Source organism: Coleofasciculus sp. F4-SAH-05 (assembly GCF_040222985.1).
In the GTDB taxonomy this organism is placed as follows: Bacteria; Cyanobacteriota; Cyanobacteriia; order Cyanobacteriales; family Coleofasciculaceae; genus Coleofasciculus; species Coleofasciculus chthonoplastes.
This window is the reverse complement of the sequence record NZ_JAVKBY010000181.1, coordinates 1-46,187: the sequence shown is the minus strand read 5'-3', so window position 1 is coordinate 46,187 and position 46,187 is coordinate 1. Positions and strand designations below refer to the sequence as shown.

Genomic DNA, 46,187 nt, shown 5'->3' with positions numbered 1-46,187 from the left:
AAGTTTCCTGTTTGGAAAAAACGTTGTGGATGAATAGATGAGGTCAATGGTGGTAGGTGTTAGGTTTTTTAGCCTCCAACAGACACCCGACATCCGACACCCGACACCCGACACCCAACACCCTTGCTCAACCGAGCTTTTCACCTTAAGTTGACGCGGATGGGCAATGCCGTGCCCCTACATTTTTATTTGAATTTACCCGTTTTAAACCTTTTTTCTAGCGTCTGGATTATAGACAATAGTCTCGTTTTTTTTTAAGGGAGTGGGGGGGAAATTAGCCCCATCAAGATAAGCGTTGCTGAGATCAACTTGACTCAGATTCGCATCACTCAGATTCGCATCACTCAAATCCGCATCACTCAAATCCGCCCCCCTCAAATCCGCCCCGCTTAAGTTAGCACCACTTAAATTAGCATCGGTAAAATCAGTATTTCTCAGATTAGCCCCACTCAAATCCGCATCACTCAAATCCGCATTATTAAAGTCAGCATGACTCAGATTCGCTCCACTCAAGTCAGCATCACTTAGGTTAGTATCCATAAAATCAGCTTGACTCAAATCTGTTCGACTCAGATTAGCATGACTCAAATCTGCTCGACTCAAATCAGCCCCCCTTAAATTCGCACCAATAAGATTCGCATGGTTCAGGTTTGCATCAATCAAATCAGCCCCTTTCAAGTTAACTTCACTTAGATCCGCTTCACTCAAATCCGTCGCAATCAAGCAAGCGCCTGTTAGTTTGGCGGCATTCAGTTTCGCTTTATTCAGTTTCGCTTTATCCAGATGACTGTTACTCAGATCAGCGGTAATTAAATTAGCTTCTTGTAAGTTAGCTTCATAGAGAAATGCTTTCGGTAAATTAATCCGTTGTAAATTAGTGCCCGGAACATTAAGTCCTCTCAAGCTCACCCCCTCTTCATTCAAATCTTGCAGGGCTTGAACCCGCGCATAGCTAGTTTGTCGTCCATGGGCAGCGTCTATTGTGCGCCAAGCTTGGTAATAGAATTGTTTTTTTCGATTCGGCGTTTCTTTTAAAAATAAAACAACCGCCGCAAAAATACTAATCGCTTCGACATTATTTATGATTTTATATAATTTAGAGGTTTCATCCGTTATCAAGATAACAGTGATAACTAGAACTGTTGCGCCGAAAACAACAGACCAAGTGGGTAACTTCCAAAAATAAGCGACGAAATGAACTGAGAACTTTCGTGACCAAAAGATTAATCGCTTAAGTTTTGTTTTCACTGAATCACTCTTTAACCTCCTAATACACCTTTGACAAAACGAGGGTTTGAGTAGAGGGCGACCCGAAAAACTTAGTAGACTACCGTTATTAATTGATGCCAGCGGGTCGCCCCTACAAGAGAACCAATGGTGTTTCTTTTACGAAACGATGCCAATAATATTATATAGCTGTCGCTATAAAGGTTAGGACTTTCTTGACAACCCAAATGCCACGTACCCGTAATAAACCTTCTACCTTCTGCCCTTGTGCCTTGTAGCCTTGTCGCCTTTTACGATAAATCCCCCGAACTTTAGTCGAGGGATCAAGCTTAAGTCTTTAATTTCAGTGACGCCAATAGGTTTAAGCGGGATTGGTTTGAGTTCGCTTCTCTAGGAGACTAACAATTGATGCCTTTTCCAATAGTCCAACCAGGACTCCATTTTCGCGCACCACAGGCAATTGAGTAAATTTGCCTTGTTCCAGCAGCGTAATCACTTCTAACAGAGACTGATCGGATTTGACGATCGCATCCAAATCCACAGGCTGGATCAGTTCGCTGACTGGAGTCGTTGTCCAGTTCGAGGTGGGGACAGTTTTGAGATCATCAACCGCGATCGCACCGATCAATTGTCCTTGTTCATCAGTCACCAAGAACTTGCGCCATTCTTTTTTGCCGATAATGTAGTTGTTGGCAAATTCCCGCAGCGACAGATCAGGCGAGATAATTGGACTCTCTGGAATTACCGCATCTTCAGCTTTGAGATCCTGAAGTTTTTCTTGTAGGGTGGCTGATTGCGCCGACATACCCGCATTTTGCAGCAGGAATACCCCAATTAATAGCGTCCAGATACTACCAAAATTACTCAGTCCCAAGACAGAAAGGATACCGATGCTGATTCCCATCCATCCCACAACCTGACCAACCCGGCTGGCAAAAACAACACCTCGATAGGGATTCCCGGTGATTTTCCAAACCACGGACTTGAGGATATTGCCACCATCTAAAGGTAAGCCAGGAATCAGGTTAAACAGGGCTAAGACTAAATTGATCGAAGCCAGTAAACTGAGAATGGCTGCCAAGGGACCAGAGACGCCGCTGCTCACGCCGATACCCGTAAATAGGGCAAAAAGGGCTAAACTAACTAAAGGACCCGCGATCGCGACCCAGAATGCGTCGGCTGGCGTTTGAGATTCTTTCTCCAAGCTAGCTAGACCCCCAAAGAGAAACAGGGTAATCGATTTCACCTCAATGCCCTGGCGAATGGCGACTAAACTATGTCCCAATTCATGGGCTAAAACCGAGGCAAATAGCAACAGCGCACCCACGAATCCCAGCACCCAGGGTAAAAGACCTGTCAATCCGGCAAACCCGCTGAGATACCCCCCAAACTCAAAGGTGACCAAAGCTAGAACTAAAAACCAGGAGGGGTTTACGTAAAAGGGAATCCCCAATAAATTACCAACACGAATACTACCGTTCATACGAATTACCTCAAATCTACTGCCCGTTGAAAACGTTTTTTTTATAGTGTCCTCCTTGGAGTCTGAATCTATCGTAACGAAATGTAAAACTTCCGTTCCACTATTATTTTTCGTAAAATCCGATCCCAGGGGTTCGGTTGTGAACATCAGCGGGTCTTTCCTGTCTGTCTAGGTGTCGTCGATAATAATAGAGGAAGGACAACCTCGATTTGCCACTATCTATTGTTTTCATACTTCAGCTCACTCATACTCTTAATATAGGTCATGTCTGTTTCTGAACACACCACTATCCAGTCTTATCACCAAGAAGAACTCCAGCAAATCCTGAATCTCGCGATCGTCCGTCAAGCCAATGGCGGTGAGTTTTCCCGGACGCAGCTTGTAGAAATTGCAGCTGAATTGGGAATCTCGCCAGCGAACCTCCAACTAGCGGAACAGGAATGGCGGCTTCAGCAACAACAGCAGTACAAGCGCCAGGAGTTTGAACAATATCGACGCAGCCAATTAAAGCAGCGGTTTGGCAAATATATTATCGTTAATAGCTTTTTAGTTGTGATTAATTTGCTCAGTGCTGGTCAGCTTTCCTGGGCGTTGTATATTCTCTTGTTTTGGGGAGCCGGACTGGGTTTGAAGACGTGGAATACTTATCAACTTCAAGGAGACGCTTATGAGAAAGCGTTTCAAAAGTGGTATCGCCAGCAACAGTTTAATCAGTTGACTCAATCCATTTTTACCCGGCTGAACAATTGGATTAAAGCAACAGGGTGATAGGGGGCACCACTGAGGTCAACATCACGGTCATTTCTGTTTCTGAACATACTAATATCCAATTGTAAGGATTCAGGTCTATGTTTCGCTCATTCATAAATATCTCTGGCAAAACTCCAACGCTACAGCGACATCACTGGTTTGTTGTGGATACGTTACCACCGGACGATCAATGACAATTAATGGAATTCCCAACTGCGCCGCCACTTGTCGCTTCGTCGCCTCTCCCCCGGCTACCCCAGACGCCTTAGTCACTACCCGTGAAATATCCCAGTGACGCCAGAGTGCCATTTCCAATTCAACGGGTACAGGGGGGCGTAGGGCTATAATGCGATCGCGACTAAATCCTGCTGCTATAACCGCCTCTAGAGACGTAACGGCGGGAAGAATCCGGGCAAATAGAGTCGATCGCGCTTGCCAGTCTTGAAATAAGGATAAAACTTTATAACCCACTGTCAGCAGTACCCGTTGCTGGTTCAAATAATCACCCGTCACCAACGTTTCAAAGCTGTCTAAGGTAATCACAGCGGGTTGATTATTCGTCTGTAGGGGCGGGTTTAGGGAATTTGGTTTCGCTGTTGATGATAACGTTTGTTCAAAACCCGCCCTGACTGTAGAGACGCGCCATGGCACGTCTCTACACCTGTCCCCATCTCCCTCAACCCTAGGACGTTCAAAACGCAGGTAGGGAATTTGGAAACGTTGTGCCGTCGCGATCGCAATTCGGGAAATTTCCACCGCATAGGGATGAGAGGCATCAAGTATGGCTGTAATAGGCTGCTGTTGACAAAGCTGCTCAATCTGCTTCCCATTCAAGCGCCCCACTTGTATCTGTAAATTTGGCGTTTGAGGATAAAGTGACTTGGCTGCGGCTGTTGTCACCGTAACCAGATAAGGTAGATCTACAGACGCGATCGCCTCTGCTAACTGTACACTCTCACTTGTTCCACCAATCAGCCAAAGACGCCGTTGACTCGCAGGCATTACCTACCGACCTTTCAGCGCTTTGGTAAAGTTTTTCCGATAAGACTTATTTGCCACAATCAAAGCGGGCCACAACAGAGACAAATAAATCCGGTTAGGCAGACTGCGGTTGAAGTTTGTCCGATTGAACCCCGTCCAGAACTTCCAAGCGCCGTAGCCATAAATTCCCAACACGAGAAGCAAAACTAATACTTTTCCCATTCAATTAACCCCCAAGAAACCGAATCAGGGACTGTTTCACACCGACCGCAAAGCCTCAGCCGAGCAAAAGCGAGCCTACTAATTCACTCATTTTAGACCAACTCTCCCAAAACGTCTCCGGTTATATCTGGAGATATACGAATCCTTGAATTAATTGTAAAATAAAGCTTTCAGCTTTTTTAATTCAACATTTCAGTCCTAGGTAGAATTGATCCCGGATACAAGTCAAAGTAGCATTAAGTTCAGTTATAGTCTACCTATTCATCCATCCATCTATGGTTCAGTTGTAGCATGACCCCACCGAAAGTACATTCAGCTATCGCTGTTTGACGCTTTTGGGAATCACCTTCCTTGTAGGCGGTGAGGATGTCAACTTGCTAGCTTAGTTAAACGAGACAATAAATAGAAAAATATACGGTTCAAACACCGTGAAGCCAAAAATTTTTAGGAGGACTTATGCGAGCAGTGCTGATGGCAGGCGGTTCGGGAACACGTCTGAGACCACTAACCTGTGATCTGCCCAAACCCATGGTGCCGGTACTCAATCGACCGATCGCCGAACACATTATCAACCTACTCAAACGCCATAACATCACCGAAGTCATTGCTACACTTTACTACCTCCCCGATGTGATGCGGGATTATTTCCAAGATGGTAGTGACTTTGGTGTACAAATGACTTATGCCGTTGAAGAAGACCAACCCCTAGGTACTGCCGGATGCGTGAAAAACATTGCCGAATTACTTGATGATACCTTCATCGTCATCAGTGGTGACAGCATCACCGACTTTGATTTGCAAGCCGCCATTGAATTCCACAAAAGCCGTAACTCGAAAGCCACCATTGTTCTCTACCGCGTCCCCAATCCCGTGGAATTCGGCGTAGTGATTACCGATGAGCAAATGCGGATTCGCCGCTTTTTAGAAAAACCCTCAACCAGTGAGATTTTCTCAGATACAGTAAACACCGGGACTTACATCTTAGAACCCTCTGTCCTAGATTACCTGCCCGAAAACACAGAATCTGACTTTTCTAAAGACCTGTTTCCCCTACTCCTAGAAAAAGGGGAACCCATGTATGGCTTTGTCGCGGATGGATATTGGTGTGATGTGGGACACCTGGATGCTTACCGCGAATCCCATTACGATGCCTTAGATAGAAAAGTAGAGATTGACTTTGCCTACGAAGAACAGAGATCAGGACTATGGGTGGGACAAAATACATCCATTGACGCCACAGCTAAAATCGAAACCCCAGCCCTGATTGGCAGTAATTGTCGCATTGGTCCAGGGGTGAATATTGAGGCAGGAACCGTCATTGGGGATAATGTCACCGTTGGGGCTTACGCTGACCTGAAGCGTCCGATTCTCTGGAATGGTTCAATTATTGGCGATGAAGTCCATCTGCGGGCTTGTGTCATTTGCCGAGGAACCCGGGTGGATCGTCGTGCCCATGTCTTAGAAGGTGCGGTTGTGGGTGCTTTGTCCACCGTGGGAGAAGAAGCGCAAATTAGCCCCAGTGTGAGGGTTTGGCCCAGCAAGAAAATTGAATCGGGTGCCATGTTAAACATGAACCTGATTTGGGGAAATACAGCGCAACGGAATCTTTTTGGTCAGCGCGGCGTTCAAGGCTTGGCGAATATTGATATTACGCCAGAGTTTGCCGTCAAATTGGGTGCAGCTTACGGATCAACCTTAAAACCGGGGTCTCAAGTCACCGTTTCTCGTGACCAGCGCAGTATCTCTCGCATGGTATCGCGATCGCTAATTGCCGGGTTGATGTCTGTGGGGGTTCACGTCCAGAATTTGGAAGATACAGCCATCCCCATTGCTCGTTTAGTTGTACCTACCCTCGCCGTTACCGGGGGGATTCATGCCCGGGTACACCCCGATCGCCCCGACTATATTCTGCTCGAAATTTTTGATTCCCACGGCATCAATATCTCTAAGGCGAAGGAGAAGAAAATTGAAGGGGCTTACTTCAAAGAAGACTTGCGTCGATCCCCGATTCCAGAAATCGGCAATGTTAACTACCCCAGCCAGTTACTCGATCTCTATAGCGTCGGCTTTGAGCGGCATTTAAATGTGCAAGCGATCCGCAATAGTGGCGCGAAATTAGTGATTGATTATGCCTATGCAGTATCTGGGGCGGTTCTCCCTGTCTTATTGACAAAATTTGGCTGTGATGCAGTTGTCCTAAATGCCAGCTTACATCAAATGTCCCTGTCCGCCGATGAACGAGAAGGATTGCTCACCCAACTCGGTCAAGTGGTTGAAGCCCTTAAAGGTAATTTTGGTGTGCAGGTGTCCGCGAATGGGGAACAACTCATTTTAGTGGATGAATCCGGAATGCCCGTGCGGGGGGAAACCCTAACCGCGCTGATGGTTAGCGTGATGCTGACGGCTCATCCTCGCAGTACCGTAGTGGTTCCGGTTCATACCTCCGGTGCTGTGGAACAAATCGCCCGTCGTCATGATGGTCGAGTGATTCGTACTAAAGCGAATCCGGCGGCGTTGATGGAAGCGTCTCAAACTAATCCTAATGTGATATTGGGTGGTTCTGAGGAAATGGGCTTTATTTTCCCGCAACTCCATCCCGGATTTGATGCCATGTTCTGCATCGCCAAGTTGATTGAGATGTTGACGATTCAAGAGCGATCCTTAGGTCAGATTCGCAGCGAATTGCCTCGGGTTTGCCACAAAATCTATACCATGCGCTGTCCTTGGACGGTGAAAGGGGCATTAATGCGCCACTTAGTCGAAACCCATGCTAATGACGACTTAGAACTCATTGATGGGGTTAAAATTGTGGATCGGTACACAGACAGTTGGGTATTGATTTTGCCGGATGCTGGAGAACCGCTAGTCCATGTCTTTGCCAACAGCGATGATCGGGATTGGGTCGATGCAAATCTGAGAAAATATCGCACCTATGTGCAAGAGTTCATTGAACAAGAGCAAGGGTTAGAACTGCCCAAAGCTGAATCGACTGTCTAAGACTGTTCCAGACGTAGCTACGTCTGGAACAGTCAGGGCTGGTTTCGTACCAACGTTACCATCACCAACCATAAAGTCCCTAAACCCGCCCCGACAAACCAGGTTCCCTTGAGCAAGCACGTTGGGCCAAAACTTTCTCTCCCCTCCTGACAATATAGTACTTTTGTTCTAACCTTAAAGAAGGAAGCCGTTGAGTTATAGCAACGGACTCTTTTTTCGTTGGTCAACATAAGTCTGCTGGGTAAAGAGTCAATAGCTCCTATCAGAGTGATGATAGAATGGGCTAATATGGTTTTTTAAATGACCAATTGTCCCAAACATAAGCGCGACTCAACTAGCAGTCACGGTCAATCAGTGACTAGATCTATTACCTAAAGCGCCAGGAGATATTAACGATGAATAGCTGCGTCTTGATGGCACAAATTATTCAAGATCCAGAACTGCGTTACACCTCGGATAATCAAACCCCTATTGCCCAAATGCTGGTGCAGTTTCCCAGTGTGCGATCCGAAGATCCGCCTTCAACACTCAAAGTAGTCGGTTGGGGCAATTTGGCTCAAGAAATCAAGGAAAACTATGGGGTTGGTGATCTTGTAGTCCTTGAAGGGCGTCTGAGTATGAATACAATTGAGCGCCCCGAAGGATTTAAAGAAAAACGGGCTGAATTAACCACTTATCGAGTTCATAAACTGGGTGCAGATACGGACATGGGGCTACAAACAGCTACCGTTTCCCCAACGATGCAGACGACAACAATCCCATCATCACCCAAGCCTCACGAGAATGTTGTTCCCATGCGATCGCGCCCAACCCCTCCAACCCCGGCACCTGTCTCAGCACCGAGAAATCAGGACTATGATTATTCATCGCCAATGGATCAGCCGACTTATGAACCGACTACTGTGCCAAACGTTACCCCGGTTCCCGATACCCAGAAAGATTTAGATGATATTCCTTTTTAAGGGTAATTGGGGATTGGGACAATTCTCTCTTATCTCCTTCTTTCCTGGAGTACCCATGCACCGTTCCGAAAAATCTATGCAGAACTATGCACACATAGTCATATCTGTACATGCGTCGGAACGTGCAGACTAAGACAGATTGACTGCCAAGCTTGCGGTACTTGTGATCGGGCATAATTTGATATAATTGCCAAAACTAATCATTCAGATTAGGTTTAATAATACTATTGGTTTGGTTGATTTGTCAGACAGGATAGATTGTGTTTCAAGTTCTCTACCCCCTAATTCAGGCGATTCAGCCTTTTCTCATACCTCTGTGCTTTTGTCTAGCGTGGGCAATAGTAATCCTGGGTCTGCTGACAGTCTTGTTGGCGATTAAAGACGGTGTGGCAAATGCCAAGCGCATGCATCAAATCCCTTGTAGCCACTGTCAATTTTTTACCAACGATCATCGTCTCAAATGTACCATCCATCCCTCTATTGCCAATTCGGAACAAGCGATTAATTGTCGAGATTATTGTGCAACCAATCAGAGTATGACGCTTAATTAGCCCAAGGTTGCGGACGTGCCTATAATAAAATAATTCAAAAATGCTGTAAGCTGTTCGGCATTCGAACCTTAATGTCAACAATGACGAAATCCTTGTAGTGCGAGCCAGAAAGCTCGCTACTAATACGCAATTTAAATGCATGACAGCTTAATCCTTGTTAATATTCGATTATGGCACTTGTCCCACAAGTGTAGATTGAATTAACAAACGCCAAATCCTTACTACTCTAAAGCTGGACGCTGGTGAATCCCCGGATTTGTCGCTTCTAACCGGGTAGCCAACGCAATCAGCGTCGCTTCAGCCGCAGGGCGTCCCACTAGCTGAACTCCCACAGGCAAACCCTTTGAGTCAAATCCCGTGGGAATTGCGATCGCGGGTAGTCCACTGGCATTAAATGGAGGACAAGGCGCAATCCAACGAATAATATTTTGCAACGTTTCCTCTGGACTTAAAGACGCCCATTCCCCCACCCGAATTGTTGGCTGCATATAAACCGGAAGCACCAACACCTGAAACTTGTCAAAAAATCCGACAATCTGTCGTGATATAATCTGCATCTGGGCAACGGCTTGCAAATACTCCCCAGCCGAACCCGATTGGGCAGCAATCCACTGATTCATCGGACTTAACGCCGCCACGGGAATTCCTGTAGCCGTTACCCCCGCTTGCCACACCTTTTGAAAAGGTTCAATTAAACCGCTAAAATCTGGACAACCCGGTTCCACCTGATGTCCCATCTCTTCCAAGCGCCGCGCCGTTTCATGCACCGCCTGCTGACAAACCTCTGCGGCATCCCCTAGGGGGGGTATCGCTGTAGAAAAGGCAATTCGCAATTGACCCAGCGGTTGACGAGTGGCTTCCAGAAATGATACCTCCGGATCAAGTAACCAATAGGGATCACCGGGAATATAACCGGACATCACATCCAGCAACGCCGCCGCATCCGCAACCGTGCGGGCTAAAGCACCATTAGCGGCAATCCCATTTTGGCGATCGCCCACTGGGGCAAAGGATACTCGACCCCGTGCGGGTTTAATCCCCACCACGCCACAGCAGGAGGCAGGTCCACGCACTGAACCGCCCCCATCAGACCCCTGGGCGATCGGGCATAATCCAGCAGCAACAGCCGCAGCAGACCCCCCACTTGATCCACCTGGGGTGTACTCTAAATTCCAAGGATTACGGGCTGGGGGAAATCCTGGGGGTTCGGTATAAGGAAGCGAACCAACTTCTGAGGTGGCAGTTTTGCCTAAAATAATGAAGCCAGCTTGTTTAATCCGGGTAACGACTCCATCATCATAAGGCGCTATTTTATCTTTGAGAATCGGTGTGCCGTAGCTACAGGGTAAACCCTGGACAGCTGTGAGGTCTTTGATGGCAATGGGTACGCCAAAAAAGGGGGGCAGTTCAGCACTGTCTTTTATCTGCGTCAACTGTTCAGTCTTGGCTTTGGCATCCGCTAACGCCATATCAGTGGCGACACTAAAATAACTGCCCAATTGAGAATTAAACTGTTGAATGCGGGCTAAATACAGTTCGACTAATTCTAAGGGAGATACTTGACCTTGGCGAATTAATTGCGCTTGTTCTAAGGCGGGTGTGAAGGCTAAATCAGTGTTAGTCATTTATCATTTGTCCTTAGTCATTTGTTATTTGTCCTTTGTTGAAGACTGCTTGCTGTCTGTCGAGGTAGGTTTAGCGGGTGTAGGGTGAGGAGAGCAAAGCGTAACGCACCATTTCAAACGATAGTAGTGAAACCCTATAACAATAGGCAATTGAGCCAATGACGCAGAGGTTTAGGTTGGTTGGGTTCTTGATAATTATTGGGTAATAGTTTAATCAGCGCATCTTGTAACGTTTCCATCGCCTTTTTGACTTCCCTTGGTTTGGGGCGTTGGGATTGGGGAAAGTGCAAGGGTTCGCCAAAGCGCAGGGTTAATCGCTTGCGAAAATAAAGGTCATGGGTGCCAATCAAGGCTACGGGTATAATCGGTACGCCAGCCCGCAACGCATACATAATCACACCTCGCGCTAAGGGCAATTGTAATTCACCTTCAACCTCACCCAATCTCCCCTCTGGAAAGATTAAAACGCCATCCCCACAGGCAAAAATTGCCTGTACCGCCCGTTCTATCTGTCGCATGGTACCCAATCCGGCGTTGCTTGGTACATCCTCTTCAATCGCGGCGGCTAAGTCGGCTAAATCTTCGCGCCCTGATTGGGCGGCTTCAATAACCGCTTTTTCTTCTTTCCAGCGCCGTTCTAGGGGAATGACACCCCCCGCCCAACCCAAAATCCGGCGTTTCCACCAATGGTTATAGAGAGTACGGGCGTCAGCCGGGGTGTAGTAGTAGGGATGTCCTGGGACTTCGGCGAGAATCAGTAATGGATCAATGTGATTGAGATGGTTGGCGGCGAGTAACGCGGGTTGAGTGGGGATATATTCCGGGTTTTCGATTCGCACGGGGAACAGCAGATGAATGAACGATCGCAGGATGAAACGCCTTACCCTTCCCCTGACTCGCTGATCTGACTCCCCTTTGGCGATCGCATCCAGATTATTTCGGGCATTTTCGACAGCATCACGCACTCTGCGATCGCGGGCTGCACTTAATCCTTCTTTCACCCGTTGAATCATTGCAGATGTCAGGGGTGGCGATTGAGTTTGTTGGGTTTGCTGATTCTCTACGGAGGAACTCATAAGCAATTAGCCAAACAGGGAACACCGAGGTAGCCGGGAGAGACTTCATCATTCATCTTTGATAACGTCTTTCCTTGATAGGAGATGCAATAGCCCAGTTTTTCGTTTGTCACCATCTCCACTTCGTTGCTTTGATTACACAATCCTGAACGGCTTGGAGTCGCAACGGTTCAACTCCCAACGGTAGCATAGACAGTTAAAAAACTGGCATACTATTATATACCAGTTTTGCAGGTCGTTATAAGAAGTTTAAATCCTAAATTTGAGTTAGCCTCTTATGATGCTAATGGTTATCCTGGGACACAATAAGGCTATAAGTAGTAATTGTGTCCGACTACTTATCTGAAAGTAACCGTAGCATCGTAGGGGTGCAAGGCTTGCATCCGTGTCAACTTAAGGTGAGAACTTTTCCCTGTAAAACTCCTCCAGCTTTACGGCGCTTGTTTTATCGCTGAATTTCTCGCACTGAATTACGAATCGAAACATCCCAAGAACGAGTTGTGCGATTCTCAACCTGCTGTTTGATTAGATGAATTAAGAGAATTATCGCATAGCTACGGATTATCTTAATTATACCTTTATTGCCCATCTCTTCGAGTTATTCAACAATCGCGATCGCGCTTTGCGTATCCCCGTTAATCAGTAATCTTTTAAGTTCAAATAATTCTTCCATAAGAGGTATTTTAAATTTAGCAACCGCTTAAACTATTGTTTCGGTAGGACTATTAATGCCAACGCTTGATTGATAATGCTTTCTTGGTTAACCTTTTGCGCTAATTCTTCGGGTTCATATCGTCCTTCTTCCACTTCAAGAGACGCCTGATCAATCGCCGTTGGGTAAGCTTCCTCTAGGGCGAGGCGTAATTCTTCAGGCGTTAGGTAATAACCACCTGCTTTACGTCGCTTATTTTTTGTCTGAATTTGTCGCACTGAATTGCGAATGGAAACATCCCAGGAACGAGTGGTGCGATTTTCGGCTTGCTGTTTAATTAAATGGAGGAGGAGAATGACACCATAGCTACTAATATTATTGATTTTGTCATCTCGGCTCATTTCTTCAAGTTCTTCAATGATGGCTAATGCTCCTTGGGTATCACCTTTTAAGAGTAGGCTTTTGATCTCCAGTAATTCTTCCATAATAAAGTTTAGCTAGCTTATGGACTATCATTTGTTTGTTTAACAGTTTATCAAGACATTTGGCTGCGGCAATGCTCTAAACTTCTACGCACTTTAACCGTTTCTGGATGTTCGTTTCCTAGCCGTTTTTCAAGAATATTCAAGGCTTGCAAATATAACTGCTCAGATTGTGCCTTGGAATAATATCCCCAAATGTGTAAATGAGCTAAACTGCTAAGAATTATACCAAAATTTGGATGATCTTCTCCCAGGGTTTTTCGTGCCAGTTCTAAAGCATCTTTATAAGTTCTCTCTGCTGCTGGCAAATTATCACACTTTAGGTAAAAATATGCAAAATTATCCAATATACACACAGTTAAAGCAAAATTCATATCGGGAGGTAGGCTTTGACTAATTTGTAAAGCTTCCTCTAACTTCAGTTGAGCCTGATCACAATTATCTTGTTCACAGTAAATTTTTCCCAGCGTATTTAAGTTTATAGCCTTACGTTCAAGAAGTTTATTGTAAAAAGTTGGATCAGCTATTGCTATTGAAGGTATAGTTGAACAGGATTGTAAAAGTATATTCAAATTTTCGATAACCTGATTTAACTGTTCTAATGCTTGCTCTAAAACAGATAAAGCTTGAGAGTATCTCTTTTCTTCACAGTAAATTCTCCCCAGAGTAGTGCGAATAGCTGTAGTCGAAAGAGCTGCACGATAATCAGTTGAAATATTATCATTTCTTAGTCTTTCTGTCCTTTCTAAAGCTTTCATGCATAAAATTTCTGCTTGAGTATAATTACCTTCAAGAGTATAGGCAAAAGCTTGATTATTCAGCATGGTTACAACTGAAACATTACGAGTTTCAGCGATAGAAAATAATTCATCAAACCAAGGGTTTGCCTGATCATAAAATCCTTGACTTTGGTAGAAGCTAACCAAACCTAGAAAAGGTTGTGGCAAATCCTGATCGATTATAAACTCTTTTATAACTGTAGCTACTTCTTCCATGTGGGGAATAACGGGAGAAAATTCTTTAATCAACTCCAAAGTAGAGTTTTGTGGTATTTCTATTGCTACTTGTACCATTACTCTACACATTCCTTGTTTTATTTCATCCGCAGACTCGATTCCTTCCAGCTTATCCTTGAAATAATCCCGAATTAACGGATGTAAACTGTAGCTTGTATGTTCTCTATTAAGCAAACTTAGCTTAATTAAATTCCTTCTCGGTTTTTCCAAGTCTTCCAAATCAATGTTGCTTATAGTTGGTAACATTATCTACTATCAGTAAAACTTCACCTTCAGCCCAATGTTGCCAACAATAGCGCACCCGTTCCACTGGAGACAAGTTATCTAAATTGATACTGGGGAAAAAATACGGACGGGCAAATTCCACTAACTTTGAGGCAAAATCATTAGCTGGTAACCAACAAACTCCTCCCTGATAAGTGGTTAAATGTTCCCGTGCATATTGAATCGCCAGTTCAGTTTTACCCACTCCTCCCATCCCAACAACCGCCGCCGTGATAGCAACTTGAGGATTTTGTTGCAACAAATGGTGTAGGTCAGTCAGTTCGTGATCGCGCCCTTTAAACTGCTGGCGCTGAATCCCTTTGCGACTCAGGTTTTCGTAGGCTGTGGGTTGGATAGGGGTATTGTTAGTAACGGATTCTGAAACGGATGCAGATGTCTGTGTGACTGAATTCCACTCATTGGGATCGACTACCTCGGTTATATCTAAATCCAACGCTTGGACAATTGCGATCGCATACTCCCTATCCTTAGGTTTACCATAGAAAAATCGTTGAACTGTTTTCTCGTCAACTTGTGCTGCTGTAGCAACGTCGAAATATGTCCAAGGTTTGCCTTTCTCATTACGTCTACTAGCCTTCGCCTGTAGAAGTTTTTGGCGTCCTGTTTCAGTTGCCCGAACACCACGAGATTTGCGCGTTTTAGTCATAACGGTTTCGTCTGGGGATAAGGGTACGGCAATGCCGTACCCCTACGGGATTCATAGCCATAGTTTAACTCGTCTTACCCCTGATCGGGGAGGACAGAAAAGGGAACTTATTATCTGTCCTGAATTGGTCTGGAAGTTAACCTGGCAACAACATTAGTCTGGTTTCATCATCAAATTAATCAGGATAAAATGATGGATAACCGACAAACCTCTCCTGTACAATCTGAACAGACTATTCAACCCGTTGAGCTTGTCATTCCCTCTCAGACTCCAATGGAAAACCCTTCTAATTGGATGCGAGACGGAGACAGCCCCGCCGAGATTATTCTAGCAATCGCCGTATTGATTGGTGCGATCGCGGGATTGTTAAAAGTTGTAGTTCCCTAAAATACAGGATGTGGGCGATTCATGAATTGCCCCTACGGGCGTGAGATTAATCCATCTTGCTTAGGTGTATCACGCCCCTACTCAACCTTACACAAATCGATGCATAAACTCGTAGGTTAAATCCACTCGTCCTTTACGTAACATCGCCGGGTCGAATCGTTCTGTGGTATTACAAGTCATTAATACCACTAATTTTTGCTGCGCTTTAATTCCGGTGTCATCAATCACACTCTGATATAACGTTCCATCCAGCAAACTGAGAATATGCTCCGTTTTATTATTCCATTGCGCCACTTCACTAGCTCGATTTTTGGCTAAGTTATCCGCTTCGTTAATAATTAGGGCAACTCGTTCCAAATAACTCGGCGGTACAAAATTTTCTACCGCATCATGATCCAGAATGAAAATAGTATACCCCAACGGTACAAGAACTTCTTTTGCCAGCGATTGTGTCCATACCGTTTTCCCGGTTCCCGGTTCACCATGCACCACAATTGCTAACTGATTTTGATCCAGAATTGCCTGCTGAACGGTATCCGTAAACCGTTGAATATCGTTGGGAAAATCTCTAATCTGAAACTGACTGTGAACCTGTCCCACCCGACTTTGATAGCCACTCAGCATCACGGCTACATTATAGGTCGCTTTATTCACTAAAGGTCGAATTTCATCCGCCATTAAACTGTAGCAGCGCCGTCCTTGACCCTGGTTATTGATTTGTAACCAAATTTCGGGATTAGACCAGTAGGCATAGACTGTGCCAAAAACGTCTAAGCGTTGCCAATTGGCAAACTTTTCCAGGGGATAATAAAAGCGGCGATCCATGTAATCTTGAGTAATTAAATCGGGACTGCCCAGAATATCTAAGACTTTAAATAAAGTGACTTCTTGCAGTCGATTCAGGACATACTCAATCGGAATACTCTCACGGGTAACCGTTTGGGTGACGGGTGTATTGACGAATATCGTCTCCCCCTGAGAATGATTGGGGGCTGGCGGGTCAGGGGTAATGTACTCCCAGAACTCATCCCACTCATAACGCATATTTTCGGAAAATAAGCTCAAAACATTGGCAAAAATATTATAGTGATTTCGCCCTAATGCATCAGCAACATCACTGGTAAAATCTAGAGTATTTTGCAATAACTCTGATGTATCATTTTGCAGCAAATGCCAAACAAAATCCCAATCAAACTGCCGGGATAAAGGACGCCAGCCTAACCCCAATAACCCTTTCGCTTGCCGATTATTCTGATGAGAATTTTCTTGAGACCAAACCTGTTCTGAATTCATCACTATTTTTCCTGCTGAGTTGGAGACTCCTGGCGGATTAGAGTTGCTGTAGATATTTAGGGGGAACAAAATTCACTAACCACACCCCATTTTCGGAACAGTAGAATGTATGACCTTTTTCAGACATGGCTTTAGCATCGACAGCCAAAACCACCGGACGGCCATGACGCTGTCCTACTTTTTTGGCGGTGGCGATATCCGGTGATAAGTGGACGTGATGCCGTGACATTTTACATAAGCCTTGATGCCGAATCGCTTCCACAGTTCGGTGACCTGTACCGTGGTAGAGTACCTCTGGTGGAAGGGTTGGTTCTAACTGTAAATCAATCGCGACACTATGTCCTTGATTGGCGCGAATCCGAGTTTCTGTCGCATCAAAGGAAAAGCGTTGTTTATCATTGTTGGCGACGACTTCTTTAAGTTCATTGAGAGTAAGAGGAAAGGAATACTGTTTACAAGCAGATAGAAGTTGATTAACGTTGACCCAACCCCCTGGTTCTAAGGTTAACCCAATCCGTTCGGGTTGATGCCGCAGATGTTTGCTGAGATATTTGCTAATTTTAACCAGGCGGGTAGAGTTCATGGTTGATTGAATCAATAGCTTTTAAGAATAGTTTCGCTAACCCTAAACAATGGTTGGCTAACGTTGCCTTGAGTCTGAGTCAGATCAATGGGTTCACCCTCATGGGTGAGGACTATGCCAACTTGTATTATACAATACTACAATTAGTAAAATTTGTCTACCTGTCAACTCTTCTGTAGCAATTGAATCCATTCTCGCGCCGCTTAAACCTTAGCGGTAACGGGTTGGGCGTTTTCTGAGGTTACAGGCTTTTGCCAACAGCATAATGCTTTTGAGAATTCCCTTAGTGAGAGAGAAGAGGAAATGAGGAATGCCTGTTTCAATAGCAGAAAACGTGGAATTAACGCTACCTGCTAAAGGATGATTTATCCACGAGGTACTATTCCTACCTCTGATATAGATACTCCGCGATCGCACGATCATCTCGTGTAACTATATATTTTTTTCGGGTGAATTGATACAATGAACCAGGCGTAGGAACAGAGGAATGGTTCTATGGAAAAGACATCAACCTCTAGCTATGGTGTAGTATTGGTAACGGCAACGTCAAAAGAAGAAGCAGACGCGATCGCTTCATCCTTAGTGGAAGGGCGGATGGCAGATTGTGTCAGTATTACACCCGTGCGATCGATTTATACCTGGGATGGAAAGGTGAATCGTGACCAAGAGTGGCAATTGGTGATCAAAACAGATTTATCTCTATTTGACCAGTTAGCTGCCAAAATTCAGGAGTTGCATAGTTACGAGGTTCCCGAAATTATTGCCCTGCCGATTATTGCTGGATCTCAGGCTTATTTACAGTGGATTTCAGAAAATGTATCTGTTCGATGAGAGATACAAGCCTTTTGATTGTTGAAGGTTGTAGGGGCGGGTTTTACAACTATCGTTTCTTTTAGACCCAGATTTGACTAAACCCGCCCCTACCACTGGGCTAGTTTAGGGACTATCGTTTCGCCACTGATGATAACATTGAATCAAAACCCGCCCTGACCTAATTTTAAATGTATGTATAAGGATGAGGGATAAATAATTTCTTTATGTCCTTTGTCCTCAGATGTGGGATAATCAGACTTTTGAGGAAGTCGCCATTTTTTTTAAGTTGTACACAGTCACATTTCGCAGGTTTAATGTCTATTTATGAACTCTCAAAGCGTATTCAATCATTTTTTAAATTTCTGAGCAAATTACTGATCCACCATTGGCGTTCTCTGGTTGTCTTATTTCTGGGTGTTTATTTCCCCCTGCAAATCTTCGGAGAACTAGCCGAAGAGGTTTGGGAAAAGGAAGGGGGTTTTCCTTGGGATGTGCCAATTTTATTAGCGATTCACTCAACAGCGTCCCCTCAACTTGATGCGTTTGCGATAACCCTGACGAAGTTCGGTGCCTATTGGGGGGTATTGCCCTTATCTGTAGCGATAGTACTGATCTTGGCATTCCGACGCCAGTGGCGATTACTCACCTATGCACTGATAACTTTATTAGGGAGTGTGATTATCAATCGCACGGCGAAATTAGTTCTCCAGCGAGTGCGCCCTAACCTTTGGGAATCCCCGGCGCCAGAATTTGATTATGCGTTTCCCAGTGGACATGCGATGGGAAGCATGACTTTTGCGATTGTATTAATTATTTTGACGTGGAATACCCGTTGGCGTTGGCTGGTTGTGATTGGGAGTATCGTGTTTGCGATCGCGATCGGTTGGACTCGGATGTATTTAGGGGTTCACTACCCCAGTGATATTATTGCCGGTTGGATGGCATCCATTGCTTGGGCGGTTGGTGTCTGTTTGCTGATTAGACCCCATCGGAGTCAGCGACGACTTGAGAAAGAGGAGACTATACCATCCGTATAGTAGGGGTTTGGTAACCAAACCCCTACTGTGTCTTAAGTTGACACGGATGACTGACGTGCGCCAGATTTAACCGTAAAATCTATTCCACCATTTTAGGTTATTTAGCTTTGGCGATCGCAAAGCTATTTCAAATTGGGTAAATCATTAACATATCACGTATTACACAATAAAGTACGATTTTTAGTATATGAATATCCTAATAAACTTGATTTTAACATAAAAAAAATATATGTTTTTTCCCTAGACGTTGTGAATATGCAATGCTACAGTTAAATGAAAGTTAAGGTTTAGTAAAAAATTAAATTGATACCAGCTTTTTGAACAAAAATTACTGATGAAACGTGAAATCTGTTTAGTGAATAATTGAATCAAGACTCACATCTATTATTTATCGGTAAAACATCAGATTTTTGCAGTGTTTCCTCTACTAGTGCATGACGGAAAAAGTTACTGATCACCTCCTTGTCCCCAGGGGAGTAGAGGATCAGAACTGATTTTCAATTTTCAGGTGTTTCTATCCTGTTTGCACTCTAATATTTATTTAATTAGATTCAAATTATATCTAAACAGCGGTCAAATAACAGTAAGACCCTTTAAATTATAATATGCAGGAAACAGATTTTCAGATTAGCTCTCGTTTTACTAAACTCACAGTTGTTAACATTATCTCCAATATTATTGTTCCGTTAGTCGGGTTAGTTGATTTAGCATTTTTAGGACATTTAACGGATATTCGCTATCTAGCGGGAGTCGCTATTGCGGTCATTCTTTTCGATTACCTTTACCGCACTTGTAAGTTTTTACGCATGGCAACGACTGGTTCAACGGCTCAGGCAGTGGGACGTTCAGACAACGAGGCTGTGTTATTAATCTTGTTGCGAAACGGTTTAGTCGCACTCGTGGTTGCGGCAATTATTATACTCTTACAGTACCCCATTAGAGAACTCGGTTTTACCCTACTCAGTGCTGCACCAGAGGTAAAAGTAGCTGCGAGAGACTACTACAATACCCGGATTTGGGCAGCACCCGCAGCTTTATCTAATCTCGTGCTAATCGGTTGGTTTTTAGGGCAATCTCAGAGTAATAAAGTGCTAGCTCTATCCATTATTAGCAATGGCACCAATATTGTTTTAGATTACTTATTTATTGTCCAGTGGGGATGGAATAGTGCGGGAGCAGGTGCGGCAACAGCGATTAGTCAGTATGTGATGTTCGTTTTAGCGCTAATACTGATAGCTGGAGATGGTTATTTGCAAAAATTACCAGCCGTAGCCAGACAAATTTTTGACCCCGTGGCGCTAAAAGCCACATTTCAGATGAATCTCGATGTATTGATCCGCTCGCTGGGAACAATTACAACGTTTGCGCTCTTTGCCAGCTTGAGTGGTTTCCTCGGAACCGTCGTTTTAGCGGGTAACAGTTTAATGGTGGAAGTGGTCAATCTCGCCGTATTTTTAATTGAGGGTTCAGCATTTGCGACGGAAACCTTAGCTGGAAATTTTCACGGTGAGGGGTGCCACGAGAAGTTGCTTCCCCTACTGCGCTTGTCTGGGGGAACGAGCTTGAGTTTAGGATTAGCTCTGGCATTGGTTTTTATTTCCTTTCCCGAAAAAATGTTTGGCTTATTAACCAATCATTTAGAGGTAATTGACCAAATTAATGACTATGTTTTATGGCTATTGCCTGTGTTAGTAATGGTGGGCTTTGTCTATATGTTAGAGGGATATTTTTTGGGCTTAACTCAAATGTTTGTCCTGCGAAATGGCATCCTCGCCGCGTTCTTTATCGGATTTGTTCCTTTAGTGATTGCGGCGTGGCAGTTTGAGAATGTTCATCTGTTGTGGTTGGGGTTATTAGTGTTTATGGTGATCAGAGCAATTACCTTAGCTCTATATGTGCCTTCAACGCTAAAACAGGATGAGGGATTGGAATTAAATCTAAGTACAAGAGTCGGCTGAATTAAAAACAATTAAGGAAATTAAACAAGATGAATCAAACTAAAACCATAGAAAAAAAATCACCGATGATGGCTTTTGTTGAATTGGTGAGTGGATTTTGGATTTCCCAAGCGATGAATGTTGCCGCTAAATTGGGTATCGCTGATTTATTGACAGAAGAAGCGAAGAGTATTGACGAGCTGGCGCAAGCTACCAACACTCATGCGCCATCGCTTTACCGGCTGCTGCGTACTTTAGCGAGTGTAGGCGTTTTTACTGAAGTAGAGCCACATTGCTTTGCCTTAACTGAGATTGGTGAATATCTACGCAGCGATAATCCTGACTCATTGCGCTACCAAGCTATCATGCACGGTGATGAGTGGCATTGGCAGGGTATTGGGGAAATGTTTCGCACAGTAAAAGATGGTAAACCAGGACTACAGCACCTTTATGGATTTGATAGCTATTGGGAATATTTAGCCCAAAATCCTGAGTTTCAATCCAGTTTTAATAAAGCAATGCTCGGTGTATCCAAAAACTATCATACGCCATTGATTGAATCCTATGACTTCTCTAAATTTACTAAAGTTGTGGATGTCGCTGGTGGTGAAGGTATTTTCCTCTCATCTATTTTGAAAGCTAACCCTCACCTGCATGGGGTCTTATTTGATATGCCTTCAACGATTACCAAAGCGGCAGATTTTATAGAAAGAGAGGGATTAATGGAGCGCTGTGAAACCGTGGGAGGAGACGTATTTAAAAGTGTACCTATAGGTGGCGATGTCTATACCATGTCATATATTATGATTGACTGGGATGACAACAGTTGTCTCAAAATTCTCAAGAGTATTCGTCGGGCAATAAGTGACAACGGAAAATTGCTGATTATCGATTCTATTATTCCTTCAGGTGATCAATCCAGTTGGATTAAGTGGGTGGATTTATTCGAGCTGTGCTTAGGATATGGAAAAGTACGGACTGAAGCAGAATTTCGAGAAATTTTTCAACAAGCAGGTTTTCAATGTTTGGAAACTTTTTCTGTGGGGACTCCCAGTAGCCTCATGGAATTAGCGCCCGTGTAATTGTCATCTAAAAAAATTACCACTATTCACGTTTAGAAGAGATTTAAATGACGAAAGAAATCAACTATCACATGTCCCCAGAAGAATTTCGCCATTGGGGATATCAAACAATTGATTGGATCGCTAACTACATGCAGAATGTAGAGGATTTACCCGTTCTGTCTCAAGTTAAACCCGGAGAAATTAGAGCTAACTTGCCCGATGCTGCCCCCCAAACCGGTGAATCATTTGATGCAATTTTAAAAGATATTGATCAGATCATTGTGCCGGGATTAACGCACTGGCAATCGCCTAACTTTTTTGCCTTTTTTCCAGCGGGTGCTTCTGCTCCCTCAATTTTAGGAGAATTAATGAGTGCGGGGATGGGGGTGTTAGGATTTTTGTGGGCAGCCTCTCCCGCTTGTACGGAGCTAGAAACCCATGTACTCGACTGGCTGGTTGATATGTTGGGATTACCCTCCCACTTTAAATCCTCAGAAACTGGGGGAGGTGTACTGCAAGATTCAGCTTGTAGCGCGGCTGTGGTTTCTCTTATCGCCGCCAGAGAACAAACTCAAGCTGATATTAATCGGTTGGTGGCGTACACGTCAAAAGAAGCGCACTGCTCCATTGAAAGAGCCGCAAAGATTGTTGGGTTGCGCCCAGAAAACGTGCGTTTAATTGAGGTGGATAAGCATTATGCGATGTGTCCAGAAGCACTCCAACAGTGTATTGAAGCCGATATCCAAGCTGGTTTAATTCCCTGTTACTTAGCCGCAACCGTGGGAACCACCTCCTCCAACGGAATTGACCCGATCGCAAAGCTGGGAGCGATCGCGCAAGAGTATCACCTCTGGTTCCATGTAGATGCAGCCATGAGTGGTACCGCTGCTTTATGTCCAGAGTTTCGCTGGATTCACCAGGGATTAGAACAAGCTGATAGCTATTGCTTCAATCCCCATAAATGGATGATGACAAACTTTGACTGTAATTGCTTCTATGTCAAACATCGGGAAAAATTAGTTCAAGCCCTCTCGATCATGCCAGACTACCTGAAAAATGAAGCCACGGAATCTGGACAGGTGATTGACTATCGAGACTGGCAGATTCCCCTCGCTCGCCGCTTCAAAAGCCTCAAGTTGTGGTTTGTGATTCGCCATTATGGGATTGAAGGTTTACAACATTATATTCGCAAACATGTTGCCTTAGCCCAAGAGTTTGCCCAATGGGTCAACTCTGATCCACGCTTTGAGTTAGTTGTCGATCCTCCCCTGAATTTAGTTTGCTTTCGACTCAAGGGTGGCGACTCCGTGAATCAGGCACTGCTCCAACATCTGAATGCGTCTGGAAAACTCTACTTAAGCCCAACCCGACTCAATCATAAACTCACCTTACGTCTGTCAATTGGTCAAGCCCAAACCGATCGAAATCATGTTAAGCAGGCTTGGCAATTAATCTGCAATTATGCTGATGTATTAATCCCACAACCTAGCACAAAGTTTGTTGAAGTAAAACTGGCTAACCATTTCCGATAAAAACATCAACGTTACGATCAAATATCTTGACACTTTAGCTGCCATCTGAAAATAGAATCAACAACCATCATTACAAATACACACCATGATTCAATTAAAACCGCTAACCGTTGGACCCATTCTCGGACATGTGACTGACCAAAGCGCCCGTATATTTGGACGGGCTGAATATCTGCCATCACCTCATGCGTTACCCCCAGGTTGGGGTGTGCAAACCCATCAACTGTTTCAACCCTGTTTTGGTGTAGCTCGTATCCGTGCCGTGGGAGAGTCAGAGTTTCAGCCGCCCCAATTCTTTAAAATGAATCCAAATTTTGATATGTCTGGCGTCGTCACGTTTACCGGACTCAAACCTGAAACCGACTATGAGTATCAAATGGGTTGGTTTGTCTGTGAAGATGAACCCAATTCTCAACTAAAAATAGACTGGTCAAAAGCCAATCAACAACGCTTTAAATCCGGAAGTAATGATTCCCAGCGTCCTCGTTCCTTTGTCTATGGAGCCTGCCGTTATATGCAGCGACTAGCGCCCGGAGTATGGCGATATGTCGAAGACGGGGAGCAAACCTTTGCGGCAATTAATCAACAAATTGAGCAAGGGATTGCCACCGATGCGTTTCTTTTAGTGGGTGACCAAATTTATGCTGACGATAACTTCGAGGAAGTCACGGATGCTGACTTAACCGTTGAGCGATATTTTGACCGCTATCGAACCACCTTTTCTCAACCCAATGTGCGGCAACTGATGGCACAAGTCCCCACCTACATGACCCTGGATGACCATGATATCCTGGACAATTGGCCCCGTAATGCTGGGGACAAAGAATGGCAACTTGTTTATCCAGCCGCACTTCAAGCCTATGAAACCTACCAAATGAGCCATGGTCCCTTATTCCCTGCACTTGAACAGGATGAACGAGAACGGTATAGTGGCTTCTGGGGGAATTGCCGCCTGTGGTACACCTTTCAGGATGGTTGTTGTGACTTTTTCGCCCTAGACTGTCGCACAGAACGGCAGTTAGGTGATACGACAGAAACCCGTGCCATGTTAAGCTCGGCACAAATGGAGGCTTTAAAAGCCTGGTTATGTGATGGTTCAGATCGGGTCAAATGTGTGATGACGTCCATTCCCTTTTTTCCGGATAAGTTGTCTGGAGAGGGACTCGACTCAGATAAGTGGGGCGGGTTTCTAAAGCAACGTACAGAACTGCTCGATTTAATTTTTGACCATGATATCAAACGGGTCGTTTTTTTAGCCGGAGATGTCGCTTGTGGCATGAGTGCTGAATTACGGTGTCAGGAGAAGCCTGATTTTAAAATAATTTCGGTTATCTCTTCAGGTCTGGCTTGGCCCCTGATTCACAGGAAAGCGAAGCACTTCCAGATGGAGGGTAAATTGGTCACGCTTTCAACTCACCGTTACGAGTTAGCTGAAGCTGGTCCAGTGGTTTCCGTTGATCTGTTCACACGAGTCACCATTGATTTAGATGGATTGACGGTAGAGATATTTTCCAGCCAAGGAAAATTGATGAATAAAAAAGTCCATAAGTTTTAATTAGGGAATGGGGAATGGGCAATAGAAGAATTGGCTTTGCCTATTGCCTATTGCCTATTGCCTTCTTACTAAAGATATTCCACTTGAAGTTGTTCAGCTAAAGTTTGGCTTTCCATCAAATTTGGCGGTTCAAGTCCCACACGACTACATTTGATCGAAGCTGTAGCTGTCGCAAACCGTGCCATTGTCTCCAAACTCCACCCCTGGAGATAGCCGTAGATAAAACCGGCTGAGAACGTAGCACCTGCACCAAATGAATCAATCGCCTGAATTGAGGGAGCATGAACCCGAATCGCCTGTTGCTCCTGTACAACCAAGCATCCTTCTCCGGCTAAAGTGATCAGCGCTGTTTTTACACCCGCATCCAGCAAAGTCTGGGCTACAGCTAAAGGTGATTGATCACCCTGTTGGGCAGAATCTGTGACGGCTTGACAAATCGTCGCCCGTCCCGCATAACGGGTTAAAATATCGGGATCTTTGTGCAAATGTTCCAGGTTTAAAAAGATAGGGATATCGAGTCGAATGGCTTCGTCCATGGGACGGAGAATGTGATCTTCGTCATACCAATCGACATACAGGAGACGGCTTCCGTTTAACAGAGACAAATCAGCCGTATCTAACGTCGCCAGTACTCTTTTATCCGGTTGCCAAAAGTAAGTACGACCTCCCATAGCATCTGAAATTAAGACCACCAGTGTGGTTGGCAGTTGTGAGTCGAGGCGCACTTCACCCAAAACCCCACTAGATTTAAGGTGTTCTGCCAGCCATCGTCCTCGATAGTCTTTCCCCAAGGCTGAACCAATCAAACCACTGGGAATATCCCACCCGCGCAACATTGTGGCAATCATGGCGGCATCTTGTCCCAAACTATCTCGTTGTTCCTTAAATAGACCGCCAAAATTTCGTTGGGGCCATTCATCAATGACGAGTAACTCCATAGCCATGAGCGAACCAAAACAAACAACTTCTGCTGTGGTTGGACGTTTGACATCACGTTGGGTATATTTTTCTGTCGTCACTTTTGTATTTTCTAATTTAACTCGATACAATTAGATAGTAGGGGTGTCCCGCTAATAGCTCAGGGATAATTAATTCGTTAGGACTATAATATCATTTATGAGTGTCAACTGAAAGCTGAAGTGCCTCTGATTAACATCTGTCACAAATTCATACTGGGGAATGTGATACATGAAACTTAAGTCTCAGGAATTGAGGGGGCAAAATAGTCGCTTATGGCACTAAAGTGCCTACTACGAACCTAAATGAAGTCTGGGACATTCTATTCAAATAGGTCATCGTCTATAACAATATTTTTCGCCTGAATTCCTTCTACAAAAATCTTTAGGCTGGGATTTCGGATTGAAACGCTTCTTTAAATTTGCTAGAAGCACAATAGTCAAATACTTTTAACCAATTGCTATAATTTTCAACTCTGTTTTTATCGGTTTCATCCCTGAGAGGTAACAGGGGGTTAACCACAATATCAGGATTATTAAAATACCCGATTAAAATATTTTCAATAACCACTTGATCCGTTATGCCTTCTGCTATCAAGCCAAAAGTTGTCATCGCTAGAAATTTTTCGGAAGTCCGCCGATGTAGCCTCTCATGAATGCTTCTGATAATTTTACCGGATCTTGTCCTTCCAGAGGAGTGGGCTTTTCAACAGGTCTAGCTTTGGTATGTCCAAATTTATTCCGATAAATAACCCAGAGTTGTTGCTCCGGATCATCTAAGTCTAATCCATCTAAAATTGCTGGATTATGGTTGGTAACGATAAATTGCTTATCATACTTTTTGGCTAACTGGACTAACTCTCGCATTAACTGGCTGCATAATTTGGGGTTCAGCGAAGCGTCAATATTATCTATTGCAAAAAAACGCGGTGTATCGTCACTAATAAAAAGCGCAAAGTAAAACAATAAAAATAGAAATCCTTCATTGGCACTTTTTTGGTCAAAGGCAGATAAGTCGGGATCTAAATACCTATCTTTTGTCTTCAGGGTTTTTTCACTATCAAGGAAATCGGAATGAATGGTGAAATCCTCAAACCAAAACAGTAGTCTTAGTTTTTCTTTGAGTTCATTAATTTTACTTTGAACTAAACTCAATACTTTGAGGAGTTTAAATAAGCCTTCGCCATTAATTCCTAGGGGTTGAATTTGCCCTTCTTTCTCAAACTGTCTTAACGCAAAATTTTCTGGAGAGTAAATCAAAAAAAGATTCAATCCTATTTGTTTGATTGTTTTTGGTAGAATTATTTTTTCTTTTACCATTAAAGCATCAATGGCGTTGAAATCAATGACTTCATCCCTCAACAGATTTCTCTGAAGGTGATTTATATAACGTTGTATTTCACTATTGACAATTTTTTCTCCTGTTTCTTTATCAACATCTATATCTACTTTTTCTATCAACCATGAAGAATATGGTTGATTGTTATTTTGAAGGACATAACCAAATTTAAAATCCGAATTTTTTACGTAAAAATTAATTTTTATTCCTTGGGTAATCTGCTCTTTATCGAAAGCTGAACGCATATATTCCGGGTTGGTAACCCTGATGCCCCTTGAAAACAAAAATTCATTATCTAATTTATCATTTGCAGCGGCTGAGGCTAAAGCGATCGCTTCGAGTATATTACTTTTACCCGAACCATTTTCACCGATTAATACGGTTACACGCCCCAAGCCTAACTTTAGCTTTTGAATGGATTTGTAGTTTTCTATATTGATTTCTTGGAGCATAAGTCTAGAGTATTGGCTGGGTCATTTGTGTTGGGTTTCCTATCGTCAACCCAACCTACAACCTTTTCCACCGTAGGGGCGCACCGACGTGCGCCCGATTCAATGGTAATATCTATTCCACAATTTTAGCCGTGCCGCGCCAGTTGAGGGCGACCCGATCCAATTGAGTTTATTGGTGTTGTTCATTAGTGCAGGCGGGTCGCCCCTACAACGACCAATGACAAAGGACAAAGGACTAATGACCAATTACCAATGACAATCAACCTGTATTCCGCATACCCGCAGCAATCCCGTTAATCGTCAACAACGCGCCCCGCAGTAACTCTCCTTTACTATACCGAGATTGAACAAACCCCGATGCCATCTGACTGCTATGCTGGCGCAACCGTTTCAGCAAAGAGACTTGCAAGAAACCCAGGGGAACAATCGTACCATTCCGCAAGTGTACCGATCGCTGTAACTCTGGATCACCATCCAGTAAATGCTTATGTCCGGTAATTAACAAGATTAACTCACGAGTCAAGTTAAATTCCTCGCTAATTTGCTGGAATAATCGATCAAACCGTTCTCGATCATCGGGATGGGACAATTTCTCCACATAATGACCCGCAATTTGCAAATCCACTTTTGCCAACGTCATCTCTACCTTGGAAATGACCATCTTAAAGAAGGGCCACTTGAAGTAAAAATAACGCAACAGCTTCAAATTTTCTTCGGGTTCCTCATCCAAAAACCCTTTCAACGCCGCACCCACGCCATACCAACTGGGTAATAAGAAACGACTTTGTGTCCAACTAAACACCCAAGGAATTGCCCGCAGACTGCTAAAATCTTTCTTACCACCGCGACGAGTGGGACGGGAACTGATTTGCAACTGACTAATTTCCTGAATGGGCGTCACTTCATTAAAGAAATCCAAGAAATCCGGCTGCTCATACACAAACCCCCGATAATGTTGGCGCGATCGCACCGCCAATTCTTCCATAATTTCGTTCCACGGTTCCAGGTTGTCAAAACCGCTTCCCAGCAAACTCGCTTGAATCACCGCCGTGGTTATGGTTTCCAGGTGATAAAGTGCCAACTCCGGCAAAGAATACTTCGACGCCAGCACCTCGCCCTGTTCCGTAATCTTAATCCGTCCCTGGATACTCCGCCCCGGTTGCGCCAGAATCGCCTCATACGTCGGTCCACCGCCCCGCCCGACGGAACCGCCGCGTCCATGGAAAATACGTACAGCAATCCTATAGTCTTCGGCAATTTGCTGTAGGGCTTTTTGGGCTTTGTGAATTTCCCAATTACTGCTTAAGAACCCAGAATCCTTATTACTGTCTGAGTAGCCCAGCATTATCTCCTGCAACGGTTGAGGATAAGATGGGAAAGCCGGGGAATTCTCATCACCCATCGCTCTTTCGCACTCCTCCAACGCCTGATAACCGCCGGCTAAACACGCTCGATACAGGGGTAACTCAAACAGGGATTTCATCACCCTTGGCGCTCGTTTTAAGTCGTCTACGGTTTCAAATAAGGGGACAACCTGAATACTACTCCTTCCGGTTGCTGGATCATAGAGTCCAGCTTCCTGAGCCAACAGCAACACTTCCAACAAGTCGCTGGCTTCGTGACTCATGCTAATAATATAGGTTTGGCAAATTTGTTCACCAAACTCTTGTTGTAGTCGCCGCAACATGCGGAACGTTTCAATGATTTCACAGGCTTCGGCAGAAAAGGGGAGTTCAGCCGGAATTAAAGGGCGGCGCGTGGGTAACTCTTTGGTTAACCATTCGGTGCGTTCGGCTTCAGATAATTCGTTATAGGGCTTGGGTAGAATTTGTAGATAGTCGGTAATCTCGTGCAGCGTATCACTATGACGAGAACTTTCCTGACGAATGTCTAGGTGTGCCAGATTAAACCCATAAATTTCCACCTGACAGATGAGCGTCTCAAGTTCCTGACAACTTAACCCCGTTTCGGCTAGATTCCGTTGAATCAGTTGTAACTCTGCCAAAAACTCTTGGTCAGAGTTGTAAAAGCAGGGGTTCGTTATTTCTAGACCAATTGGCTGTAGGGGTTGGCTCTGAGACAGGTGGAGATTACGCTCCAGTGTATTTTCCAGTCGTTGCTGAATGTAGGAAAGTTTGAGGCGATAGGGTTCTTGACGGTAACGAATCGCTAATTGTTCATAAACCTCCGGTATTTGGGAGCGATCTTGTTCCAGAGAGTCCAATAGTTCCGGTAGGACATCACTCCAGTGCAATGACAAGCTCAACAAATTGGTCAGATGTTTAACTGAGTAGATATATTTTTCCAGAACCAGATTTCTCTGATAACAAGCCGTTTGCCAGGTCACTTCCGGTTTAACTGAGGGGTTTCCATCCCGATCCGCTCCCACCCAAGAGCCAAACTTACAGAAGTTTTTCCGGGGTGGATTCAGCCAGGGAAAAGACGATTGTATACCCTGTTTTAAGCGCTGATAGAGTTGGGGAATGGCATCAAACAAGACTTCTTGAAAATAGTGGAGGGTGTAATCCACCTCATCCAGAACCGTGGGCTTAAATTGATGCAGTTCATCGGTACGCCACCACAGCCGAATCTCTTCTCTAAGTTGTTCGGTGTAGTCTTCTACTTCCCAGGATGAGTTCAACCCTAAAGCCCGTGATGCTTCCTCGGCTTGGTCAAGCTGTTGCAGGATTGTAGAAATACGCCGTTGTTTTTGTCGAATCGTATGTCGGACAATTTCTGTCGGGTGTGCGGTAAAGACTAGGCGAATATCCAGATTATCAATTAGCCGCTGAATATGCTGGGGGGGTACGTTGAGGTTGCGTAGATAAGGAAATAGCCAATGGAAGGTACTGTTGGTATTTGTGGCTTTTCTATCGTCCTGCCAACGTTTTTCTAATAAATCCGCCATGGGTTCACTCCCGGATGGTTTAGCATCGTCACCGTTCTTGGATGCTTGGAGTGAACTGCCATTCGCTTTCATCGAGGTGCGATCGCTCCCCGTTAATGTATTGTAGGTAGCCCGTCGTAAAAGTTGTTGATCGCGCTGTTCGTAATGTTGTTCAACACCATTAATCAGTTGGAAATAAAGCGCAAAAGCACGAGATGCCCGAATCGCGGCGTTCAGGTCAAGCCCTTCGATCACTTCCGGAATCGATGAAAGCGAAAACCCTGTGGCTTGTCCTTCTGGCGAACTTAATTGGCGCAAAGACGCCAGCAAATCGACCAGTTCTTGACCACATTCAGAAAGGAGAACCGACTCCCACAACTGTTCCACAACTTTGATGCGGTGACGCAACAGGAGTTTGGATTGGGATGTAGATGGGATGGTCAATTCCTGATTGGATGAGTGGAGGAGAGAACTCATAGGGTCTGTTGGCAGTAAGACAAGGATGATCCATTGTACGGGGTTAATGCTAACCTGTATAGTTTTATTCTTGACAAATTTCTTCCAGGGAACAGAGGGAACTGGGGGAGCCGGGGGAGACGTTAGCTATTGGCGTTATTTCTGCCTTCTTGCACTAGAAAGAGCCAAGATTATCGGGATCAATGCCTAATTCTCGCAAACGTTGTGCCAATTGCTGGGCGCGTTCTTCGGCAGCGATCGCCTGCTCTTGGGCTAGTCGAGCGAGTTGGGCTTCCTGTTGGGCACGTTCTTCAGCAGCAATTGCCCGTTGTTCAGCTAATAGCGCTTGTTCTTGGGCAGCAATTGCCCGTTGTTCAGTTAATATCGCTTGTTCATTATCTGTGGGAATCAACTCTCCTGAAGGTGTCATCCATCGCAACCAGCGTCCGTTAATCTCACGAAATCGTCCTGACCATAATCCCAAGCTTAGTCCTAACTCGGGTATCACCAACCTATTATCGGTTAAATTTACCCGTTGATAATTCCCCTCCACTAAATGGAAAATTTGCAGTTCATGAGTATAGCGGCTAAAAATAACGTAGTAGGGGACTCGTAAAATCTTTTCGTAAACCTGCCATTTTGAGGGTGGACTTCCCGCTTGGGGTACTGTGCGTCCCAAATCCTCACCCTCCGTACCCGGAGATAATAACTCCACCACGACAAAAGGACTAATTTGCTCTTGCCAAATCACATAACTTAAGCGCAACTCTCGCTGTTCATACAAGCGCGGAATCCCCACAACGCCAAACCAATCAGGACGCTTGTACCAGTGGGTATGATTCACATCATAATAAAGATTCAAATCGCAGGCAGAAAACACCTGCTCCCAATTCCAATGAGTTGGTTGAAAGGTTAAAAGGAGTAAAAGCGGTTGAAAAAAGTGAAACTCATCGGGCAATCCAGGGTCCTCCGGATTATCACTGGGTAAATCGTACATTGTCGGCAAGGTTTGCCGGGGAGAATCTGGGGGATTAGATTGGGTGGGCAGACGAATCATAATGATGTGAGGGATTAATTGGAGTAAAATCTACTTCACAATTTTAGCTGTGTTACGCCACTACTGGCTCTGCACGCAGTCGTTAGAGGAGGGCGGGGGATCTGGGAAGGGTAAAATCGGTAAGCGATCGCCCCGAAAGACTTCCTCGCTGGCTTCCCCTACCTGTTGCAGCCATGAGCCAATTGTGTTTAGGGAAATCACCCCTACAATCATTGGACCTGTCGCTAAACTTAATAAGAGGTCTGCTGAATGTTTAGCGGACTCCGGTAAGGGGTTGACTGCTACCTGTGGATCTGGGTTCACTGATGCCATAACTAAAATTCAACCTCGCACGAACAACAGTTAATTGTTGACAAAGACCAAGACCGATCCCAATTTGATACTAGACTATAGTTGCTCCCAATTTCCCAGCTCCCAGACGCGCCATGGCACGTCTCTACCCCCTCTGCCCCTAACTCCCCCGTTTTTTGCGCTCATGTGCAATCATGAGAGAAAAAATCAGCCGCCGTCATCAGTTCAGGTAACAAATTTGTAATGTTGGATGTCGAAGAGCGCAACTACAACAATCATCCGTCCTCTTTGGCTCAATGGGTATACGATGCCATCGGTCAACCGGGGGTGTGCCTGAGAGTCCGGTTACGAGGGAATAATTTACATATTCTTTGTGAAAGCCGTGAACGTATTCCCGCTCAAACAGTCGTCAATCGCTTACTCCAAGCTCTTAAAGCTCAGCCAGAAACGACGAGCTTTCCGCTCGATCTGGAAACCCCGATCTACCAAATTATTATCTACGGGCGTCAAGTTTCCCAATCACGTCCGGAATGGGTCAAGGAAATTCGCCTCAACACCGATACCCATGACACTGAATCTCGTCCTGAGTCCTCGTGGGAAACAACACCCGCTCAGTCAGCGTTTGTCATCTCCCATGAAAGTCTTGCCCGTTCTGGTTCCCCAGATGCGATCGCAAGGTATCTCAGTGCTAATCTGAGTCATTTGGGTGTGAGTGTCAATGTCCAGATTCAGGACTTGCCAACGAAGGACAATCGAGAACAGTCCCTCGTCAAGCAAAAACCAAAAATCCCGTCCCAGTCCTCACCACCTTACCATCGGCGGCTGTGGGTTATCTGTACGTCGAACTATAGCCCGGATGTGGCATTACTGTCTGAGCCTATTGTGCAGCAGTTACGCTCTCTGGAACTGACGGAGTTTAGAGATGCCGCCATCAGCGCTCAAGTTCGCGGAGAAGCCACTCCAGAATGGATGGTGCGGGTGGATTTGACACCCACTGACGTGATGCTCAAGGATTGGGCGCGTTGGGGAGATGTGCAAGCGATCGCCACGCTATCAAATCAAATGCTAGCGCAAGTCGGGATGACGGTGCGGGTGGTCTTGAAAGAAACAACCCTACATCTGTTTTGCAGTGCCTTGGATCTGGGCAAAACCCCCGTTCCCGACCAAGCCACTGCCATGAATGCGATCGCGCCTCTACTCAAATCATTAAAGCCCCAAGGGATTAAAGCGGCAACCATTTATGGCGTTGAATCCGATTACTTTTCCCTCGAACCCGAACCGGAACAACCCGTCTGGGTGGATTGGGTAACCTTACCCGCTAGTGAACACACCCAACTCGCTTCATCCAGCTATACATCAGGACAACAGGGCAATCTTAATGCCCTCACCTTTTTATTACAACGGTTGCTCAATCCAGATTTGGATCAGCGACTAGCCACGGGTGGGATTCAGCTCAAAGTGCGTCGTCAACACGACTTGCTGCACATTATGAGCGAAGCACCCCTGTGTCCCTCTAAAGCGCAAGTGAGTCTACCCATTGTACGGCTGCTGCGTCAGCTTGCCATCCCCAATATCGCTGGAGTCCGGATTTACGGACGTTCTGCTGGCTCAACCTCTCCCGCCTGGAATTATGGGGTAGATTTTACCGAACGCCGACGGTTGACGTCAGAATCCACTCCCGAATTTGTTACCTCTAATACAGACATTAGCGAGTTAGTTGTTCCCACTGAGCAATCAGTATCGCGTCGGCATAGACCAGACACAACGCTCAAAGATGATTTACAGCGCAGGTCAAAAACCGCCGTTGGCGCAATTGGACGCTGGTTGTGTTCAACCCAGCTTTTTGTCCCCACCCCAGACAATCAACGTGTCACCGTCGATACCCAACGCACCAGTTCTGAATCGTCACAAGCGGTAAAAGTGTCATTGGTGTGGGGGATTATGGGACTATTGCTGATGTTTCTCATTGATCGACCCGTTGGTCGCATCCTGCAACCCCAAGGCAGTTTATCCAGGCGAGATGCGGTATCAGCAGCAGAGGAGTCACCAATTCCTGTAGATTTGGCTGAACTCTCCTTACAACAGGACAACAATGAGAATGCCGCAGACTTCAACGCCTCTGGATTTACCCGTGAAGGAGACAAAAGAATCATCATTGATGATTCCTTACCCTCAGAACGAGGGGATGCGACGCAAGCGGCGATGTTAGCCCTCGCCCGTTCCTCGAATCCCCCGTTTAATAACCAACTACTCGATCAAAAGTTAGCCCTTTACCAAGAGCGTCTACAACAAGGAAATCGCCCTGATGTGTTAATTATGGGCAGTTCCCGAGCCATGCGCGGCATTGATCCGGTGGCATTAGAAGAGGCGTTAGCGGTTGAGGGGTATTCAGGCATTGATGTGTTTAATTTCGGCATTAATGGTGCCACAGCTCAGATTGTAGACTTAATGACGCGCCGGATTCTCACCCCGGATCAATTGCCGAAATTAATTATCGTGGCAGATGGCGCTCGCGCCTTTAATAGTGGTCGAGTTGATGCTACCTTTGATGCGATCGCAGATTCAGAAGGCTACCGTCAGCTTAATGCTGGTACATTTCCCAATACCTCCTCTCAGACGTCCGCCCAAGCCAACCAAACCTCCCAGCCGTTGGCAGCATTAAGGAGAAGTTATCAATCCATTGACGAGGGAACGAATAAACTTTTAGCCGGACTATCCTTAACCTATCCCCAACGCGATCAACTCAAATCCCTGTTAAGAGATCAGTTTACCGCTCTGGTCAAACAAACATTGCCAAATGTTGCCAGTTCTGGTCAACCCAAGCCCAGTTTAGACCAGGATATGTCCATTGATATTGATATGGATGGTTTCTTGCCCTTATCCATTCGCTTTGACCCAGAAACTTACTATCAGAACCATCCCAGAGTTGCGGGGGCGTATGATGGCGATTATCAATCATTCCAGCTTCGGGGTAAGCAAGATCAGGCATTTGATGCCCTGTTAACATTTGCTCAGGAACATAACATTACTGTGGTTTTTGTGAATCTACCCTTAACCAATGATTACTTAGATCCAGTCCGCCTGAAGTACGAACAGCAATTTAAGCAATACATGCACGCGAATGCTATTGAACGGGAACTCATTTTTCGGGATTTAAGTGAATTCTTACTCGGCAAACCCGATCATTTTTCTGACCCCAGTCATCTGAATCGCTTCGGAGCTTATGAAGTTTCTAATCAGTTGGCGAAAGATCCGATGATTCCTTGGGCGTTATTAGTTGGGGATTAGTTAATTTGTCATTTGTCATTTGTCCTTCGTCATTTGTCATTTGTCATTTGTCATTTGTCATTTGTCCTTCGTCATTTGGAAACTGTAGGGGCGACCCGCTTGCTCTAATTTCCAACACTAATCCTTCAATTAGGTCGGGTCGCCCTTTACTATTCCCCATTGCCCATTCCCCATTCCCTATTCCCTATTCCCCATTGCCCATTGCCCATTCCCTATTCCCTATTCCCTATTCCCTATTCCCTATTCCCGAAAAAATGGCATTTATCTCCATCACTTATGGATTATTCTTGCTAGGTGTCCTGTTTATTTACTGGAGCCAGCGTTCTTCATCGTGGCGATTATGGGTACTCCTAGTTGCCAGTTTACTTTTTTATAGCAGCTTACAAATTCAATACATTCCGCTGCTATTAGTCATAGTTTGGCTCAATTTTTACTTGGGGCAGAAAATTGCGGTCAATACATCCCCTGGGTCCCATCTCAACAATAACCGTCTCTCCAATGAAGAGTGGTTAATGGCACAAGAACTTTGGAATCAGCAACGTTTGAGACTCTTGTGGCTAGGGATTGGATTAAATATTCTCTGTTTGGTCAGCTTCAAGTATGTTCCGTTTATCCTGACCAATATCTCCGCCCCCTTAAATTTAACCGTGGGACAAGAGGGAGCAAGTTGGATTAACGATCACCTCATTGCTCCGTTAGGACTTTCGTTTTTTGTTTTTGAATGTATTGCCTATCTCATTGATGTATATCGAGGCGCACCTGCAACACGCCAAGGCTTACAATTTGCGACTTACAAACTATTTTTTCCTAAACTAATTTCTGGTCCCATTACTCGCTACCATCAGTTTGCAAATGAGTTGAAAGACATCCAGTTTCCTAGTTTTGATCGCTTGAGTGAAGGGTTATGGTTAATTGCCAGTGGTGCGGTGAAAAAGGCACTTTTAGCGGATCGAATCGGGATTTTTGTTGATCTGTGTTTTGGCAACTTAGAACGGGCGGGTAGTGGTGATTTGTGGCTGGCTATTTTTGCCTATGGATTACAACTATATCTGGATTTCAGCGGCTATGTCGATATTGCCCGGGGGAGTGCTATCCTCATGGGATTTAACCTGCCAGAAAACTTTAATTTTCCTTACTTTAGTACCAGCATTGCCGATTTCTGGCGACGCTGGCATATTACGTTAGGGGATTGGATTCGCAACTATCTCTATTTTCCCTTAGGTGGGTCACGGAAAGGATTGAGTCGAACCTGTCTCAACTTGTTTGTAGTCATGCTGATTATTGGCATTTGGCATGGTGCAGCTTGGGGATTTGTCGTGTGGGGAGGATTGCACGGTTTGGCTTTGGTGGTGCATCGCTTAACCCAGACTTTATCAGAACGCTTCGCCTGGTTAAAAGCATGGTGGCAAACCGGATTGGGTGTGTTAGTGGCGTGGGCAATTACTCAATGGATGGTGTTCATGTCCTGGATTTGCTTCCGCTTACCCAATCTCAAGCAAGCTGGGTTTGTGATTCAGAATCTCTGGGGTCAACCCGCTGATGTGCAGTTTGCCGAAAATGTTTATTTGACCGCCTTTGGCTTACAACGCTTTGAGTTGACACTGTTATTGAGCTTTGTCACCTTGTTGATGGCAGGTGTTTATGGAATTCATCGGGGTTTGAAGTTACAACTCAACTGGCCCCTAAAGTTGCTATTGGTGCCTCTTTGCCTGTATGCGGTTTGGTTACTGGCACCTGAAGGGGGTTTACCTTATATTTACTTTGATTTTTGATTTCTACATTCGTTCAACACTTCACAAGGTAAAATCTAATAAGTTTCAATGTTTCATTTCCGAGTAAGCTGTTCGGCATTTAAACGTTAATGTCAATAATGGCGAAATCGTTGTAGTGCGAGCATCTTGCTCGCTACTAATACCCAATTTAAATGCATGACAGCTTAATCAGGAGCATTTTATGCCATTCAAAGTCACTGGACGAGTTTACGAATCTGAAAGTGGTTTAGGGATTCCTAACCTAATAGTCGAAGCATTTGATAAAGATATCGCCAAGAGCGATAACTTGGGGTATGTGAAGACCAATAGTCAGGGACAATTTGAAATCACCTACACAGAAGCAGATTTTAAAAGCCTGTTTGAACGATTTGAAGGCAATCCCGACTTATATATTGTTGTCCAAACACCTTGGACTTTGGACAAAAAAACTACATTTGCGTAAAAGTTACGCAAATGTAGTTTAAGGTTAATTAAGAGGAATTAATTTGACTATGACCGAAAAGTTTTAGTCGTCTTTGACTCCCTCATTTTCCCCAGAGATATCCGGCTCTGTTTCTCCCCCAAAACAAACATCTAAATAACTTTCTTGGAGAGAATTAATAACTCTTTCCAATTCGTCGATAAGGCCCCACTCCGTCGGTATTTCTGAGCTTTTCAACAAGCTGAGATAGAGAAGCTATTGTCTCTTGTTTTATTTGCGTAAACAATACGCAAATTTGTTAATTTTGTCCAAAGTCCAATCCAAGGGTCTAGCCAAAACAATTCTAGTAGAGACAGTGATGATTCAATTACTGAATCTCTAAGGGCATCCGCCCAGATAGTAAGGCTTTGGTTGAAGACTCACCTGCTTTTTTCAACTGTTGCGTTAGTTGCAGATTCAACACGACTAAAGCCAGGGATTGACCAACGAGGGCGAATAATACTGACGTTCCCGCCGCATATTCGATGCTAGCCCAAGGAAACGCCGAAAATAGCCATACCGCAGGTTCTACTGATGGGGACATGGACAACACTTCCAGAATAATCGGCGGTAAGATAATCAGTCCACTAACCACCGTTGCTGCCCAAACCGCCCGCTTTGGTGTTTTCATCAACAGCACAAGCTGTCCAATTGAAGCATAGAAAACAATGAGACTGACCGTAACGAACACAGCCAAAATCGCGGGTGTCTTGTATTCACTGGGCGACCACAGCAGAATCCATGGCAGTAAAATAGCAGACGCGATCGCTAAATTCAAGAAAATCGCCACAGGAGCAGGACTGGTTTTGCCCCAGATTAAGTCTGCCATAATTCCAGCCTTGCGGGACGAGCGTTTGGCATGGCGGTAACGCGCCCAATCTTGCATCGTCTGGCGATGGGGACTCAACGCTGCTATTAACCCTAAAAACAGGATCAAATTAAACACCAGCAGGATTTCCAGATTCTCAAACAATCCTTCGGCATACGTTCTCCAATTTGTCACCTGAGGATTTAGGGCAAATCCAAGAATCATCACTTCCAAGCAAGCTGTTAACCGATAACTTTGTCGCTTACTCAATAAGGTAGCCGTAGGGTTGTGAAAATTTCGATTTAATCCCTGCCAAATCCAGTAACTCCATAAACCCGCATTGAGAATAGCAAATCCCGCCATCATCCAGATTGTCTTTCCGATGGGGAGATAAAACCAACCCAAGTCCCAAAAATCACCGTTTGGATACGTATTAACGACATCTATAGAACTCGAATTAATCAGGTACGGTAACAAAATTGCCGGATTAAATAAGGTCAGCAAATCGGTAGGATAATGAGTCATACCCCCGTCAATAACGCTGGTGCTAATCGATAGGAATAGGAGAATTGCGCCACCTCCCAACCACGCTTGAAAACCGCCCAACCCATTACCGACTAAGCCAAATAGTAGCGCCCCACTGAAAAAGAATAGGCAACTGACACCCAGAACCGTGTAGAAGGCTAAAATCTGACTCAAACCAATGTGACCAGCCAAACCCGCCACCAGATGCAAGGGCAAGGCTAGGGCAGCGACTAGGTAAAGTAACAGGGGGACTCCCAATAATTTGCCGCCTAAAATACTCAGCGTTGAACCCGGAGTCAGCCGTAGAAAATTCAGAGTACCCCGACGTTCTTCCTGAGACAAATCACTAATCAGCATATACGTGCCAACGACTAACAGGGCAAAAATCCCGATTAGGCTGAGTCCCCAAAATACATCCTGCCACCAGAATGACCAATTGATCACAAATCCACCAAAACCATCAGATAGACAGGTTGGAATCGTAGAATATTCCTCAGTTGAACCTGTACAATAACGGTTGTAAACCATCATGCTATCTTTAGCCACGGGTAATTGACCCGCGAAAACCATCAGCAACAGTAACTGTCCCAGGAAAGACATGGTGACGGCAATTAAAATATTGCGGGGTTTAAGCCGTCCTTTGATTTCCCGAAATAACTGGGGATTCAATTCGCCCAGTTGGTTAACTAAATTCAGTGCCATCGTAATCTCAGTCTCCGTAGGTAAAAGCTTATAGTGTTCTAACTCGATAAGTTTTGTGCGTCCTCCAGTTGGTTCCCGATGAGCGAATACTCAAAAACTCATCACTACAATTCGTTCTTCTCCTCCTCACCAATCACCTCTTCCCCAATCCCCAATCCCCAATCCCCATTTTCCCGACAAAATTCAAAAATTGAAACATTGATTCCGGTCAGGGGGGTCAATTAGCCGTTATGATAAGAGACTGCCTGGTCAGTCTAATGGTTCAGGTGTCCACGTTTTGAAATTGTCCCCAAGCAAGATTACACGATAAGTTATGGCACAGCAGCACTACCGCATTACCCTTTTGCCCGGTGATGGCATCGGTCCAGAAATTATGGCAGTCGCGGTAGATGTGTTAAAGGTGATTGGCGAACAGTTCGACCTGAGCTTTGAATTTACTGAAGCCTTAATCGGAGGGGAGGCAATTGATGCTACTGGGGAACCCCTACCGACTGACACCCTGGAAAAATGCCGCCATAGCGACGCTGTTTTACTGGCTGCCATCGGCGGTTATCAATGGGATAACCTGCCGCGCCATCAACGCCCGGAAACGGGTTTGTTGGGATTACGAGCAGGATTGGGTTTATTTGCCAATTTACGACCTGCCACCATATTACCCCAACTCATTGATGCCTCAACCTTGAAACGGGAGGTGGTTGACGGGGTGGATATTATGGTGGTGCGAGAATTGACAGGTGGGGTTTATTTTGGTCAGCCGAAGGGTATCTTTACCACTGAAACCGGAGAAAAGCGTGGTGTAAATACGATGGCGTATACAGAAGCCGAAATTGACCGAATTGGACGAGTGGCATTTGAAACCGCTCGCAAACGCCAGGGTAAACTCTGTTCGGTTGATAAAGCTAATGTTCTCGAGGTATCTCAATTATGGCGCGATCGCATCACTCAATTAACGACTGAGTATCCGGATGTGGAGTTATCTCATCTGTATGTTGACAATGCTGCCATGCAGTTAGTCAGGGCACCTAAGCAGTTTGATACGATTGTCACAGGCAATTTATTCGGAGATGTGCTTTCCGACGCCGCCGCGATGCTCACCGGGAGTATTGGCATGTTACCATCTGCCAGTTTAGGGGAAAAAAGACCCGGCGTTTTTGAACCCGTTCACGGTTCCGCGCCGGATATTGCTGGACAAAATAAGGCAAATCCCTTGGCTCAAGTCTTGAGTACGGCGATGATGCTACGCTATGGATTGAATCAACCAACGGCGGCTGACCAAATTGAGCAAGCCGTTTTTAAAGTTTTAGAGAAAGGTAACCGTACAGGGGATATTATGTCAGCAGGAATGACGCTTGTCGGTTGCCAGGAGATGGGAAATGCTTTGATTGAGATCCTCAAACAGCCATAAGTTAAATCAAACAGGAGCGCAGCTACAAGTAATGCAACGAAACGTCCGGCAAGAATCAAGTTGGTGAATTAAACAGTAGGGTTAGGCGGGTGGTATATACATCACAACAATGGCAAGGAGAGTATCAAGAAACTCAGACGGGGCTACCGATGTTGTTAGACCCGGGTCTCCTCAGAGCCGCTCGGCAGATATACCATACCTACTATGATGTTCATCCCCACCTGACCCAACGTCCGATGGGTGTGGCAATTGACCGATTTACTTATCGCGGTAAGTTGATTTTTCGGGCTAAACCGATTCTTTTACCTCAAGAGTGTTTTGTACCACTGAGTCAGCTTGAGGCGGAAATTTATTAGTCATTGGTCATTTGTCATTGGTCATTTGAGCCGAAAAGACGTTTAGCAACTTTTGGAACTCAATACAGAACAGCAACCCTTAAGGTTAAAGTAAGTGGAATTAGATGCCGAGTTAGCGTTTAAATTAGACAGTATGGGGTTAGTGCAGTTACAGGGAAATGAAGCGATTCCGAGGTGCGATTTGTATCGGAATTATTTCCGCGATCGCTTGGGGGATTCAATCGTTCGTACTTCACCCTCATCCCCTAACCCCTTCTCCCATCAAGGGAGAAAGGGAACTCAAGCGTTTCATCATCAACGTAGGGTGCGTTAAGCGCTTATTCAGTGTAAATTGTGAGGATTAAATGAGTTAGCGCCGTAACGCACCAATTTGGGGAAAGAATCAAAGGTGGTTCTTTACGCTACAGGTACACTTACAGCAGATTGCAGGTAAATGAAGTACACCTAAACATTGATACTCATTGATCAGGGGAACAATACTGTACCTCACGAACTTGCAATACGCTGTAACTGTTTGCAAAATGACTCCAAAGCCAGCTATACCAGAATTTTATGCCTTAGTACCCTAAGTTAACTCGAACTAACACCAAAACCTTGCGTAGTAAGATTTTGGGTGTTGTCTGAGGCAATTTAGCATAACAGGTATGGAAGAGCCACCAGAATGCACCAATTCTGGGAGAAATTGACGCTCCCATCGCTAAAAGCGAGGGATTCTCAGTTCCTTGAGTGAATTTACCAAGACTAAGTTTCCTTGTTCTTGGCAGAGATTCTTCTCTCCCTGAGCGTTAATTTCTGTCCGCCCGACAGTATTTGTATTGCCTTAGCTAGGATATTTATAGCTGCATTCTCATCCCTATCTAGAATTGTCCCGCAGCTACAAACATGAGTCCTAACCGATAGCGATTTTTTGACTCTTTGACCACAATTTGAGCAGTCTTGGGAAGTATAGTTAGGAGCGACAGCTACCACTTGCTTCCCAAACAGTTGAGCAAAATATTCAACCCATTCTCGAAACTGAGTCCAACCAGCGTCAGATATCGACTTCGCCAAACAGTGGTTTTTTACCATGTTTCTGACACTTAAATCTTCGTAGGCTATCAAATCGTTAGATTGACACACGCACCGTGCTAGTTTTACCGCATGGTCTTTACGTTGCCTTGAAATCTTTAAGTGTTTCTTCCCAAGTTTAAGCCGATTCTTGTGATATCTCTTCGACTGCGGCTGACCTCTATTGTGTTTTCTAGAGAGGTTTTTTTGTAGACGTTTTAAAGCCTTCTCACTTTTCCTTAGATATCTTGGATTCTCTATTTGATTCCCAACGTAATCCGTATAGAAGTGATTAAGCCCCACATCTAATCCAATTTCTTTGCCTGTAAACTCAACAGATTCTTGACGCTCGATATCAATACAGAATTGAGCGTAATACCCATCGGCTCTACGCACCAAACGTACTCGCTTAATTTGTTCGCTTTGGTAGTAGCTTAAATCTCTTGAACCTACAAGCTTGAGTTTACCTATTCGAGTTCCATCGGTAATAGTAATAGTCTTTTTGTCTTGAGAAATCTTCCAGCCGCTAGTCTTATACTCAACCGAACGACTAAACTTCTTAAACTTTGGATATCCTTTTTTCCCAAGAACTTTCTTTTTACAGTTTCCCAAGAATCGACTGATGCTAGCCCAGGCTCTTTCAGCCATTGACTGCCGAGCCATTGAGTTTAATTCAGCTACAAAGGGGTATTCAGAATTGTCGGCTAAGACTTTGCAGTACTTGTTGAGAGAAAAGCGATTAACTTTCTCTTCGGAAGGTGCATCCATCCAGTAACGTAAGCATTTATTCCGGATGAATTGCCCTGTACGTATCGCTTCATCTATTGCCGAAAACTGGTGTTTATAACCTTTGAGCTTAAACTCGTAGACTAGCATTTATCGACCTTTAAATACTGCTAGACTAATCATAGTTATTTATCCGTACAAATGTCAACCACAAAAACACATAACTACAACAGCAGCCGTAGAGCTGTATACAACCTCACCGTACATCTATTTTTTGTGACAAAATACCGACGCCAGGTACTTAGTGAAACTAGGATACACAGATTAAACGAGGTATTTAGCTCCGCTGCCCAAAAATGGGATTCTAATCTTATTGAATTTAACGGGGAGTCTGACCATGTTCATTTGTTGCTTAGTTATCCTCCCCACAAGCTGTTGAGTAATCTTATCGCTAATTTAAAAGCCACAGCATCTAAGACACTGTGGCGTGAATTTGAATCTGAACTAGCTAAAATTTATAGAAAACGTGTCCTTTGGACAGGTTCCTATTTTGTCGCCAGTTGTGGTGGTTTTACTATTGAGCAACTTAAAGTCTACGTTCAAAACCAAGATTGTCCGGATTCATCCCGTCACTAAAAGTGAGGGTCTTCTCCGGACGTTAAGATAAAGGTGGTGCGTTACGCTACGCTAACGACACCCTACGGAATTACCAGATATACACCGTTTCGGGGGATTTGAGGATGAGTACCGCATCCCATCCAGACTACAGCTATCAAGTCGGCGGGAGTCTTAAACAGGATGATCCCACCTATGTAGTGCGTCAAGCGGATCAGGATTTCTATGAGGCGTTAAAAGCAGGCGAATTTTGCTATGTTCTCAATTCCCGCCAAATGGGTAAATCTAGCTTACGGGTGCAAACCATGCGGCGATTGCAAGCTGAGGGTGTTGCTTGTGGTGTGATTGATATTACCGCTATTGGGAGTCACAATATTGCCCCATCCGAGTGGTATCTGGGTTTAATTCGCCGACTGGCGCGGAGTTTGGGAATTAAGGTTAAGGTGATCAAGTGGTGGAATGAACGGGAGGGATTGTCCCCGACACAGCGTTTGGGTGAGTTTATCGAAACGGTACTGCTAACAGAGATTTCCCAACCGATTGTTATTTTTATTGATGAAATCGATATATCGAGAAGTCTTTAAAGGAAAAAAAATTAAGTAGTCTGGATGAGCAGTTTATTGCTGCTTGTAAAAAGAAGGCAATTGACCAGCAAATTGCGGTAGCAAAAAAGGAAGCGGAATTAGAACAGGAACGGACATATTTCGCTGAATCCAAATTTTGCCATTTTTAATATCTATATGAATGAAACAGTTGTAGACTCTTTTGAGTCCATCCTAACCGATATCTAGAAGCTGATAGTGGTCATGTTCTGTATCAAAAATGAGTTGACACTCTATTTCTGAATCTGACGGCTTTACATCTTCAGCGGTATGAGTATTTAATAGCTGGCGGACTAATGAGCGATATTTTTCTAATTTTTCCATTCACTGATTACCTCTTCAACAGGATCGTAAACAATTAATTTTACTTGATAAAGCTTAACTGCTTCTTTAATAAAAGTTTCTTGGAAAAATGTTCCAAATGTATCAAGAGGAACGGCAAGATAAAGTATTCTCTCTGATTCGGTCATTTGTAATGCCAAGCGATAGTTTAAGAATTGACCTAATGCGGCATGAAAATCTGTAATCACCGAAGTATTAAGAAAACTTTTTATTTCAACGGCTATTTTACGTTCTGCTTCCCACAATTTTTTTATTACAACTAAGCATAATAGTCCGCTTCGTAACAACATCTAACGTTTCTATCGTAGCTCCAAAGCCAAAACATTGTAGAGACGTTGCATGCAACGTCTGGAACAATCTGGACATAACTTCCCTTCAACCTTCCTGATCACTCTTTAAGAAATCACCCACGTACAATCGGATAAATTCTGCTGCTGCATCAGGATTGAGGCTATGAAGTGCTTCAGCAATCTGCACCACGGTTTCAGCAGTGGGATCTCTTTTCTCGTGATACCACTTGAAAATCATCGAACGATCAACTCCCAAGGTTACGGCTAGCTTGTTTTGACTGATGCCGTATGTGTCTAATGTTTGCCTGAGAGCTTGTCCCGCTTTTCCCATGCCTCTAATCGTGTCAGAGGATGGTGAGCAAGTAAATGTTGTCTTATGCGACCACATTTTGCTAGACTCAATGTAGTCTTAGTAGACCACATTTAATTAAACCAGGTGAACTCAAATGCAAGCGTACTTTGTGCCGAATGACAATCAATTGCCCTCAGCCGAGGTTTCTATTCAGGCTTCTACTGATCCCGTTTCCGGGAAAGAATTTATTAAGGTGATGGTTATCGGTTCCCGTAAAGGGATCAACAGCATTATCAAAACGCTGCATCGCTTACGGTTTGCCGATGTGAGGGAGTGGAGTCCACCGATTCCTTATGGTGCTTC

38 protein-coding genes and 5 pseudogenes are annotated in these 46,187 nt (G+C 44.7%); 20 read left to right on the top strand and 23 right to left on the bottom strand.

Features of this window, described 5'->3' with window-relative positions; genetic code table 11:
• Positions 1-204 precede the first annotated feature (204 nt).
• Positions 205-1,248 carry a pentapeptide repeat-containing protein gene (locus tag RIG27_RS21535; protein ID WP_446348535.1) on the bottom strand — a complete coding sequence of 348 codons (1,044 nt, stop codon included), beginning with the start codon at positions 1,246-1,248 and terminating at the stop codon, positions 205-207.
• Between the two features lie 340 nt (positions 1,249-1,588).
• A complete protein-coding gene (locus tag RIG27_RS21530; protein ID WP_446348533.1) occupies positions 1,589-2,710 on the bottom strand; it encodes a site-2 protease family protein in 1,122 nt (373 codons plus the stop codon).
• Between the two features lie 264 nt (positions 2,711-2,974).
• Here RIG27_RS21530 and RIG27_RS21525 point away from each other — a divergent pair, with 264 nt between their 5' ends.
• The gene (locus RIG27_RS21525; protein WP_446348531.1) at positions 2,975-3,478 is read left to right on the top strand and encodes a 2TM domain-containing protein; all 504 of its coding nucleotides are present in this window, start codon (positions 2,975-2,977) and stop codon (positions 3,476-3,478) included.
• 93 nt (positions 3,479-3,571) lie between these two features.
• On the opposite strand, the gene RIG27_RS21520 is transcribed toward RIG27_RS21525, so the two are convergent.
• Complete coding sequence (locus RIG27_RS21520) at positions 3,572-4,462, bottom strand: precorrin-6A/cobalt-precorrin-6A reductase (protein WP_446348529.1); 891 nt, start codon at positions 4,460-4,462, stop codon at positions 3,572-3,574.
• A gap of 3 nt (positions 4,463-4,465) precedes the next feature.
• Positions 4,466-4,663, bottom strand: a complete 198-nt coding sequence (locus tag RIG27_RS21515) for a hypothetical protein (RefSeq protein ID WP_446348528.1) — start codon at positions 4,661-4,663, stop codon at positions 4,466-4,468.
• A 456-nt stretch (positions 4,664-5,119) separates the two neighbouring features.
• On the opposite strand from RIG27_RS21515, the gene RIG27_RS21510 reads away from it, so the two are divergent.
• The 3 genes from RIG27_RS21510 to RIG27_RS21500 all read left to right on the top strand — a co-directional run bounded on the left by RIG27_RS21510 (position 5,120) and on the right by RIG27_RS21500 (position 9,173).
• Positions 5,120-7,660 carry a sugar phosphate nucleotidyltransferase gene (locus RIG27_RS21510; protein ID WP_446348526.1) on the top strand — a complete coding sequence of 847 codons (2,541 nt, stop codon included), beginning with the start codon at positions 5,120-5,122 and terminating at the stop codon, positions 7,658-7,660.
• Between the two features lie 395 nt (positions 7,661-8,055).
• Entirely contained in the window at positions 8,056-8,622 is a 567-nt protein-coding gene (locus RIG27_RS21505; protein ID WP_446343483.1) for a single-stranded DNA-binding protein, read from the top strand.
• 260 nt (positions 8,623-8,882) lie between these two features.
• Positions 8,883-9,173, top strand: a complete 291-nt coding sequence (locus RIG27_RS21500; protein WP_446343485.1) for a hypothetical protein — start codon at positions 8,883-8,885, stop codon at positions 9,171-9,173.
• A 221-nt stretch (positions 9,174-9,394) separates the two neighbouring features.
• On the opposite strand, the gene RIG27_RS21495 is transcribed toward RIG27_RS21500, so the two are convergent.
• The 6 genes and pseudogenes from RIG27_RS21495 to RIG27_RS21470 all read right to left on the bottom strand — a co-directional run bounded on the left by RIG27_RS21495 (position 9,395) and on the right by RIG27_RS21470 (position 14,955).
• Positions 9,395-10,798 carry an amidase gene (locus RIG27_RS21495; RefSeq protein ID WP_446348524.1) on the bottom strand — a complete coding sequence of 468 codons (1,404 nt, stop codon included), beginning with the start codon at positions 10,796-10,798 and terminating at the stop codon, positions 9,395-9,397.
• A gap of 134 nt (positions 10,799-10,932) precedes the next feature.
• Positions 10,933-11,874, bottom strand: a complete 942-nt coding sequence (locus RIG27_RS21490; protein ID WP_446348523.1) for a lysophospholipid acyltransferase family protein — start codon at positions 11,872-11,874, stop codon at positions 10,933-10,935.
• Between the two features lie 448 nt (positions 11,875-12,322).
• Positions 12,323-12,547 (bottom strand): annotated as a pseudogene (locus RIG27_RS21485) (DUF29 family protein); the annotation flags it as partial.
• A 32-nt stretch (positions 12,548-12,579) separates the two neighbouring features.
• Positions 12,580-13,011: a DUF29 family protein gene (locus tag RIG27_RS21480; protein ID WP_446348521.1), complete on the bottom strand. Its 432-nt coding sequence runs from the start codon at positions 13,009-13,011 to the stop codon at positions 12,580-12,582.
• Between the two features lie 50 nt (positions 13,012-13,061).
• Entirely contained in the window at positions 13,062-14,270 is a 1,209-nt protein-coding gene (locus RIG27_RS21475; protein WP_446348519.1) for a tetratricopeptide repeat protein, read from the bottom strand.
• Positions 14,245-14,955 carry a hypothetical protein gene (locus RIG27_RS21470; protein WP_446348517.1) on the bottom strand — a complete coding sequence of 237 codons (711 nt, stop codon included), beginning with the start codon at positions 14,953-14,955 and terminating at the stop codon, positions 14,245-14,247. Before RIG27_RS21470 ends, RIG27_RS21475 begins: the two co-directional genes overlap by 26 nt.
• A gap of 189 nt (positions 14,956-15,144) precedes the next feature.
• Between RIG27_RS21470 and RIG27_RS21465 the strand changes: the two genes are divergently transcribed.
• Positions 15,145-15,342 carry a hypothetical protein gene (locus tag RIG27_RS21465; RefSeq protein ID WP_446348515.1) on the top strand — a complete coding sequence of 66 codons (198 nt, stop codon included), beginning with the start codon at positions 15,145-15,147 and terminating at the stop codon, positions 15,340-15,342.
• A gap of 87 nt (positions 15,343-15,429) precedes the next feature.
• On the opposite strand, the gene RIG27_RS21460 is transcribed toward RIG27_RS21465, so the two are convergent.
• Together RIG27_RS21460 and RIG27_RS21455 are read right to left on the bottom strand one after the other, a co-directional pair.
• The gene (locus RIG27_RS21460; RefSeq protein WP_446348513.1) at positions 15,430-16,635 is read right to left on the bottom strand and encodes an AAA family ATPase; all 1,206 of its coding nucleotides are present in this window, start codon (positions 16,633-16,635) and stop codon (positions 15,430-15,432) included.
• A gap of 37 nt (positions 16,636-16,672) precedes the next feature.
• Positions 16,673-17,218, bottom strand: a complete 546-nt coding sequence (locus tag RIG27_RS21455) for an RNA 2'-phosphotransferase (RefSeq protein ID WP_446343495.1) — start codon at positions 17,216-17,218, stop codon at positions 16,673-16,675.
• Positions 17,219-17,713: 495 nt separating this feature from the next.
• On the opposite strand from RIG27_RS21455, the gene cutA reads away from it, so the two are divergent.
• The 6 genes from cutA (at position 17,714) to RIG27_RS21425 (ending at position 25,156) form a co-directional block, all read left to right on the top strand.
• Complete coding sequence (gene cutA / locus RIG27_RS21450) at positions 17,714-18,049, top strand: divalent-cation tolerance protein CutA (protein ID WP_446348511.1); 336 nt, start codon at positions 17,714-17,716, stop codon at positions 18,047-18,049.
• 296 nt (positions 18,050-18,345) lie between these two features.
• Positions 18,346-19,068 carry a phosphatase PAP2 family protein gene (locus RIG27_RS21445; RefSeq protein ID WP_446348509.1) on the top strand — a complete coding sequence of 241 codons (723 nt, stop codon included), beginning with the start codon at positions 18,346-18,348 and terminating at the stop codon, positions 19,066-19,068.
• Positions 19,069-19,673: 605 nt separating this feature from the next.
• Positions 19,674-21,026, top strand: coding sequence for a guanitoxin biosynthesis MATE family efflux transporter GntT (gntT, locus tag RIG27_RS21440; RefSeq protein WP_446348507.1), 1,353 nt, complete (start codon positions 19,674-19,676; stop codon positions 21,024-21,026).
• 29 nt (positions 21,027-21,055) lie between these two features.
• A complete protein-coding gene (locus RIG27_RS21435; protein WP_446348505.1) occupies positions 21,056-22,087 on the top strand; it encodes a methyltransferase in 1,032 nt (343 codons plus the stop codon).
• Between the two features lie 47 nt (positions 22,088-22,134).
• Entirely contained in the window at positions 22,135-23,601 is a 1,467-nt protein-coding gene (locus tag RIG27_RS21430) for a pyridoxal-dependent decarboxylase (protein ID WP_446348503.1), read from the top strand.
• Positions 23,602-23,686: 85 nt separating this feature from the next.
• Positions 23,687-25,156, top strand: coding sequence for an alkaline phosphatase D family protein (locus RIG27_RS21425; RefSeq protein WP_446348502.1), 1,470 nt, complete (start codon positions 23,687-23,689; stop codon positions 25,154-25,156).
• Positions 25,157-25,224: 68 nt separating this feature from the next.
• Here RIG27_RS21425 and RIG27_RS21420 read toward each other — a convergent pair whose 3' ends face one another.
• The 6 genes from RIG27_RS21420 to RIG27_RS21395 all read right to left on the bottom strand — a co-directional run bounded on the left by RIG27_RS21420 (position 25,225) and on the right by RIG27_RS21395 (position 32,615).
• Positions 25,225-26,175 (bottom strand): carbohydrate kinase family protein, encoded by a 951-nt coding sequence (locus RIG27_RS21420; RefSeq protein WP_446348501.1) that lies wholly within the window; start codon positions 26,173-26,175, stop codon positions 25,225-25,227.
• Between the two features lie 322 nt (positions 26,176-26,497).
• The gene (locus tag RIG27_RS21415; RefSeq protein ID WP_446343509.1) at positions 26,498-26,725 is read right to left on the bottom strand and encodes a hypothetical protein; all 228 of its coding nucleotides are present in this window, start codon (positions 26,723-26,725) and stop codon (positions 26,498-26,500) included.
• 2 nt (positions 26,726-26,727) lie between these two features.
• Positions 26,728-27,903, bottom strand: coding sequence for an AAA family ATPase (locus tag RIG27_RS21410; RefSeq protein WP_446348500.1), 1,176 nt, complete (start codon positions 27,901-27,903; stop codon positions 26,728-26,730).
• Positions 27,904-28,162: 259 nt separating this feature from the next.
• Positions 28,163-31,267 (bottom strand): phosphoenolpyruvate carboxylase, encoded by a 3,105-nt coding sequence (gene ppc / locus RIG27_RS21405; RefSeq protein WP_446348498.1) that lies wholly within the window; start codon positions 31,265-31,267, stop codon positions 28,163-28,165.
• A gap of 154 nt (positions 31,268-31,421) precedes the next feature.
• Positions 31,422-32,303, bottom strand: coding sequence for a Uma2 family endonuclease (locus tag RIG27_RS21400; protein WP_446348496.1), 882 nt, complete (start codon positions 32,301-32,303; stop codon positions 31,422-31,424).
• A 60-nt stretch (positions 32,304-32,363) separates the two neighbouring features.
• On the bottom strand, positions 32,364-32,615 hold the full coding sequence (locus tag RIG27_RS21395) for a hypothetical protein (RefSeq protein ID WP_446348494.1): 252 nt from the start codon (positions 32,613-32,615) through the stop codon (positions 32,364-32,366).
• Between the two features lie 222 nt (positions 32,616-32,837).
• Between RIG27_RS21395 and RIG27_RS21390 the strand changes: the two genes are divergently transcribed.
• From RIG27_RS21390 to RIG27_RS21380, 3 genes are all read left to right on the top strand, one after another.
• Positions 32,838-35,882 carry a DUF1574 domain-containing protein gene (locus tag RIG27_RS21390; RefSeq protein ID WP_446348492.1) on the top strand — a complete coding sequence of 1,015 codons (3,045 nt, stop codon included), beginning with the start codon at positions 32,838-32,840 and terminating at the stop codon, positions 35,880-35,882.
• Positions 35,883-36,136: 254 nt separating this feature from the next.
• Positions 36,137-37,654 carry an MBOAT family O-acyltransferase gene (locus tag RIG27_RS21385; RefSeq protein WP_446348538.1) on the top strand — a complete coding sequence of 506 codons (1,518 nt, stop codon included), beginning with the start codon at positions 36,137-36,139 and terminating at the stop codon, positions 37,652-37,654.
• Positions 37,655-37,835: 181 nt separating this feature from the next.
• The gene (locus RIG27_RS21380; RefSeq protein WP_446348490.1) at positions 37,836-38,096 is read left to right on the top strand and encodes a hypothetical protein; all 261 of its coding nucleotides are present in this window, start codon (positions 37,836-37,838) and stop codon (positions 38,094-38,096) included.
• Between the two features lie 346 nt (positions 38,097-38,442).
• Here the strand turns inward: RIG27_RS21380 and RIG27_RS21375 are convergent, their stop codons facing one another.
• A complete protein-coding gene (locus tag RIG27_RS21375) occupies positions 38,443-40,149 on the bottom strand; it encodes an ABC transporter permease (RefSeq protein ID WP_446348488.1) in 1,707 nt (568 codons plus the stop codon).
• Between the two features lie 313 nt (positions 40,150-40,462).
• On the opposite strand from RIG27_RS21375, the gene leuB reads away from it, so the two are divergent.
• The 3 genes and pseudogenes from leuB to RIG27_RS21360 all read left to right on the top strand — a co-directional run.
• Positions 40,463-41,554 carry a 3-isopropylmalate dehydrogenase gene (gene leuB / locus RIG27_RS21370; protein WP_446348486.1) on the top strand — a complete coding sequence of 364 codons (1,092 nt, stop codon included), beginning with the start codon at positions 40,463-40,465 and terminating at the stop codon, positions 41,552-41,554.
• Between the two features lie 149 nt (positions 41,555-41,703).
• Complete coding sequence (locus tag RIG27_RS21365) at positions 41,704-41,910, top strand: hypothetical protein (RefSeq protein WP_446348536.1); 207 nt, start codon at positions 41,704-41,706, stop codon at positions 41,908-41,910.
• Between the two features lie 94 nt (positions 41,911-42,004).
• A pseudogene (locus RIG27_RS21360) lies at positions 42,005-42,121 on the top strand (AAA-like domain-containing protein); the annotation flags it as partial.
• Between the two features lie 530 nt (positions 42,122-42,651).
• Here the strand turns inward: RIG27_RS21360 and RIG27_RS21355 are convergent.
• Positions 42,652-43,833, bottom strand: a complete 1,182-nt coding sequence (locus tag RIG27_RS21355) for an RNA-guided endonuclease InsQ/TnpB family protein (RefSeq protein ID WP_446348484.1) — start codon at positions 43,831-43,833, stop codon at positions 42,652-42,654.
• A gap of 51 nt (positions 43,834-43,884) precedes the next feature.
• On the opposite strand from RIG27_RS21355, the gene tnpA reads away from it, so the two are divergent.
• A complete protein-coding gene (gene tnpA / locus RIG27_RS21350; protein ID WP_446348482.1) occupies positions 43,885-44,319 on the top strand; it encodes an IS200/IS605 family transposase in 435 nt (144 codons plus the stop codon).
• A 104-nt stretch (positions 44,320-44,423) separates the two neighbouring features.
• A pseudogene (locus RIG27_RS21345) lies at positions 44,424-44,879 on the top strand (AAA-like domain-containing protein); the annotation flags it as partial.
• Positions 44,880-44,993: 114 nt separating this feature from the next.
• On the opposite strand, the pseudogene RIG27_RS21340 reads toward RIG27_RS21345, so the two are convergent.
• From RIG27_RS21340 to RIG27_RS21330, 3 genes and pseudogenes are all read right to left on the bottom strand, one after another.
• Positions 44,994-45,224: pseudogene (locus RIG27_RS21340) on the bottom strand (element excision factor XisI family protein); the annotation flags it as partial.
• Positions 45,212-45,481 (bottom strand): annotated as a pseudogene (locus tag RIG27_RS21335) (element excision factor XisH family protein); the annotation flags it as partial. The pseudogenes RIG27_RS21335 and RIG27_RS21340, both read right to left, overlap by 13 nt.
• Before the next feature lie 136 nt (positions 45,482-45,617).
• Entirely contained in the window at positions 45,618-45,863 is a 246-nt protein-coding gene (locus RIG27_RS21330) for a helix-turn-helix domain-containing protein (RefSeq protein ID WP_446335905.1), read from the bottom strand.
• A 115-nt stretch (positions 45,864-45,978) separates the two neighbouring features.
• Here RIG27_RS21330 and RIG27_RS21325 point away from each other — a divergent pair.
• Positions 45,979-46,187 (top strand): hypothetical protein (locus RIG27_RS21325; RefSeq protein WP_446348480.1); only part of this gene is annotated, 209 nt, incomplete at its 3' end.

Bases quoted from the DNA above. Each gene is read 5' to 3' on its own strand.
- RIG27_RS21470 (WP_446348517.1), bottom strand. From the start codon at position 14,955: ATGACTAAAACGCGCAAATCTCGTGGTGTTCGGGCAACTGAAACAGGA.
- RIG27_RS21530 (WP_446348533.1), bottom strand. From the start codon at position 2,710: ATGAACGGTAGTATTCGTGTTGGTAATTTATTGGGGATTCCCTTTTAC.
- RIG27_RS21400 (WP_446348496.1), bottom strand. From the start codon at position 32,303: ATGATTCGTCTGCCCACCCAATCTAATCCCCCAGATTCTCCCCGGCAA.
- RIG27_RS21435 (WP_446348505.1), top strand. From the start codon at position 21,056: ATGAATCAAACTAAAACCATAGAAAAAAAATCACCGATGATGGCTTTT.
- RIG27_RS21410 (WP_446348500.1), bottom strand. From the start codon at position 27,903: ATGCTCCAAGAAATCAATATAGAAAACTACAAATCCATTCAAAAGCTA.
- RIG27_RS21455 (WP_446343495.1), bottom strand. From the start codon at position 17,218: ATGAACTCTACCCGCCTGGTTAAAATTAGCAAATATCTCAGCAAACAT.
- RIG27_RS21355 (WP_446348484.1), bottom strand. From the start codon at position 43,833: ATGCTAGTCTACGAGTTTAAGCTCAAAGGTTATAAACACCAGTTTTCG.
- RIG27_RS21330 (WP_446335905.1), bottom strand. From the start codon at position 45,863: ATGGGAAAAGCGGGACAAGCTCTCAGGCAAACATTAGACACATACGGC.
- RIG27_RS21490 (WP_446348523.1), bottom strand. From the start codon at position 11,874: ATGAGTTCCTCCGTAGAGAATCAGCAAACCCAACAAACTCAATCGCCA.
- leuB (WP_446348486.1), top strand. From the start codon at position 40,463: ATGGCACAGCAGCACTACCGCATTACCCTTTTGCCCGGTGATGGCATC.
- gntT (WP_446348507.1), top strand. From the start codon at position 19,674: ATGCAGGAAACAGATTTTCAGATTAGCTCTCGTTTTACTAAACTCACA.
- RIG27_RS21475 (WP_446348519.1), bottom strand. From the start codon at position 14,270: ATGTTACCAACTATAAGCAACATTGATTTGGAAGACTTGGAAAAACCG.
- RIG27_RS21365 (WP_446348536.1), top strand. From the start codon at position 41,704: ATGTTGTTAGACCCGGGTCTCCTCAGAGCCGCTCGGCAGATATACCAT.
- RIG27_RS21525 (WP_446348531.1), top strand. From the start codon at position 2,975: ATGTCTGTTTCTGAACACACCACTATCCAGTCTTATCACCAAGAAGAA.
- RIG27_RS21430 (WP_446348503.1), top strand. From the start codon at position 22,135: ATGACGAAAGAAATCAACTATCACATGTCCCCAGAAGAATTTCGCCAT.
- RIG27_RS21460 (WP_446348513.1), bottom strand. From the start codon at position 16,635: ATGAATTCAGAACAGGTTTGGTCTCAAGAAAATTCTCATCAGAATAAT.
- RIG27_RS21415 (WP_446343509.1), bottom strand. From the start codon at position 26,725: ATGACAACTTTTGGCTTGATAGCAGAAGGCATAACGGATCAAGTGGTT.
- RIG27_RS21445 (WP_446348509.1), top strand. From the start codon at position 18,346: ATGTCTATTTATGAACTCTCAAAGCGTATTCAATCATTTTTTAAATTT.
- RIG27_RS21505 (WP_446343483.1), top strand. From the start codon at position 8,056: ATGAATAGCTGCGTCTTGATGGCACAAATTATTCAAGATCCAGAACTG.
- ppc (WP_446348498.1), bottom strand. From the start codon at position 31,267: ATGAGTTCTCTCCTCCACTCATCCAATCAGGAATTGACCATCCCATCT.
- RIG27_RS21465 (WP_446348515.1), top strand. From the start codon at position 15,145: ATGATGGATAACCGACAAACCTCTCCTGTACAATCTGAACAGACTATT.
- RIG27_RS21385 (WP_446348538.1), top strand. From the start codon at position 36,137: ATGGCATTTATCTCCATCACTTATGGATTATTCTTGCTAGGTGTCCTG.
- RIG27_RS21495 (WP_446348524.1), bottom strand. From the start codon at position 10,798: ATGACTAACACTGATTTAGCCTTCACACCCGCCTTAGAACAAGCGCAA.
- RIG27_RS21395 (WP_446348494.1), bottom strand. From the start codon at position 32,615: ATGGCATCAGTGAACCCAGATCCACAGGTAGCAGTCAACCCCTTACCG.
- RIG27_RS21425 (WP_446348502.1), top strand. From the start codon at position 23,687: ATGATTCAATTAAAACCGCTAACCGTTGGACCCATTCTCGGACATGTG.
- RIG27_RS21375 (WP_446348488.1), bottom strand. From the start codon at position 40,149: ATGGCACTGAATTTAGTTAACCAACTGGGCGAATTGAATCCCCAGTTA.
- RIG27_RS21520 (WP_446348529.1), bottom strand. From the start codon at position 4,462: ATGCCTGCGAGTCAACGGCGTCTTTGGCTGATTGGTGGAACAAGTGAG.
- RIG27_RS21480 (WP_446348521.1), bottom strand. From the start codon at position 13,011: ATGGAAGAATTACTGGAGATCAAAAGCCTACTCTTAAAAGGTGATACC.
- RIG27_RS21515 (WP_446348528.1), bottom strand. From the start codon at position 4,663: ATGGGAAAAGTATTAGTTTTGCTTCTCGTGTTGGGAATTTATGGCTAC.
- tnpA (WP_446348482.1), top strand. From the start codon at position 43,885: ATGTCAACCACAAAAACACATAACTACAACAGCAGCCGTAGAGCTGTA.
- RIG27_RS21380 (WP_446348490.1), top strand. From the start codon at position 37,836: ATGCCATTCAAAGTCACTGGACGAGTTTACGAATCTGAAAGTGGTTTA.
- RIG27_RS21390 (WP_446348492.1), top strand. From the start codon at position 32,838: ATGTTGGATGTCGAAGAGCGCAACTACAACAATCATCCGTCCTCTTTG.
- RIG27_RS21510 (WP_446348526.1), top strand. From the start codon at position 5,120: ATGCGAGCAGTGCTGATGGCAGGCGGTTCGGGAACACGTCTGAGACCA.
- cutA (WP_446348511.1), top strand. From the start codon at position 17,714: ATGGAAAAGACATCAACCTCTAGCTATGGTGTAGTATTGGTAACGGCA.